Raw genomic sequence first — 49,461 nt, 5'->3', positions numbered from 1 at the left:
AACCGACGCAGCGCCGGTTGTGAGTTGCAGCTGGGAGTAGTGCGTCCACACGGTTCCATCGAAGACGACTGGCATAACAGCCATCCTCCTCGACGTTCCAAGCGTCGCGTCCCATATGGGGATCGTTCACCGGTCGCGCCGGCGCGGAAGCAACGTCGGTCCTGTCCCCGGTTGTTCACCGGGCGCTTCTAGTCTCGGCGCCATGTCGATCACGAAGACCGCCCCTCGGTTGAGTCGGAAGGGCGCGTCGATCCTCCTGAGCGTTCTCGCGGCGGCGGCGGGGGTCCTGTTGTTGATTCACGCGGCGGTGCAGGGGATCGGTGCTGCCACCTTCTGGGGCCCCTGCTGGTCTGACGGATACGAGAGCGCTGCGTGCAACTATCTGCAGTACGAGGCGCCGGCGCCCGCATTCTTCTTACCGTTCTGGGTCTGGATCGCGGAGGTCCTGGTCGCTCTCGTTGTCGTCGTCGGAAGCATTGCCGCGGAGCGGCGCATCGTCACGGCCGGTCTTGCGCTCGTCGCGGTGCTGGCGTCGAGTCTGCTCTTCGACATGGTTTTCACGCCGATGATCAACGGTGGATACAGCTCGGCCGACGAGCCGCCAGGATTCGGGCTCATCGGCGCCGGCTTCCTCGCGGTCAGTGGGGTGCTGATGCTCCGCGTCGCGATTCCAACCCGACGATCCCTGATCTGACCGTAGGGCGCCGTGGGGGCTGACGCCTGATCGCGAAGGCTCAATAGTTTCGAACCGGGCGGCATGGATTTCCACTCGAGGCCCGTCGCGCGATGATGCGCCTCGCGCCTCGGGCCCCGGGTGTCAGGTATCAGGTCTCGGGTTGCGATCAAGCGATCGGCGTCCCGTATGGGGATGGTTCGCCGAATCAGTCGACGCGGTGAGTCAGCCGACGGTGAAGTCACCGAGTCGGGTAGTCCCGTCTGTGGCGTAGACGGGGATGGGGTGCGTGATCCCCTCGTTCTGTTCCTGCGATTCGAGGGCGTCTGCTGGGGTGGTGAAGGAGCGTTGCGCGGTGGTGCCGTCCGCGTCCTCGAGGTCACTCCGGTGCACGTACCCTTGTTCGCCGTCGTCGGCGGTGACAGCGATGAGGTCTGGTTCGCCGTTCTCGTTGATGACGCCGTAGGTCAGCCCCTCCTCGTTGGTCGCCCAGTCGGTGGTTGTTGCTGTTGCGTAGGTGGCGGTCATCGACCAGCGCGCATCCGGCGATGTGGTGATCTGCACGCTGCCGTCGATGACGTTCGACAGGGTGAAGAGCGAAGGTGCGATGCCCGGTTCGGTCCCCGTTCCGAAGTCGGTCGAGGAGCAGCGAAGGCTCGACCCGTCCGGGAAGCCGAATCGGCCCGGGGTGAGGCAGCGCAGCGAGAGGACGACGCCGTCCGCGTCCTCGGGAGCGGCGCCGAGCTCAAGCGAATCGGTGCCGGTGAAGGTGCCGGTGGCGGTGGCGGTGATCGTGGTGATGTCCGTCGCTCCGGGCAAGGGAAGGAGCCCGGTGGCGGCGGCGGTCGCGGTGCCGGCGAACAGGGCGAGGGCTGTGACTCCTCCGCCGAGCCACCACCGGCGCCGCGTGGATCGCAAGCGGGCGGGAGTGTCGATGTGGTCGATAAGTGCGGTTCGGAAGGCGCCGGCGAAGTCGTCGCTCATCTGCGGGGCGGTCATGACGTTTCTCCTAGCGTCGACTGGAGGTAGAGGTCGAGCGTGGGGTGTCCGAGATGTTCGCGCAGTGCGGCCCGAGCGCGATGCAGCTTCGTCCGGGTCGTGCCGGCGCTGAGCCCGAGCACGGGCGCGGCGTCGGTGGGGCTGTAGCCCTCGATCATCACGAGCGTGACCAGGTGCAGATTGGTCGGTGACAGCTGTCCCAGCGCCGCGGCGAGGCGCCGGTCTTCGAGTTCGTCGCTCAGGGCGACGTCCTCGGCTGAACGGTGATGCTCACCGTGGGGGAGCGCGTCGAGAAGGGCGCGGTAACGGAGGCGGCTACGGGTGAGGTTCCGGGCGGCGTTGGTCGTGGTGACCAGCAGCCACGGCAGAACCGAGCCGTCTATGAGCCGCACCGACGCGCGTCGACGCCAGAGCTCGAGGAACGCGATCGCTGTCGCGTCCTCGGCATCGTCGGCGTCGACCAGGAGCCGGTACGCATGCCTAAAGACGCGGGCACGATGCTGATCAAAGATCAGCGCGAACGCCGCGCCATCCCCGGAGGAGCCTCGCTCCCACGTCTCAGCGTCACCGCTCTTCGTCGCGTCCATACCTAGTAGTGTCCGGCCGGCTCCGCAGCGTTACGCGCGACGCAAATTCATCCGTTCCGTTTGGGGATCGCCCAGTGCGACACTTCCCACCCGAAGGTCAGAGGGTGGGAAACCAGCTTGAGTTGTCCACGATCCACAGCGACACGGAGTTCCAGAGTCCGGTGATGACGAGGACGCCGATCGCGATGAGGAGCACGGCGACGGCCTTGTTGGCGTAGGCGCCGATGCGGCGTATCCAGCGGCGTGAGCGTGCTGCGCGGGCGAGGACGAGTCCGAGCAGGAACAATGGAGTGAGCATGCCGAGGAAGTAGACGAACCCCAGCGCGACGCCGAGTCCCACGGTGTCGATGTTGGAGGCGAGGCCGTAGGCGATGGCGAGGGACGGGCCGAGGCAGGGGTACCATCCAGGGGATCCGGAGGACGCCGAGGGAGTAGAGGCCGGCGGCGATGAGTAGTCCGCCGGCGATGAACGTGTACGGCGGCCGGGCGAGGTTCACGTTCGCGCCGAACGCGAGCAGCAGCGCCACGGATCCGATCAGCACGAGCGCGGCACCGACCGCGAACGCGAGGATCGACCACACCTGTCGAGACGGTCGAGCCCGTCCGTCCCCTGTCGAGGTGAGCGCGCCGACGATGCCGGGGAGGATCGGTGCGGCACAGGGGGAGAGGAGAGCGAGCGCGCCCGCGAGGAACGCGGTGCCGAGCTCGGGGAACATCCCCTCACCCTAGTTTCCGGAAAGGGCGCGCCCTGGTCCCGCGCTTCCTAGGCTGACCTCGTGACCTGGACAAGTCGACCGCGCAGCATCGCAAGGGTGACCGCTCGAACCCTCGCCATCACGGCCATCGTTGCCGCGGGCGCGGCCTCGCTGAGCGGGTGCTTCGCCACCGCCGAGCGGCCGCCGCTCACTTTCGCGGACCTCGACCGGGCGGCGACCGAGGCCGATACGTTCCCGACGCTGCCCCCGCGTGCCTCCTGGTCCGAGATGGACGAGACCAGTTCCCGGCTCGTCGGCCGAGTCGGAGACCGATCGCTGTTCCTGGCGCGCACGAGCGATCCGGAGACGACGTGCCTGACGAGCTTCGCTGACGAGGACACATGGGGCCAGAGCTGCGGGGCCGGCGGGTTCGACAGCGCGATCGGCCGCGACACGGTCCACGTCGTCCCGGACGGCGGGGGAGTCGAAGAGACGTGGACGCCGCTCGGCGAGAACGTCTACGTCGACAGCCCTGGTGTGCGGTGACGACGATCGAGGAGCTTCGACTGGTGCTCGTTCCCGTGTTCGAGGCGATGCTGCACGAGGACGAACGCTCGTCACTTCGGCTGCACTTCGTGCGGCCGCAGAGTGGCCGGACGGTTCTCCTCTGAGTCCTGCGGATCGCCTCGAGGACGGCAGCGTCGTCGCGCAGTGGGTAGTCCTCGGGGAGACGGGCTCATCGCGAGAGCTTCAGAGCGGCGTCTCCGTGTTCGTCCTCGCTCTGGCCGTGCAGAGCGATCTTCAAGACTTCATCGCGGAGAGCGTCTTCGGGTGGGGACAGCTCAGGGGTACTTAAACGCTCCTGCCACCTTCTGGCACCGGGCGCCTCCGCCGGCAGAGGCGAGCGGCAGGCCACATCGATGAACTATCGAGACCTGGCCGCCTCCTCGATGAACCACTGTCGTCGTACGGTCTGGTCATGGGTGCATTGGTTCGGCGTCGCGTTCGGTGGTGGTGGCTCGCGATCGCGTTGGTTGCTCTCGTCGCTGTGGTCCTTCTCGCCGGTGACCGTTCGGGTAGCTGCGTGGAGTACGTGAACTCGCCAGGCGTGTGCACCAGCGTCAACGAGGATCCCCGTACCTGGGTACTCGTCGGGATCGGCAGCCTGATCGTCCTCGGCGCACTGTATGGAGCGTTTCGGCGCCGGTAGTCGAGCCCCGGAAGCGGAGCGCGGCCGTCCCGTACGGGGGGCGGTCACAGACGCATCCTGACGCAGCGGCTCCACCGCGGAGAGCGAGTGCGGTCGGGGATAGCTCTGCGATCCTGGACCGCTCCTGCGATCGGACGAGCCGCTTAGGCTGTCGCGCATGCGAGGGCGTGCAGTGATAGTGGTCGGGATCTGTGGGATCGGGTTGCTGATGCTCGGCTGCGCACGTGCCGAGCCGCAGAGGCTACCGGGGCTGGGGTCGAGTGAGCCAGCTCCAGAAGGGGCGGTGTATCGCTCCTTCTATCGAGGTGGTGTCGAGGCATTCGAGGCGAGTCGAGTCCGCTGGCTCGATGACGGAGATGGCTTTGAGCTGACCCTCACGGGAAGTGGGAACTGCCCGGTCGTCCCCGTCACGATTGAAGTCCTGGCCCCGGACCGCCTGCTGATCGAGACGAAGCAGCAGGTCGACCCCGCCGGATGTCAGGAGGACGCCGCGCTGTGGAGCTTCGTGCTCGATGCACCCGAAGGTCTCGACAGCACCGCGCCGGTCCAGGTTGACATCTCCGGCGAGCGGATCGCCTCTACCGAAGAAATGGCACCGCGACGATGAAGCGGAACCCGCCCGGAGCAGGACATCCCGTATGGGGATCGTCCACCGAAACGGTGATCTTGTAGGGAGTCGCTGGGTGCCTATGCCCCTCCGGCGTTGTTATCCGAGTAGGGCGTCCGCGGCGAGTTCAGCGAGCCGGTGGTCGCGTTCTGGCTCGTCGGCGGTGATGGTGATGACGGCGTCGCGTGCAGCGTCTACAACGACGTACTGTCCTCGTGCACCGTCGAGTCGCCAGCAGTCACGCGGTCCGTCCCAGCCCGCTAAGCCGTAGCGCGTGAACGGAGCGGGGCCGCCCGTATCGATCCACGAACTGTGCATGCGGTCGATCCGTTGTGCACTGATCAACTGTCGGCCGTTCCACATCCCGCGGTCGCGGAGGAGCTGGCCGACGCTGGCTGACTCCTCCGTTCGCAGCTCGAGGCCGCTGCCGGCGATGATCCATCCGTGCGGGCATCGGTGCCACTCGGGATCGTCGATGCCCAGCGGTGTGAACAGCCTGGGGATCAGCCAGTCTCGGACGTCGCCGACGATCGCGCCCAGCATCCGCATCGCGACGTACGTGCTGGCGTCGGAGTACTGGAAGACGAGGCCGGGCCCGCGGGAAGGCTTGCTGAGCATGGCGTGTGCGAGGTCGGCTTCCGGCCAGGGGTCGCTCTCGAACCACGGGAAGTCGATACCGCTGGTCATCGACAGCAGGTGCTCGATCGTCACTCCGTCGACGTCCGCTCCGAGGGAGGCGGCTGGTAGCAGCTGTCCGACCCGCGAGGCAGGGGTCAGCAGTTCCTCATCGAAGGCGAGTCCAGCGGCCAGGACCGACACGCCCTTGGAGACCGAGTAGATGTTCGTGCGGTCGTCGTTGCGCCAGCGGTGTTGTCTCTGCTGATCACCGACCCGTATGACGACGCCCAGGGCGCGGAGCCCCTCTGCGTCGACTCCGCTTACGAAGCGGCTCAGTGCCAGGTCGACGTCGATCATTTCGCCATTCTGACGCCCCTGAGCAGATGAGCAGTGATTTCCTCGACCGTCCAACCGCACCAAGGTGCCGGGAGCGTTCCGTATGGGGATCCCGCTACGGGATGCCGGCAGCTCGTGCCGTTGCAGGCAACCGCTACCCCCCTGTGAGAACGCCTTTGATGATCAGTTTGTCGATCGCGCGGATCGATGCGGCAGTGACGACGCCCCAGAAGGCGTTCCAGTAGAGCGTCCAGAGGATGAGACCTCCGACGGCGTCCTCGTCGTTGCGCGGTGGTCGCCAGTCGGGGTTGTTCGCGTGGATCTGCCAGATGATCGCGAGGACGACGCAGAGGGCGGAGGCGCCGAGGCCGAAAGCGTGCAGGGCACTGCTCACTCTTTCTCTGCGTCCGAGGTTCCAGAGCATGATCCTGATCGCGGCGAGGGACAGCGGTATCGCGCCCAGCGAGAGCGTCCACTGCTCCCACGTCACCGAGTAGCCCCCTCGGGAGCGATCCGCGGAGTTGCGTGAGCCCGGTCGGTGACGGCGCCGCGTGCTTCTCTCTCGCTCTTAGACGCCTCGCTGGCGTCAGTTCGCGTGGTCATTGCCCATGGTGTGAACGGCCCAGCCGCCGCAGCCGGCTTCGGTCCAGTCGTAGGGGCCTGCCGACTTCGCGTCGGGGCCGTAGAGGGCTGTCCACGCTTCGGTGTCCTCTGGGGTGATCGATGCGGCTCCTGGATCCTTGGGGGAGAGTTCCCACCAGAGCTTGAAGTAGAAGTCGTGACCGGCGTCGGCCATGCAGGTGGCGGTGAGCAGCTGCGTGTCGACCCAGGTCCGGGCGTTGGTGAGTTCGTCTCCGACGATGCTCGCCGGGTAGGTGATGTCCTCGGCAGTGTCGTTCTTGTCATACAGGCGCACGCCCCACTGGTCGTAGCGGTGACCATCGGGCGCGAGGGTGGGCATGGTGCGCTCAGTCGTTGTCCCGTCAGCTCGCGACGGTTCCGCGCCCGCTGCCGGCGTCGCCGAGAGCGAGGGTGTCGGCGTCGCCGCGGCAGACGGTGCAGGTGCCTCCGCGATCGCGGTGCTCGCGGCCAGCGCTGATCCGAAGTCGGCGTCGTACTGGTGCAGCGTCGTCGTCGCGCCGACCGCGAGTGCGCTTCCGACGCCGACAGCGAGCAACAGGCCCGTTGCCCCGAGCCCCACAGCTAAGCGGAATCGTGTGCGACCGCGGAGCCTCGTGCCGGTCACGAGCTCGCTCCGACAGTGCGCGGTCGTCTGATCGACCAGCAGAGGACCGCCGCGAGCAGAACCAGGCCCAGCGTGTTACCCAGGGCGAGGAGGCCCAGGTCGAGATACGGCATCGTGCGGAGCACGGTCACGGACGCGCTGACGAACCAGAGAGCGTTGATCACCACTGTGGGCAGCACCGCGACAGCAACTGCGCCGAGCAGCGCCCCGGCTGTCCGCGTGCGCTGATGCAAGAGCAGCAGAGATGCGGCCGCAGCGAGAACCGTTGCCGCATACAGCGGCGCCGACGTCGACGTAGGGATCAGACTGCCGCCTGCAACCCGGACGCTCGCCCACCCGCCGACAGCGGTCGACGTGAGCACGATCGCGAGCACGAGCGCCCACAGCGCGGCCGACGCTGAGCGGAGCCTCGCCGTGAACAGGCTTTCGGGGTTCCCGTTTCGCAGTCGTGCCCGGCGCCACATCAGGTCCGATCCGACACCACGCAGCGTGCGGGAACCGATCTGCCGTGCGGTGCGCGCGGGTCGTTGACCGCGCGCGTCGGCCCAGACCGCGTGCTCGTGCAGGTCTGACGCGATCTCGTCGCGGCGCATCGCCGCGACCTCCGGTGCCAGATCCTGCGTGTACCAGCGGCACCAGGCGAGCACGAGGACGTTCCAGCGGTGCACCGGGGTCCTCGACGGCGTGCTCACTGGGGACCCCCCGCGAGAAGCGCTGCGAGACCAGTGGACTGCGCCTCGATCCGCGAGCGTTCAGCATGTGCGACGGCACGTCCCTCGCCCGTCACCTCGTACAGGCGCCGCGGTGGGCGACCCTGCGCGTTCGCCTCCGCCTTGTCCTCCCACGTCGACGTGACCAGCCCGCGCTCCTGCAACCTCGCCAACGCCTTGTACAGCGTTCCGTGGGCGGTCAGCGCTCGATGGTCCTCCGCAGAAAGCGCGGACGCCAACGCGAAACCGTGGCTCGCTTCACGCGCCTCGATGAGGGTCTCGAGGAGCTGGAGCTCGAGGGGGAGCACGGCTCCCTGCTTACGTCGTGGCATGCTCGAAGAATAGGAATATAGCTATCTTCCGTCAAGTGTCGAGGTCGGCAGTTGTACTGAGACCCAGGTGGTCGGGGTGTCTCTCAGCTGTTCTTGCCAGGCTCCGACTGTCCAAAGGGGATCAATGAGAGCGCCAGTCCTTCATGCCACAGGGGCACTTGTGCTCGCGTGCGCCCTAGTGGGCTGTGCAGCCACTGGTGCGCCCGGCGCCGGACCCACCTTCGCGGCGGAGAACAGTCAGACCGCGTGCGCGGACTGGGTGCCGTTCGAATCTGTCGATGCCGCCGCGGCGAACGGTCAACTCGTCGTACGGGCCGAGCTCGAATCCACTCCGACGACCGTGATGATGCACGGAGAGCGGGCAGCGCTTCATCGAGCGACCGTCACGGAAATCTTCGCTGGCGACGCAGCTGTCGGCGACGTGCTTGACGTGGTTTCGACTCCGGCGAGCTGCACCGATGACGCCCCGTACCCGGAAGGGGATCCGATGCTGCGAGACGAGGCGACACTAGTTCTGAACCACGGCAGTCCCGCGCGAGGCAGTGAAGACTTCATGCAGACGATCACGCCCTACGCCGGCGTCTGGGACGAGCGACCCTCCAACACCTGACGAACCTCAACTAGCCAACGTCGCCGTGACCGGTGCTTGGGGTAGACAAGCCAGATTCTTCCGTCCCGTATGGGGATCCCCATACGGGACGGCTACTAGGCCGACCTCGCCCGCGCGAGAGGACTGACTTAGGGTTGCTCCATGCAGCGAACGAAGCGTCAGAACCTCTGGCTCGCACTGATCGTGCTGTACCTGTTGGTATGCCTCGCAACCTTCATCGGCATCATCCTCCTCACGTTCGGCTACGACGAGCCGATCTTTAAGTCGACCTGGTGGGTTCTGCTCCTCGTCTGCCTCGCAGCCAGCCTCGGTCACCAACTCAACGAGATATTTGGGTTCGAGTCTCGCCGGAAGCGACAGGGCCGACCCGCAAAGGGTTTCGAGCATCTGCGTGGATACTTCTTCGGCTACCCGTCCGCTGAAGACGACGCCGCGGAGCAGGTGCCTGATGCCGACGGATCGACAAGGTCTGGCCGACGTCACTGATCGCGCACCTCTGACCGATCCTCTTTCGGACACCACCCGACGCCCGAACTTGCGACAGATGGAACGCTCGTCTAGGTCGATCAGCGGGCGGGGTGCCGCTGGCTAGGGTGGGCGCATGCGTACGTGGGATTTTTACCTCTCTGGACAGGAGGTGGTATCGAACGCTTGGGGCTCGGAGGTGACTCAGCAGTCCGCGCTCGACGTGAATCTCCTCGAGGGGCTCCTGCGCGGACCGAATCCGGAGCACGGCGATGTGGAGATCTCGGTGCCTCTCGCCCGGGTCGTGCACGAAGAGTACGAGGCCCACGGCACCCATGGCTCACCGCTCAGCAATGACGACTCACGCTTACTCGTCCGCGCGTTGAAGGCGGTCCTCGCGCGCCTTGGCATCGACACCTTCGATCCGCCGTTCCGTGACTTCGAGACGTTCCGCAAGTATTGGCAGGCGAACGATGGGTACGGCAGCTGGCAGGCCAGGCGCAGCATGCTCAATGAGCAGTTCGGCGCACTCCACGAGATGCTCGACGAGCGTGAGACCGACTCGCTCGCCGGCGCACTGGCCGATCCCATTTCGCCGCGAAAGGCCACCGGATGGCAGCGCGTCGATGAGGAATTGAACGAGATGCGGCGACACTTCCGGGCGGCTCGGACGGAGCAGGACTACTCGAACGTCGGGAACGACGCGGTGGCCGCCCTCGAAGCGCTTTCCGCGGCCTCCTACGAGCACGCACGGCACGGTGAGCCTGGCGTCGATGAGCCGCCGATCCCCAGCACGAAGACCCGCCTTGGTCGAGTGGTCGAAGTCGAACTACCTGGGTCCGAGAACGCCGAGCTGCGCAAAGTCGTTCGTGCGGCCATCGAGCTCGCGCAGGCCACGAAGCACCGCCGGAACGGCGATCGGCGCTCGGCAGGCATGGCCGCAGACGCGGTGTTACTCGTCGTGAATCTGGTCCGACGACTTCGGTGACCTGCGACCCGGCCCTCGTCGCGATGACGGATTCCCGTACGGAACGCGCTAAGCCCACCGCCGGTCGGCCCAGGGAGCAGGCTTCACGCCTGCCGGCACGGCGAGGCTGAGACCTCGCAGGGTGAGGAAACAACTGCACAATTTGGAGTTAGCTTTTTTTACTATTCCGAGTTGAGGAGAAATTATTGATAGGGCACAAATGACGAAGGATGATAAGTTGTTTTCGAGAAGAATTCCGAAGTCGGGCAATGGGGCTCGAGTGATTGCATGGATCGTTAACCCGGTTATATTCGCCGCTTTTCTCGGAATAGTCGGGCCGAATTGGAACTGGTCGCTTACAGATGTAATTGTTCTGTGCGCACTTCTAGTCACTATTGTTTTAGCGGTGCGGGCAAGACTGTTCGGAGTCTATGTGAGTCAAAACTCTGTCGTAATACGCTCCTGGTTTCGCTCTCATACTCTGGCCCGAGAATCAATTCTCTTCTTTAGTGAATCGCCCTACGCGGGCTTCATATCTGGCGGGTCAAACTTCCTTCCCGGGGATACTTCACCTTTGCGGATGTTGTTCTGTTCATTCTTCACAAACAGCACGCCGAGACTTGTGCAATATCCGGTAACGCTCTCGACAAGAAGAGGGGCGGACCGCTTAGGAAGCGATATTTTCGATGCAACCCGGATCGATTACATCAGCGACCGCGAGCACTTCAGCGACAAACCGGACCACTAACACTTCCGATTGAAGCTCCTCCGGGGGACCCAGTGCGCCGCCGGCGATCTGGATCCGGCCACGCTCTTCCCCGCGCCGGCGTTCCGCTGAGCGATCCTCTACCGAACGGTGCGGGGAGGACGCACGTTGCTCTTACTGGTCGAGCCGTCGAGCGAAGTGATGGGCGGTGATGTCCATCCGTTCGCGCAGGTAGAAGCGATGTGCCTCGAAGCGTTGCACGCCGGAGTCGAGCTCGATCGCGCTGCACCCCAGTTCCCGACCGCGCTCCGCCAGCGCGGTTAGGAGTGCCGCGCCGTGGCCGTGGGATCGCTCGGCGGCGGCGGTGGACAGGTCATCGATGTAGAGCTTCCTGATGGCGCTCGTGTTGACGACTACTCGCCAGCCGGCGACAGCCACGCAGCGATCGTCTTGCAGTAGAGCGGTGAAGCGGAGACCTTGGGGCGCGCCTTCTCGCAGTACCAGCTCGAGCAGTTCGTCAGTGAGATGGGGGCGCAGCTCGCGGAGGACGGGAAGGGCGGTCGCCCACCGCGCGTCGCCGGGCTTTAGATCAATGATCACGGCGAGGAGACTAGCGCTCGCGTCGTCCCGACGGAGCTGGTCTAGTGAGCGTCCGATAGGGGATCGCTTAGTGGGGCGTCCCGTTCATCGCGTCCTGATCGTGCCCGGGCACGATGTCCGGGTCCTCGTGGCGGGCGTCGCGCAAGGGGGAGAGCAGGACGATGAGGTCGGCTGCCGTGAAGGCGATCGCCGCTGTTCCGATCGTCAGTTGGTATCCCCAAGCGGTTACGAGGACGCCGGTGAGCAGTGCGCCGAAGAGGAACTCGACGCGATTGGCTGTCATCTTTCGGCCAGTCGCCGTACCTAGTCAGCCTACGAAGCGGTTGTGGCTCAGAAAGCCATCACCTCACGTAGTCGGACGAAGCTCGCAGGTGATTTTACCAGTCGTCCCCCAGCTTACGAGAAGCGTCTGCTTCGGTTTTCCGTGACTTTTCAGGTTGCGTATGAGCATCGCCCCCTCCTTCACCTGATGCAAAGAAAAGAACCAGCAGAACAAGGGTGGAAACTACTGCGCCAGCGATTAAAAAGTATCCATCCAGACGAGCAAAGGACATGTCGCTCGTGAGGATATTCCTATCTGTGGCTGGTTCCGCAAATTTGGATGTTGCCGTTCCAAACATGACTAGAATTCCGATGCCGCTTGCTAGTGCCCATGCGAGGCGAGAAGGAAGAGTTCCACCGTCCTTCCTGCGAACTATCGCTAGCCAGAGTACCCAGATAAAAAATGGCAGAAGTATGGCCATGAAGAAAGAAGTTGTCATGCTAGTTACCCGCCGCCTTAGTTACTGAACCATCCGAGCAGCCTATTCCAGAGGAGCTTCTCTCCGCTCAGGCTGCGTCCCCCGCGGGTTTCGCACGTCTCCCTCGGGTCCCACATGTAGATGGAGGACATGACTCCCACGATGGGCCCAAGAGGGGCGAAGACGATGGGCATCATTCCATCTGGCCGCGGGAACTCTCCAACGTTCATCGGGACATCATGCACTGCGCTCCACCAGATTGACCAAGAGTCGAAACGTCACGCGCGGCATCGAGTGCCCCGCGTGGAGGTCACCGCGCAGCGACAGAGAGGTTCAGCTCCTCACCGACACGCAGAATCTCGTCAGAAGGGAAGCGGAACGGGTTGAGGTAGAACAGGTCATCGGCCGTCATGCCGAATCGTGCCGCGACGTCCTCTGCGAGGTCGTTGCGAGCGACCATGTACGACGTCGGCACTCCGTCCGTCGACGTCGTCTCGCCGCGCGCTGCTGCACGTGGGCCGGCGTCCTGGGCGACGAGATCGCTACGTTGAGGCTTCACGCTCCATTGGACGTCAGCGACAGCAATGATCTTCGTCGCGCAGTCGAGCTCGCTCTGATGCTGGGTGGTGATGACGAGCTGATCGATCGCTGTCGGGTCGCCGTGGACATCTGCGAGGTTCCGCCACGCTTTGTAGGGCTTCCCTGACTCCGCATCCGCGAGATACATCGGGAAATCGACGTCGAAACAGGTGGCACCTGCATCGACGGGATCCAGGGCCGCCATGATCGCGACGAAACCGGAGGAAGATGCTGTCGCGGCGGGAATCTCGAGCTCGTCTGACGCAAGAGCAAGCCGACCATCGGCAGCACTTAAACGGACGGTGCCGGCCGTCCCATCGCTCCCCGCGAACGTTGCCACGCCAAGATCACCGGTTAGCGCTGACTCGGAGCTGTCGTCCGTTGACGGCACCGGAGCCGGCGGTATCGGCTGAGGTGTACATCCCGTGATGGCGATCAAGCACGCTGCCAGTGCGATGGTGCTTCGGGCCTTCGAGAATGTCCCCACAGGCCCAGGGTATGCGACGTCCCACTCGTTTCTTTGAAGAGTCAGGACGCCGGCGTGAGCGGCCCGGTCGTGAAGTCACTGCGACCGTCCCCGCCGCAGACCTCAAAATTGGCCGGAGTGCCGATTCCTGGGCCGGCGCCGTCTGAGGTGATGAGCACCCGGACAGTCGTTGCGGTCGTCGGCGTGCAGTCGTACGCGCCGACCGCCGAGAGCTGGCCCTCCGCCTGCGCCGACTCACCCGGAGCAAGAGCCCCCGGGAACGCTTCCGCACCCGACGTGCCGGCACTGGTGAGCTGCGTGCCATCGGCGCCGAGCATCAGAACGCCCGGCCACCCGAAGAACGAGCACGCCTGATCCGAGGCGTTCGTGAGCACGATCGCAAACCCTTCCTGGCCCGCCCCGGAAAGCTCGGGCCGGTCCTCCACCGTGGCCGTGAGCTGCGTGTCCTGGCATGGGTCCTCTGGCCACACCGGACCGGCCGCTTCCCCCTGCGCAGTCGCGGTCGGCGTGGGAGTAGTCGAGGCGGTCGACGTCGGAGTGGCGGTCGCGCTCGACGCCGGTGCGGCATCCGATGTCGACGCCGGAGCCCCCGTCGTCGAACCGGCGCAACCGACGAGCGCAAACTCGGGAAGGGAGAGCAGCAAAGCGAGGGTGGAGCGGCCGGTCCGAGTCGTCATCATCCGGCGAATCTACCCTCGACAGATCGATCCGAGTGAGCCGATCTATGAGCCGTCGACGGCGTTTTCCTCTCCCGCCCGGCTCGGGTGTCCGGTCGGGGATCGTTCATCGCGTCAGGTCCGTTGAGCGGGTGCCGAGCGCCTTGACCCCTAGGTGGTCAGCGGAGGCGGAGAGCCTTGGGCGCTCGGAGGAGAGCGATGAGCGAGAGTGCGAGCGCGAACGCGAGACTGATCGCGAGCGGTCCGTTGATAAGGAAGACGACCCCGGCGCTCGGCACGTTCCATCCTCCGAGGAAGATGACCAGAGCGATTGTGAGGTAGCAGGCGTACAGCGTCGTGCAGGCGACCGAGGTCCTCCACCACGTCGTCCACCGAGCGAAGAGGGGCGGCAGCGCGAGAAAAGCCCACAGCAGGATCCGCACCAGACCCGAGCTGGAGTCGCTGAATGAGTCGGCGGAGAAGTCTCGGGCGAAGAGGTCGATCATGGCGAACACGGCAAATGGGCTTGCGAGGACAGCGGCGACGAGTTGTAGGACCTTGGAGGACATGAGTGGGCTGGGTCGGCTCGGGCGTCGAGCATTCGTGTCCTGCTGTTCCAGCGCGGTCCGAGCGATCATGACGGGATCGCCGAAGGAGCTGTCGATTTCGGGACCGTCGGCCATGTCGGCAGCGTGATCGGAGGCCTCTCGGAGGAGGTTGCGGCGTGATCGCCGCGGCAGCACGGCCAGCTCGCGCCGCAACTGGGCCTGGTAGGTGCGACGAGTGTCGGGGGTACGTGTCGTGGTCATCAGTGCTTCTCCAAGAGGGTGTCGACGGTGGTCCGGAACGGCGCCCAGGCCGAGCGGAACTCCTCGAGCCGGGCGCGACCCGCGGGAGCGAGGGAGTAGTAGCGCCTCTGTCGTCCCTGGCTCGACTCGGTCAGCTCGGTCGACACGAAGCCCGTATCGCGGAGGCGTGAGAGCAGGGGGTAGAGGGTGCCTTCGCCGGCGAGCATCCCTTGCTCGCTGAGCGCGTGGGCGAGGTCTCGCCCGTACTTCGGCTCGCCGGAGATTGCTGCGAGGACGCAGAACTCCAGAACCCCTTTTCGGAGGTTCGTGAGGATCTTCTCGGTGTCGGTCGCCATGCCGACACTATGCCTTGTGTCGCAAGGCCTGGCAATACCCAGTGTCGTTCAGTCGGCACATCCGGCCCATCGCGCCCGTTCCGCAAGGGGGTCGTTCACCGGTCGCTTGAGGCGCCGGTGCTTGTTCCGTCTCCCGCAGCGCGGCAGGTCCGGTCAGCTCGTGGGGAGAGGTGTCGGAGATGCGGTGGTGTGCTTCGAGCTGGCGACCCATGCTTCGCCATCCCAGCTGATCCACACTTCGCACGCACTGCGCGCGGCGGCTCCAGAGCGGGATGCGCCGGCGAGGTAAGCGTGGGCAGAGGTCGGCACGAGCTCATCGAACACGTCGAACTGCGTATCCGTCGCTGATACGTCAGCACAGGAATCGAGGATCCCGGAAGCCTGTTCCTCCGACGTCGCGCCAGCGGCAGCACGGATCGCTTCGACATCCCCGGTCAGAACGCCCGGCTCGAGAGCCGTGAGCGTGGAGCGCGCGGAGCCGGCGGGTGGTAGCGAGCTCTGCGCGGTCAGCAGGAGGGCAGCTGCACCTCCTGCTGTGATCACGAGCGCTGCTGCGCAAGCAAGGACCACGAGGCGACGTTGATTCATGTCCACAGTGAACCGCATCACCGGTCGGGGCGGATCACGTCTCGAAGGTGATCGCTGAGCGGGCGTCCGATAGGGGATGGTCAACCGGACGTCTGACCAATGCTCCTCGAAGCGTCGACGGGAGCCCTGATCTAGTGGGCGTCATCGTACGCCTTCTGCACATCGGCGGGGATGCGGCCGCGCGAGGAGACCTCGTGCCCGTTATCCGCCGCCCACTCCCGAACCGCCTTCAACCGCTCCGGGGTGGCCTTCGATCGAGCGGGCGACGCCGAGCCGGTGTTGCCGTCTCGGCGTACGCGCCGGCCGGCGTCAATGTACTTCTCGAGCACGGCGCGCAGCTCGTCGGCGTTCTCGGCCGATAGATCGATTTCGTAGTTCGCGCCGTCGATCGAGAAGTGGACGGTTCCACCGTCGCCCTCGATCGGGGTGCCGTCGAGGTCATCGATGAGAGTCAGCTTCTGTGCCATCAGGGGTATCTCCAAAGCAGAGGGAAAGAACGGTCGCTCTGTTCTAGCAGCCGATCAGTCCCGACTAGTCCGCCCGTGCTGGCCGCCGCCGATGACGGCGGCGCGGGTGCTGCTCTCGGCCGCGCTTGTCCGGCGGCCGAGAGCAGGGCGACACCGACACCCCCGTGCCGGTCTGTCGCGAGCGGCGTCTGCGAAGTCCCCACTTCTCGACCGCTCGGCACAATTAGACACGATGTGCCGTCCCGATCCTCGCGCCGCCGCGCCTACCCGCTCTGCCGTCGCCCTTCGCGGCGCACGAGAACGATGAAACCGACGATCATGAACAGGACGACGAAGCCGACCGCGATGAAGGGCAGGTAGTTCAAGAAGAGAAGGAGCAGCAGCACCCACAGGTCCAGAGTCATCCCGATTACTTCGTGATCGCGGCTGGCGGGAGGGGGTCGAGCAGGTGGGGTCCGTTGTTGCGGACGCTGTTCACGTCTCGGGACACCTCGTAGTGCTCGAGCTCGTGCGCGACCGCGTACGACTCCCGGTCGAGCAGCTGCATCAGAGCGTCGACGTCGAGGCGTCCGCCGAGCCAGTCGTCGTACCCGTCCGGCGTGATGCACGCCGGCATCCGGTCGTGGACCTCGCCCGGCGCCACATGAGAGTCGCGGGTGATGATCGCCGTCGACAGCCGCCACTTCTCCGGATCGTCCTCCGCCTTCGACGGGTCCGGCCACGCCGAGACGATGCCCGCCATCGCGAGGGCCGCGTCGGGCTCGTAGATGAAGTGCGGCTGCTTCCCCGTCTCCGTGACCGTCCACTCGTAGTAGCCGGCCGCCGGGATCAGCACCCGCGAGGTCGCGAACGCCTTCCGGAACATGGGCGAGCTCGCGACCGTCTCGATCCGTGCGTTGATCGGCTGCGGCCGCTGCTTCTTGAAGTCCTTCGCCCACACCGGCACGAACCCCCAATGCACCATCGGTGCCGACCGCTCCCCGTCGCGCTCACGCACGACGGTCACCGGATTCGTCGGCGCCACGTTGTAGTTCGGGCGCAGACCCCCGAAGGCGGCCGAGACGAGATCCGGCAGTAGAGCCGCCGTGGAGTCCTTGACGACGAATCGACCGCACATGCGCTCAGCCTACGAACGGAGGTGCATCTCGGGCGCCCTTTTCTAACGTTTCCCGAGGGATAAGCAACGCCTCCGGGACGGACGCAGACCTCACTGTTTAGCTACACCGACCTCACTCTTTCTCGCTACCCAGGAGAGGCAGGGCGACGCGGAACGTCGCGCCTCCTCCCAGGGTCTCGACGACGTCGACGCGGCCCTTGTGGGCGCTCACGATGGAGGAGACGATCGCCAGTCCGAGGCCGCTCCCTCCGGTCTCCCGGGTGCGCGAGGTGTCGGCCCGCCAGAAGCGCTGGAAGATCTTCTCGCGGATCTGCGGTGGGATGCCCTCGCCGTGGTCGATGACCTCGAGGAACGCCACGCGGCGCGAGCGGTCGACGGCGACCCCGATCTCGATCGGAGTGTCCTCGGGGGTGTACCGGACCGCGTTGCCGATCAGGTTGGTAAGGACCTGACGGATCTTGTTCTCCTCCGCCATGACGAGGGCGGGGACGCCGGGCTCCTCGTGAGCGGCGGCGGTGCCGGCGGCGATCTCCTCGGCCTTGACGCGACGCGGGCGGCGCCGGAAGCGCGCCAGGCGGGCGCCGGCGGCGAGGATCGGTCCGGTGAGGCCGGGGTTCGACAGCTCCATCGTCTGGGTGGAGGAGGCGCTCTCCTCGTCGGGCTCCAGTGCAGGAGTCTCGACGGGAGTGTCGTCGCGGGTCTCGACGCCGAAGTCGCGGTCGGGCCAGGAGGCCATCGCGTCCATCGCGGCGTCGCGGGCGAGCGGCATCAGATCGACGGGCGCAAGTGCGAGAGGCTTCGTCTCATCGAGGCGGGCGAGCTCGAGGAGGTCCTCGACCAGGCCGCCCATCCGGATCGCCTCCTTCTCGATGCGCTCCATCGCCTGCCCGACGGCTTCGGGGGTCTGCAGGGCTCCCATCCGGTAGAGCTCGGCGTAGCCGCGGACCGAGACGAGGGGCGTGCGCAGCTCGTGGCTAGCGTCGCCGACGAAACGGCGCATCTGGTCGATCGTCCGCGCACGGTCGCGGAAGGCGGAGTCGATCCGTCCGAGCATCGCGTTGAGGGAGCCGTTGAGCCGCCCGACCTCGGTGTTCGGGGTGGTGCCGTTGAGACGCTGGCTGAAGTCGCCGTCGGCGATGGCGGCGGCGGTCTGCTCGACCTCGCGCAGCGGGGCGAACGTCGTGGTGACCAGCAGGCGGGTGAGGAGCGCCCCGATCACGACGATCGCACTACTGAAACCGAGAAAAATGGTCACGTAAGCTGATACAACTTCTGCAACGCTTTGAGTCGAAACCGAAAGAATCAAAGTTTGAATTTGGTTGCCCTGAGAGTACGTGGACACAACAAAGCGATATCCGCCCGAACTTTCGAGATAGGATAGTTGCCCCACTTCCCCGTCGAGTTCCAACGCCTGAGATACTGTAAAAGTTTTTGGGAAACCTGGATCTAAGGCTTTAGTCACGCTAGAAGTGACTAACTTGCCAGAGGAATTGTATACAGCTCCTACATAGGTGTTATTTTCGTCTTTCAGTTCGGCTACGCCGTTCCTACTTAGAGAGTTGACGACTTCCTGGGCTTTTGTGCTCAAATCTCTATCGAGCTGTTTGATAAGCTCGGGTTTTAGCGTCGCCATCGTGCCGATACCAGACACTAAGAGCGCGAGGGCAAGGAGCGAGACAGTCACCATAGTGATTTGCGCTCTGAGCGAATAATTCCGCCAAAATCGCCTAGGTCCTGTGACCAATTCACTACCCCCCAAGACCCTAAAACAACCGTTGCCCTAGCGCGCGGCTGAAGAGCTTCGCCCTTGTTCAGCCGCTGATCGGCAGCCCACCCGTCCGCGGAAGTATGACCGCCGTCCCCGTGCAATCGCTCCACGCCAACCACACGAAGCGTCGCCGCAGAACGGGTAGGTGCTGCTCCCGGCCGCGCTGTGCGTCGCGGCCGAGAGCAGGGCGACACCGGCGGCCCCCCGCCGGTCTGTCGCGTGCGGTGTCAGCGAAGTCCCCACTTCTCGACCGCACCGCCACAGTAGAGCCACCAGCGCACCGCCCGAACGTCATCAGAGCCGGACGCTGCTGCGCAGCTCGCCACCGCTCCACGTCTCGAGAACCCACCGATCAGGTCTGGGAGGTGGGTCCGATGCTTCTCGCGCCGCTTCCCGGGCGCGCTGGGCGCAGTCGTAAATCCCGATGACCTCTGAGGTCTCAGCCCAAAGTCTGCTCCGCAGAAGTAGGTAATGCTCGCCGTCGATTCTGATTCTCACGCCTGGGATTCTCGTCGGCCGCAGAATGTCGCAGGCGATCCGGCGCGAAGTACCACTCCGATGGCGCACGTCCGGAGCGAGGCCGGGTCGGCGGTAGACCTGGCGGCGGCGGTGGCGCTGTCCGTAGGCTCAACGCGAAACGGATGGAGACCGATGCTCGACAGCCTCTTGCCTGTTCTCTGCGGGGTCAGCGCTGTCCTGCTTACCGCCGGCGTCACGATGCTGCTGCGCATCCCTGAGCACCCGGCACGTGTGGGACGGCAGCTCTGGTCGTATGGTCTGATGATGGCGGGGGCTCTCGCGGCGATCATCGCTCTGTGGGTTGCCGACGTGGGGCGGTCGGTTGATAAGGCGATGCCCACCGCGACCTTCGCGGTGGTGGTGGTCGCGGCGACCGTCAGTATGGTCATCATCGCCCGCCGAGCGAACCGGGCACGCAGTCGGGAGTAGTCGGCGCACGCACCAAGCCCGTACTCGTGTCCTCACGTCCGTTCCAATAGGGGATGGCTGAGCGAGTCGCCGCGGTCAGCGCATCAGTCGGCAGAGACGGGTTCTGTCCGACCGGTCCGGAAGACGAGGAGCGCTGCTCCAGCAGCGAAAGTGAGCGCACTGCCCAGGAAACCTGCAGTGGCGGGCATGTTCGGGTGCCGGACAGTCTGCGGGCCGACCTCGTCTCCGTCGACGTCGTAGGTGCAATCCACTCCGAGGGGCAAGATCGTCACCGATCCGGTGATACGGGTCGTTTCGTGGAACGGTCCGCCTGTTCGCGGGTACGGGCCGCTCTCGCACTGAACGGCTGGAGGCTCACGTCCATCGATGATCCACCCGGCACCGAGCGAGACCAGACCGCCGACGAGGGCCATCAGCATGACGGCGCCGCCGGCTGCGCTCCGAAGTGCTGACCTCATGCGCTCAGCCTACGAAACAAGCCACGCCTCCCCGTGTTGTGCGGCTAGGTACCCGTACGGGGGATGGTTGACCGGTCACGAGATGCGACGGTCGCGGTCGACGTCTTCCGTAGCGGTGTGCTTGCAGCGCCCAGCTGTGTTCGGCGGCTGAGGTGGGGATGTGTGCGCGCCTCTCGCGGCTGGTTCAGAGCGGAGGAAGCTCGACGTTCTTGCGTGCGGCCAGACGGGTGAGGGCGGCTTCTACGTCTTGCCGAGCTAGCTGTTCTGCTTCCGGTCCGGTGGGAATCGTTGCGACAGAACGCCTGACGATCATCGTCAGTGTCTTGTTCACGAGTCGGATGATCGGCGTCTCGCGCGGCGGCTCGTAGTTGACGTACCCACTCACGTGGTCCACGCCGACGAGGCGCCACCACCGTTTCCACTCGGGTGAGCAGAGCCGGTCAGCAAGCCGGTCGACCTCGGCGAGATATTCCGCGGGAACATCGTTCACCGGGCCTCCTCCTCCCCACCCGACATAGACGTCGTCAGCGGGCTGCTCGATGAAACGGAAGCCCGCCCCGACGGCGGGACCGGTCGACTCGATCGGCAGCGGCGTCTTGAATCCTCCGCTGAGGTGGACCGCACCGGTGGCGACGTCGAGGGTGAACCGTCCTCGGTCGCCGAGCAGGATGCCGGGAATCGATACGCCTTCAACGGAGGAGCTCGACGTCCACCGCAGGTCTCGTGCAGCGCGATCGAAAGACCAGAAGGTGGAGTCGCCGACTATCGTCTCGGACAGCACCGGCGGCCGACCTCCGTCCAGGTGCTCGACTTCGACACGTAGACGGAAGTAGCCATCGTCCTTGAGTACGCCGATCAGCCGCATGCGATGCGATCGAGCCGGGTTCTGCTTCCAGGGCCCGCGACGCGGTTCCTCGTAGTCGATTCCTTTCAGAGCGTCAGTCGCTCGACTCACCGCGGCCGGATCGCCGCCATGGTTGCTCACCAGCCTTCGCAGCGTCTCCGTCCACATCGTCAGCACCAGTTCGTCCCGCGCCCGCACATCGAGGTTGTGGAATCCCGCCGGTACCGCGAAGTGGACCGAGTTCTCACCGTCGATCACGAAGCGAGAGATCTCGACCTCGAGATCGGTACTCGCGGATGCTCCTCCTGGGAAAAGCCGGATGCTCGCCCGCGGCATCTCTATGCGCTGCTCCGCCAGGCGTTCTCCGAGCGGTTCGGAGATCTTCCTCGACCCTCGAAGAATGGCGTCCATCTCGAGCAGGGGCCAGCCCGATTCGTCCGGGGGGCGCGGTGGAGACCATCGGACATCCGGGTGACCCGTGTGCGGCCAGAGATGCACTTCCCTCAAAATCGGCGCCATGCGCCGATCATCCCACCGGGACCGCCGTCGTCAGAACGCCCTCGCTCGCCTGGGGCGCTGCCCGCCATAGCGGTGCGAAGATCCCTGCCCCGTATGGGATCGCTGAGCGGGCCACTTCACTGCTGCCGACTCCCGGTCTTCGAACGGGCTGTCCAGTGGTGGGGGAGATCCTCGGACGGAGGAGGGTCCGCGACAACGGTTAGTCCCTGGAGGTAGCGGTCGCCGGTTCGGACGAGTGTGATGGTTCGAGGTCTGTAGCCCTTTGGTGCAGGGTCCCACACGGCTTTCGAGTTGACCTCCCAGAGGTAGAACCAGTTCCGGGTGAGCTCGTTCGGCACGCCCACCCAGAGCACGTTCCGCGGCTTCCTGCGTTCGATGGAGAGCAGGACGCCCGGCTCGAGGAAGGTCGCCAACATGCCTGAGGTGCTGTCCAGATCGATCGCCGGCATCCCTGACGGCGGCCGCGGCGGCCACTCGGGCCGTGTTCGAGAGAAGCGGTGCTCCCACGTGTCGTAGGGACGCGCGCGAGTGATGTCGGTCAGGAGGACCGCGGCATAGCCGTCGAAGAAGCCTCCGGTCGTCATCGGTGCGACGAGCGACCATCGGCGACCGACTCCGACGACGAACCCTTCGATCGTCTCGTCCCTCTTCGAGCCGCGCCAGATCCGGACGGCCTCGTTCCCGGCCCAAGCTGAGAGCAGCACTTCCCGGATCTTCTTCTGCTTCGACACCGGTCTAGTGTCGCGAACCCGAGCCCCTTGTGCGCGTCCCGTAACGGGATCGCTGGCCAGGCGTCCGGTACGGGGTCGCTGAGCAGGAACTTCTCGAGTCCCGCGGTGCCGATGATCGGTGCCGTGTGGCGGTACCGTCGTTGCCCCTTTCGTAGAGGACCTCTGTGATCACCGTCAGCAGGTCAGGGTGAACCTGACGAGCTGGAGACCAACGCTCGTCGCAGTGATGGCAGCGAACGCGATGAGCGACGCCGCCGGACGAGACGGCACTCTGCGTCTCTTGGACAGCATGAGGATGCTGGATGCGCCGAGCGCCCAGGCAGGTGTGCTGAGTGCGGCGATGAGGAGCAGGACGGGTCCGCCTGTCGGAGGCGGTCCAGGGTCATCCATCTCCGCGAAGCCCATCAGCCCGGCGATGAGGATCGCTAGTCCCGAGAACGTCACGATTCCGAGGATCGCTGTGAGGAGGAGGGCGTAGGGGAGCGCGGTCGATGTGAGCGCACGCGCGGTCTTCGCCGCCGCATAGACGGATCCTCCGATAACGAGCAGGGCGCCGAGGTACCAGGCTGCTGCGCTCAGCGGGATCTCGCGCGGCCGGCAGTCCGTCATGGCTGGTGAGGCGAGGGTCAGCAAGCTCGCGCCGGCCTGAACGAGAAGCGCGGCGACAACGGTGAGAACAATCGCCGTCGCACCGGCGATCCGCCTCGCGCGCAACCGTGCATCGTTCTGCTGGTCGGTCATGGGCTCGAGGGTAGCCACCCCAGTCGGATAAAGAGGTCTAGTGGAGGCGGCCGCCCTCCATGGGACCGTCAACCATGCGTCCGGTAGGGGATCCGTGCACGGGACGATCCCCTACCCGGCGTCAAGACTGATTGAAGTGTCGGAACGTGAGCGTGCGCGAGCGTAGATCATCGGTCCTGTCGGTGCATGAACAGATAGAGAGCGGCGACGACCGCAGAGAGCCCAACAACGGCTGCCGTCACTCCAAGGACGATCCAGCCCGCCCGCACGTCGGGTGCCACCGCCAGTCCGGTCGCAACACCGGCGAGGGCGATGACTAGGGGCGTGAGAGCCACCAGTATTCGGCGCATAGCCGAAGCCTAGATTCGGTCGATGAGGATCGCTGGGCTGTTCCGATGGGCGTCCGGTAGGGGGTCGCTCAGCGGGCCGTCGAGCCGGCGGGTGCTGCTCTCTGCCGCGCTGTGCGTCGCGGCCGAGAGCAGGGCGACACCGGCGGCCCCCCGCCGGTCTGTCGCGTGCGGCGTCAGCGAAGTCCCCACTTCTCGACCGCACCGCCACAGTAGAGCCCCCGGCGCGTTGCCCGAGCGTCAGTCGAGCTGGACGCTGCTGCGCAGCTCACCGCCGCTCCACGTCTCAAGAACCCACCGATCAGGTCGGGGCGGTGCGTCCGCCATGGCCCGTGCCGCTTCCCAGGCCCGCTCCGCGCAGCCGTAGACCCCACTGACTACCGACGTTTCGGCCCAGAAGGCGCTCCGCAGAAGTACGTAGTGCTCGCCGTCGATACTGATACTCACGCCACGGATCCTCGCCGATCGCAGGACGCCGCAGTGGCCCTGGCATGAAGCGCTGCGACGATGGCGCGGGGCCAGCCAGCGGATCGCGCAGCGGGGCGGCTTAGACCTCCTGCCGGGTCGGTTTAGAGTCGATCCGCGATTCACTCGTTCTTCCCCTCCGGCCGTGACGGACATCGCATCGTCTGACCAGTGCTGCCGATCCCGAAGGAGTGTCGATTGACGCGCCGACCTCTTGAGGGCAGGCCACGGGTCCTCCTCCTGCCGCTCCTCGTTGTCGTCGTGGGGCTGATCGTCAATGCCTATGCGCTGACCCACAGTTCCCGAACCGGCAGCACGTGGCTGGCGATGATCGGCGGAATCATCGGGGCGATGGCGATCATCGCAGTGGGCGGATCGGTCGTCTCTCGACGGACCGTGCAACGCGAGAGCGAGATCCTCCGCAGGCGTCCGGGATCATTGCTCGTTCCCATCGTGACCAAGACGTCCCTCGCTGTTGCGGCTCGCGACCTCGGGATGCGGAGCCGGATCATCCCAGGGGTTTCCGCGACGATGGCCATCGATCAGAGCTCGACAGTCCGCTTCTTCATGGGTGCCTCTCGTCCTCGCGCCGTGATTGTCCTGCGGAGAGAGCGCGTTATGGCGGTCCGGCCTGGTCTGCTGCAGGACGGGGCCCGGATCTACCGCGTGATCGAGCTCGTTGCTCAGGGGCCGACTGGAGAGGTCGTCGTACCCATGATCGTCATCAGGCGAGGCGACCTTCTCAGCCGAGCGCTGCCTGAGCTTGCAGTCGAGAACCTCGTGGAGGACGTGCGAAAGACCCTCTTCGACTAGAGCCCGATTTCCCAACGGCCTGGTGCCGGCGGACCCTTCCGTATGGGAATCGTTCAACGGGCTGCTGAGCCGGAGGGTGCTGCTCTCGGCCGCGCTGTGCGTCGCGGCCGAGAGCAGGGCGACACCGGCGGCCCCTCGCCGGTCTGTCGCGTGCGGCGTCAGCGAAGTCCCCACTTCTCGACCGCACCGCCACAGTAGAGCCACCAGCGTGCTGCCCGAACGTCATTCGAGCCGAACGCTGCTGCGCAGCTCGCCGCCGCTCCACGTCTCGAGAACCCACCGATCGGGACCGGGCGGCGCGCCCACTGCTTCCCCGGCCACTTCCCGGGCCCGCTCGGCGCAGCCGTAGATTCCGATGACGTCCGGCGTCTCGGCCCAGAAGGCGCTCCGCTGAAGGAGGTAGTGCTCACCGTCGATGCTGATCTTCACACCACGGATCCTCGTCGGCCGTGGAACTCCGCGCTGAGGCTGGCACGAAGTGCGACTTCGTTGGCGCGCATTTTGTAAGAGGATCGCGCAACGGGCATGTCGACTCGACTGCGCTCGATCCGCGCTTCCAGTCCCCTAGTGTTCGGTCATGCTGATCCACCGCGCACGTCCGGCCCTCGTCATGGGCGCCGCGCTCGTTCTCGTCCTCACCGGTTGCACCGGCGCGGGAGGAACCGCGGAAGCGGGTGCCGACTCGTCGCCGTCGGCATCCGTCGCGACATCGACGTCGACTGCGACGGTGACCACGCCGTCACCGAGTCCTTCGCAGACGCCCGCAGCGATGGCGACGGCCTGCCAGGACGCAATCACCGTGGACCTGGACGCTGAAATTGGATCCGGGCGCAGCGGGTACTTCGTCCTGACGAACGCGGGTCCGCAGTCCTGCACGCTCGTCGGATACCTCGAGCCGGCCGCGATCGATTCCGCCGGCGCAGCGGTCACGACCGTCGAGCACTCCGACCTCAACGACGTCGAAGACGTCTCCGTCGAGCTCGCGCCTGGAGCGTCTGCGTACTCGTGGGTCTTCTGGGACGACTCACCCGACACGATCGCCTCCTGCGAGCAGCGCGAGGACGCCGAAGCGCTCGAGGTGACCATCCCAGGGGCCTCCGCCGCGAAGCGCATCGAGACGGGCGCTCTTCCGCTCTGCGACGGCAGAGGCAGCATTCTGCACCTCGGGCCCATCGACAGCGAGCAGCGCTACGCGAGCAAGGGCGTCTAGGGCAGACCGATGGTCGAAGACGTCACTCCGAAGCGGCTCGACGCTGCTGCGCCCGCGCTCTCGGTCGTCGGTGTTGTCGGCGCGCTCGTCAGTGGCGTTCTCGGGGCGGCAGGGGCTGGCCTGTCGGTGCTCGCATTCGGGTGGTGCATCCCGGTGTATCGAGACTTCCTTATCTTCCGAGACAACCCTGCTCGCGACTGCTTCTCTCAGCCCGAGGGGCTGTTCATGGGGTGGTTCCTTCTGGTGGGCCTCGGCGCCGCACTGTCCTTCGTGTGCCTCATCGTCGGGGCCCGCCCGAGCTGGGATGGGCGCGGCACGCGTCGTGTCGCTGCCGGCCTCACCGGATTCCTCATCGTCGCAACGATCACGACCGTGAGTGCTGTGCTGACCTTCCCGATCAACCAGAGCGCCTAGACCTTGCAAAGCGTCCCGTAGGGGGATGGGCCAGCGGGTCTGGACGATGGTCTGGAGTCTTTCGTGATCTTCTTCGGGGCGCTACTTGTGCGAAGGCCCGGAGGAGCCATCATCCTCAGCGGATGTACCCAGGATGCGCCGAGTCTCGGCGTCCCGCGCCGCTTGTTCTGCGGGAAGCTTCTGCAACATAGATTCGACGGCTTTTTGCGAGTACCCAGCCGCATCGATTTCCAAATCCCCGCGCTTGAAGATGAACCTCTTGTCCTGGTGGCGGCGGACGAAAGCTGTGATGACAGCGGCTAGACCGCGTAGCCCGCCGACGCCCGCTGCGGCGGCACCGAGGACCTTGACGACCTCGATCCACTCCACCGGACCAGCGGAAAACTCCGCCGCCGTGTTGTGGTCAATGTCGTGCTCGTCCAGCAGTTCCAAAATTTCCTCGCTGTACTCTGGAGGAAACCGCAATTGGAGGCTGTCGTCGCCGATGTGCCCGAGTGTGACGATCAGCGGAACGAGATTCGCGTCAGAAGCCATGCAGTCAGGGTCGCACCGTTTCTCCGAGTTGCACTATCCCGGTAGGGGATCGTTCATCGGGCCGGTGAGCCGGCGGGTGCTGCTCTCGGCCGCGTTACGGGTCGCGGCCGAGAGCAGGGCGACACCGGCGGCCCCTCGCCGGTCTGTCGCGTGCGGCGTCAGCGAAGTCCCCACTTCTCGACCGCACCGCCACAGTAGAGCCACCTGCGCACTGCCCGAGCGTCATCCGAGCTGGATGCTGCTGCGCAGTTCACCGCCACTCCGCGTCTCGAGCGTTCACCGGTCAGGTCCGGGCGATGCTCCTGGGGAGTGATGCCGTGTCAGCTGGTGGGGGAGACGTCCGGTGCGACGGTTTCCGGGAAGTCTGCCGGGGTGTGCGCCGTCTCGTGCGTGAGGGTGTCGACTGACCAGGTGCCCGCGTGTAGGCGCAGCGTCGCCTCCTGCGGGAACGAGTAGGCGTACTCCGGAGCCGCTTCGCCGGTCTCGTACGGGCTCCGCTGAAGGGTCGTGCTCTCGGTGAACGTCACCGTGGCCGAGTCGCCCGTGATCTGCACCGAGTCCAGCGACACGTCGGTCTCGAACGCCGTGAAGGACTCCCCGAGCTCGAGGTAGCGGTCTCGCTGAACGCGCAGCCGGGCGTCATCCTCCACGATCACCGCAAGCCGCCCCGGCGTCGAGGTCGATTCCGGGACGCCGAGGCCGGTGAGCTGCGGCGATCCTTCGACCAGGCTCTGAGCGTTCCGGTGCTCGAGGTCTGAGATCAGTGCCGTCGCGATCGCCTCGTTCTGCGACGACGAGGATGCGAGGCCGACGATCACCGCTGCGCCGGCTCCCGCGACGCACACAGCGCTCAGGGCTAGGACAAGCACTCCGGCAGGGCGCACAGCTCTCTCCTCACGGGAAGCCGATGACCGGCTGCTGCGAGCCTATACACCACGGTGTGACTACCCGAGAAGGGACAGCGTCGTCGCCCCGATGAACGGGCTATGACGACGTCGGTTCGGAGGGCGTACGGTGACGGGCGTGGACGACTCCAGCGACCGAGCGAACCGGTGGGCGGTCGGCCTCGGTGTCGTCGTGCTCCTACCTGCCGTTTTGTGGACGATGGTGAGCAGCGTCCTAATGGGCTTCGCGACGGACTCGTGCGCAAGCGCGAGGCCCTGCGACCGCGGACTGGCTGATGCGGGCATGGCGGTCGGCTTCTTCGGCGCCCTCGGCGTCTCCGTGGCTGTGATCGCGGCGTTCCTCTTCAAAGTCGGGCCGCGCGGGGTCAGCGCGTGGATCCCGTGGACGGGCGTCGGGCTCATCGTCCTCACTGGCATGGCTGCCCAGCTCCTGGTTCACGCTGCCACCTGAGCATTGTCGCGGCCTTGAATGTGCACGCTGCGGTCCCTGCCTGCCCTAGCGTTGCCTCATGGTCGCGTCTCGGCCTGAAATGCGCAGCGCCGTTCCGAAAGGGGAGTGTCTGTCGCGGGTCATCAAGAAGCCCACCGGCTCTTAGGCTGACCCGATGAGTTCCCCGGCACCGACCCGCCCGTTCGTGGGCGCTGCTCGCGTCGCCGTCGGTTCAGCGGCGATCGCGGTGATCCTCCACACCTACGCCTTGAGCATCGCGGCCGGCGATCCGAATCCGTTCGACTACTTCGGCTACTTCACGAACCAGACCAGCCTCCTCGCGAGCGCGGTGCTCATCGTCGCCGGATCGGTCGCGCTCGCCCGCCGTCCGACGCCGGTGTGGCTGAGCTACGTCCGCGGCGCGGCGACGGCCTACTCGATCGTCGTCGCCGTGATCTACAACACCCTCGTTCCCGGTACCGGAACGGCTCCGCCCTGGGTCAGCGCCGTCCTGCACGTGGTGCTCCCCGCGCTCGTCCTCCTCGACTGGATCGTCCTCGCCGACCGCGGACCGCTCTCCTGGCGCCGGCTGTGGGTGGTCCTGCCCTACCCGATCGTCTGGGTCGTCGTCGTGCTCGTCCGCGGAGCGACCGACGGGTGGGTGCCGTACGGTTTCCTGCTCCCCGAGAACGGAATGCCGTCGCTCGTCCTGCACGTCGCCGGGCTGACCTGCGCGGTGCTCCTCGCCGGCGCACTCGTCTGGGCACTGAGCCGACGCCGCACCTTCCACCTCATCTAGTTGATGTCCCAGCGGAGTAACTTCTTGACTCAGCTCAGTTCACAGATCAGACACTCACCCGCAGGTAGGGGCGCTGACCGGCCGCGGCGATTGAGGCGAGTGTCGAAGCGAGATCCTCGACGAGGCGGTGCACCTGCTCGGGTGACCATCCCTCGAGCTCGGACGACGCATCCTCCCACTGCCGCGCTGCGGCGGCACGACCCGTCTCACCTGCGGCGTCTAGCGCGCCACCCAGGCCGGTGCTGACTGCGATGACGAAGCTCTCGTAGTCATCGGTCGCCGCAACCGGCTGGTACTGCGCCGCGGGAACCTCGAGCGCTGGTGTCGAGGTCAGGATGCCTTCGAGCTCCCAGAGTCCGGTCGGATCTATGTCGCAGACGAGACCGTCCGATCCCGACAGCGCCGCGCCCGCCTCTTCATCGGAACCAGCACCAAACACACTCGCAAGAATTCCCATAGCAGTCAGCGTCTCACATAGCACCCAGCGTCTCACGTAGCACCCAGCGGTGCGCATGTGGCGGGGGACACGCGGTCGTGCGGTGCTACCTCACCTACGCCGAGGAACCAGGTCCGCAGGCTTCGCACGGCGGCTAGCGGAAGCGGTGACCCACCGTTCGTAGCACTGGAACAGCTGAATCGCGCCGACGGCTGAGACGACAAATCCGATCAGAATTCCCACGAGCAGGACTGGGCTGAGCTGGCCCCCTGTCTGATTCAAATCTGCACGAACGCCGGCCTGAAACTGCAACAGCGAGCAGATCACGGCGATCACAACACCCGACGCGAGCAGGCTCGAGCCCTTGAGCACTTCCACCATGACCACCCTCGGTCGTGAAACTACCGCAGAGTCTCCCACCCGACACCGCCTCGACCCTTATGGAGATCGTTCAATGGGCCGCTGCCGGCGGGTGTTGATCTCAGTCGCGCTGTGCGTCGCGGCCGAGAGCAGGGCGACACCGCCCCCCGCCGGGCTGTCGCGTGCGGCATCAGCTCAGCGATGCCAGGATCTCTCTGGCGAGTGGCAAGCGCGCTAGGTCTCAGGCGGGTATTCTCCGCGCGTGGACCTGAATGACCGATCGAGCGCGGAGTTGGAAGAGATGATCACGGCAGTGTGCCGTCGAGTGCGTCGACGAGCGCGGGCCAGTTTTGACTTCGGTCTGGCGGCCGGTCTCGCGGGAGGCCTGCTGCTGGGCAATCTTTTGTTCGGGGGCCCCTCCACGCAGGCTCTTACCCCGATTTCCGTCGGCTTGCTCGTCATTACGGCGCCGCTCGCGGTAATCGCTACCTACATGAACACGGTGAGGCGTGCCCCGGACTTACAAAGCATCCATGACCTGCAGGAGATTCTCTTGCGCCGAGAATCTGCTTCCTGAGCGCGCCAGGTCCACATCGAATCGTTAGGCTTCTCACCTGCTGTCTGGCGACCCTCCTCTCGGCCGCGGTTGTTAACCAGTAATAGGGTCGGCTGGTGGTCGTGCCGTGCCGTCATACTGAGCACGTGTCCATCAGTTCGCGGGTGTTGCGTTACGCATCCGCCTATGCGCTACTGCTCGTCGTCGTCGCGATCGTGTTGCTGAACACGTGGCCCGACTTGTGGGACGAACCACTCGTTCTCGTCGTCCTCGTTCCACTCATGATCATGGCAACGGCTTACCCGAGCTTGCGTCACCAGCTTCCTCCTGAGAGGAGCGTGCGCGAAGGGCAACAGGAGGGCCGTTCCATCCGCGCCGCTGCGTCCAAGGGCGCTCACTCCGCTGACCTAGAGCCGGACGAAGCGCCGGGGCTTTTCGACTCGCCCGCTCGCCAAGCACTCATGGCAGCAACAGTCACCGCCGCCGTGGTGATCGTGCTGGCTCTCATCAGCGTCGTGCAACCGGCGCTAGATCGAGGGTGACGTCACTGTCGCTCCTGGAGCCAGGAACGTCCCGTTACGGGATCGTTGACCGGCAGAGGGGGCGCTGCGCTATGTCGTCGCTCGTTCTTCCTTCGACTCGGTGATGAGCTCCTGCTTGCGTTCGGCTCTGAGCGCGACGACGGTTCCCGCGAGAGCGAGTGCGGCGGCTGCGGTGAAGAGGGCGGTGGCGTCCCACCTGTAGTGACGGATGGTGATTCCTGGTGAGGTCTCGCTGGCTGCGTAGGTGCAGGACAGGCCGAGCGGGTAGAGGATCTTCTCGCCCGACACGCGGCTGGAGTAGAGGTCGATCCCGTCGGGGTACTCGCTGTGCTGGCACTGCACGGCGGCCGGGTCCCAGCCGGTCTGGATCCAGCCGATCGTGTGGGTGAGGAGGGCGACTGGGGTGCCGATCACCATCGCGAGGATGCCGAGGGTCTTCGCGGTCCGCAGTTCCATCCCGTCAGAGTAGGGCGGACGCTACCCACCACGCGCGTCCCGAAAGGGGATGGGTGGCCGGTCACCCACTGAGCAGCCTGGTGGCTGTGGCGTGTTCGGCGCAGTACCGTCAGCGAATGTTCTTCCACTCGAGTAAGCGCGATTCGCCGCAGTTGCGTCCTGAGCTCGAGCGGTTTCGCGAGGCTGTCGCTGAGGCGTCATTCGAGGGTGAGCTAGCGGGCTACTTCTCGGTGCAGGTCGGTGCTCACCTCGCGGCCAGCGGCCCGTGGTGGAGGCGGGAGCTGAGTGATCCGCGATGGGGGATCGCGTGGACGTTTTTCTATGAGCCTGCTTTCGATGAATCCCATCCGCGCGTGGGCCCGCCGTACGAGGACGGTTTCGAGCTGGGTGATGAGTCGGTCTTCGATGAACTACTCGGAGGTTCGGTCGACGTCCGGGGTCGGGTGTACTCGCTGCGTTGGATCGACCGCGCGAGCGAGCCGGAGCTGTGGGCGGACAACTACGGGTACATGCCAGCGAAGCCCGGAGTTGGAATCCCTGTACGCGTGTCGAGAGTGCGTCGTCGAGACCGTTGAGCCGGATCTCTCGTCGGCAGGCGGCGTCCCGTAAGGGGGTGGTCTACCGGTCGCGGACGCTCAGCGAGTCAGGCGATCCTCTCGAAGAGTCTGCCGGAGTGCGCCGACGAGCCGTTCCCACGCTTCGCGTGCGTTCGCTCGGCCAGCGTAGAAAGTGGTCTAACCCGCGACATGGGCGAAGTTGACGCGGACGAGGAAGAAGAAGAACGAGAACACGGCGCCAGCGATCAGCGCCTCCACCGCTAGCACGGCGCGGGCGAGCGGCGGGTGTCGCCGCTGGAGTGCAGCCAGAACGACCACGGCAGCCACGGACACTCCGATGATGACCGCGGAGAGGTCTGCTTCGACGCGGGCTCGGGAAACGTCGTGACTGCTCGGGTAAGCGGCTCCTGCTCCGAGGTCGATTCCGAACAAACCGATGTAGAACGCGTGGACGAGGAGGAAGCCGGGAACCAGGTGCACGCCGACGGCCGTCACAGCGAGCATCGCGACCGGAGCGCGCGGACCGAGTTTCTTCCGCATCGGTGACCGGTGATTCACGCGAACAAAACCATGAGAGCCGTGCCAAGCAGCAGTGCGGGCACCGCGAGCACGCTGAGGAAAATCTCCCAGCCGTTCCGCGAGCTTTTCTGAGCGCGGATTCCCGTGAGTACCCAGATGGCGATGGCGCTGAGAATGGCGGATCCGCCCGAGGTTGCTAGCCAGTGCTTGGCTGCTTCGGTCTGCTCGGGCGTGGGTGACCCTGCACCGGGGAGCCGGAGGCCGGTCTCCTGGATTGAGAGGTACAAGAAGACCAGCGGAGTCAAAATCATCCCCAGGAGCGCGACGAGCGTGATCGCCGCACGCAGACCGGTGCCGGCGCCCGTCACTTGCTCAGTCATTGGTAGGACCTCGATGGTGTTCGCGTGGTCGGAGGACGGCTTGAAGTCGGAGTTTGGCCCGTTGGTGTCGGCCGCGTGCGGTCGATTCGCTGATTTCGAGGATTGTCGCGGCTTCGGGGAGGGTGAAGCCGTCCCAGAGGATGAGCCGGATCAGTTCAGACTGATTCTCCGGGAGGGAGTCGAGGGCTGTTCGGATGTCGAGGGTGTCCGCGTCGACGGGATCGGGTCGGTGGGTGTCGAAGTGTTGGCGGAGTTTCTGCGTGAGGTCGTCGTGTCGCAGGGCTCCTCGTGCGGCGTTCGAGTGGACTCGGCGGGCGACGCCGAAGAGCCACATGCGTGCCCGCTCGGGGTCGGCGGGCAGCTGCTCGATGCGTCGCCACGCGACGATGAAGGTCTCACTGAGAAGGTCAGCGGCGTCAGCGGGAACGGCGACTCGTCGGCCGAAGTAGCTGAGCAGATCCGCTGCGTTCGCGGCGTGAAGGCTCTCGAGTGCTGCGTCTTGGTCGGACCGGCGGCGTCGCGCGATCACTCGGTAGTCCCGGGGGACTCGCTGTCGCACTGCCCCGCCATCTCGATGGAGGTGCTGGTCGTGAAGTAGCCGGCCTCCTCGAGCACATCCCGGATCTCGTCGCCCATGAGGGAGCTGGCGATCACCCCGGGGCTCGCGTCCGGAATGTCTGCCGGACGGCCGGCGGCTTCCGCCGCAGCGTTCGCCTCATCGATCCCCGCCTGATTCGATGCCAGGGCCGCCTCGATGTCCTCCGGAGTGACACGGGCGATCACCGGGTCCCAGTCGTGCTGCGCGAGGAACTCGCGGGCCCTCTCGGTCAGTTCGTCGGTCTCCTCGTCGGAGAGCCCGCCGCCGTACTCCGGTTGGATGCGGGCGACGACCGCGCAGGTGCCGATGTCGCCACCCTCAGCGAGCTCAAACGTGCGCTGCACAGCGACGTCCGGAGTCCATCCCACCCACTCCAGCAGCGACGGCCCCGCGACGGCGGCCGTGGTTCCGACTCCGACCAGTCCGATCGCCAGAACCGTCGCTCCGACTCCGGAGCGGAACCACGCGCGTCGCGGCGGACGTCTCACGGCCACCGCCCTGGCAACGCCGCGCGCGGCGTCGGCGGCCGCCGGATCCTCGCCCAGCGCCGGCGGCGCAGCTCGTCGCACCAGATCGTCCAGATCGTCCATGCCGGTTCCCCCTCGGTGATTGCTCGTCACTACCGACGTGTCCGGCCGAGGCTCGTTCTTAACGTCGGTCGCGGAAATTCACGCGCTGGTTAGGGCTGGTTGAAGGATTCTCTGGCGTCGGTGATGGTGCTTCCGTCGCGGAGGGTGAGCGTGACGGTGAAGGTCGGCTCCGGTCCACCGCGGCCCGTCTCGCCTCCCTCAGTAAGGCCGGTTCCCGGCCACCACGCTGCCCAGTGTCCGTCTGCGACCGTGGCGAGGACGCTCGTGCCGTCGTCGGTGCGGATGGTGAGTCCGGTCACGTCCGAGCCGACGTCGCCGCTGGTGAAGACAGCGGGCGGGAGGTTCTCGCCGGCGAATTGGCTGATGCCGCCCTGCGTGTATTCGTCAGCGAGCGGCGTGAAGCCGCTCTCGCTTCCGGTGGAACTGATGAGCGCCCTCCCGGCAGCGCTCGTCCCTGCCGGGATCTCGATGAGGCATGCCCGCTGGCTTGGCGTCGTGTAGAAGAGCATGACCCAGTCGCCGCGCCGTTCTCCGATCTCCGGCTGTTCGAGCTGCTGCGCATCACCTGACGCACACGCCTCGCCGGCGACGGTCAGATCGGACGCGCTGGCAACGTCTGCGGTCGACGTCCACGAGGCGTACGCGCGGGAGTCGACACCGGACGGCAGGAAGGCGAGAGCGACTCCCAGCGCTGCGGCCGCGAGCCCGGCGGGAAGGATGACCTGCCATCCCCGAGGGCGCCGAGCGGCGGGCTCTCGAGCGGCCACCGGGTCGCTGTGGAGGATCATCTGGAGCCGCGCTGCGGCGGCTTCGCGAGCCGGGTCGTCGAGCTCGTAGTGGGCGGCCGGGTCGAGGTCTTTCGTGGCGAGGAGTTCGGGCGTGGTCATGATGCCTCCAAGGCGGGCGAGTCGGCGTGGTGCTGGTGCGAAGGGGGATCGAGCAGCGCCCGCAATGCGGTGCGTGCTCGGTGAAGTCGGAGCCGGAAGGCGACGGCGGTGATGCCGAGCACTCCGGCCGCGGAGGGGGAGTCGAGTCCTTCCCAGGCCGTCAGAGCGATCGCTTCCTGGTGCTGCGGTTTGAGCTGTTGCCACGCCTGGTAGAGGTCGAGCCGGGTCGCGATCGCGTCCTCCGGCGACCGCGCGGCCGCGTCGGTGTGAGCGGCGACCCGGATCGCGAGGGCGGCGGTGCGGTGCTGACTGCGGAGGTCGTTGAGGAGGCAGTTGCGGGCGATGGTGAACAGCCACGCACGCGTGGGCTCGTCTTCCGATGGCGCGGTGTCGTGTCGGCGCCAGGCGATCAGGAATGCCTCGTGCGCGAGGTCTGCGGCGCGCTCGGGGTCAGTGCGACGCCTCAGGAACCGGACGACGCTGACGTACTCGCGCTCGTACAGCTCGGAGAAGCTCGCCTCGCGGGCGGACTGTGGTGGGCTCATACCTGGGACATGTCGCCAGCCGAGCTGCTGTTACAGGTGATCGAGTACCTGTTGATCAGCAACACGGAACCGACGGCTCGCCCACAGGGTGATGAGCCACGCCACCGAGCCCAAGATCGGCAGGAGCACGACCACGACGGTCCACCCGACGCGCGCAGCGTTGGTGAGGGTCTTCGTCGTGATGAGAGTCACGATCGAGACGATGGGAAGAGCGACGCTGAGGATCGAGAAGACGATCCATGCGACGTCGTAGTAGGTGGGAACCAGGATCACCGCGTCCTCAGTCAGAGCGATCTCCTTTGCTGTCGAGCCAAGGCGACGCTGGTCGAACGGTCGCGGATCCAGCCTCTAGGCCATCGAAGCATCGCGCAAGACCGACCTTCTGCGGTCCGTCTCGCATGGGAATCGCTTAGCCGTCAGGGCGAGGAAAGGGACCCGTCACCGGTACCCGCGAAATATCGCCAACCGAAATCGACAGTCAGGGCGAAAGAGGCATCCGTTGCGCGCACATCCGCTGGAGTCGACTCGGTGATCGACCCTTCGTAGGACTGACGGTTGAAGCCCTGAGGGAGCGGGAGGCCATCGACCTGCAATCGGGAGGCGGCGACGAGAGTCCACCGGACGGTAGCCGTCCCGTTGGCACCTCCACCGGGAAGCCCACGACCACCACCACCGGAGATGTCGCCGCTTTGCAGTAGGTCGACGCCGACCAGAGAATCAACGACTCTCACTCCTGTGCCGTGGATTCCGTTGGTCGCGAGGAATCTGTCGACGGCTTCGGCCGCTACGAGCTGATCGGCGCCGTCCACCGCGTAGACGATTCCTCCGTCGAGTCGGCAGACCGTCGTGATCACTGACCCTGACTCGCCGATCTGATCGGATCCTCCCTCTCCGAAGCACCAGTCCTCCGTCGCCCGTGCCACCTCTCGCACGCCAGGCACGGCGTCCACCGCCATCGCCTCGTCAAACAGCGGACGCGTGTCCTGCCGTGCTGCAGCGACAATGGGCGAGGTTGGCGACGGCCCAGGAATGTCAGCGGCACAACCGGAGAGCGGGATCACGGCGGCTGCAAGAGCGAGCGGACCCCGCCAGAGGAGTCGCCTTTCACGGCCAGAGTCGGGTCGCGCGTGCATGCGCCCAACGTACGACGCTCTGGCCGGTGCGCCCAGGCCGCGTACGCGACTACCCGCCGTCACGGAACCTAATTCGGGCCGTTCACGACACCTAGAATGAGTGACAAGTTACGTGACGCCTTCGCTCGGCGCGCCATCTCATCAGCACGGCGTCACGTATTCGGCCGTATAAGTGACAGGGGTCCGCGATGCTCGTCGGGTACATGCGCGTCTCGAAGACCGATGGAACGCAGACGACAGATCCGCAGCGCGATGCGCTGCTCGCGGCCGGCGTAGATGACGCGCAGCTGTACTCCGACCTCGCGTCCGGCCGCAAGGATGATCGGCCGGGGCTGCTGTCGTGCCTGAAGGCATTGCGCGAGGGGGACACGCTCGTGGTGTGGAAGCTCGACCGGCTCGGACGCGACCTGCACCACCTCGTGAACACGGTCCATGACCTCACCGCCCGCGGCATCGGACTGAAGGTGCTCACGGGTCAGGGGGCGGCGATCGACACGACCACCGCTGCCGGCAAGCTGGTCTTCGGGATCTTCGCGGCCCTCGCCGAGTTCGAGCGCGAGCTCATTTCCGAACGAACCATGGCGGGCCTCGCGTCCGCTCGAGCACGCGGTCGGGTCGGCGGGCGCCCGTTCACCATGACGCCCGCCAAGGTGCGACTCGCCATGGCATCGATGGACAAGCCGGAAACGAACATCGGCGCCCTCTGCAAAGAACTCGGTATCTCCCGCCAGACGCTCTACCGTCACGTCTCGCCCACGGGCGAGGTGCGACCAGATGGCCTCCGCGTTCTCGGGCGCAAGAGCACCTAGACGCAGCTGGCCGACGTCGGCGTACGCTCCGAAGGACGGCTCCAGTAGTTGTGCAGACGACCTTGAAGATCTGTGCAGAGGACCTCGAGAACTGACAGTCACTCGAGGGGCGCTAGTCGGCGAATTGTCCCGTAAGACCCGCCCGGTGAATTGTCCGATGAGGGGGTGCTGACTGGGACACTAGGAGTATGGCTGAGCTGGTGGGTTACGCGCGCGTTTCAACCGACAAGCAGGACGCCCAGTCGCAGCGCGACGCGCTGGCGGCCGGGGGTGTTCCGCTCGAGCGGATCTATGTCGACGCTGGCCTCACGGGCTCCAACCGCGACCGGCCGGCGCTGCGCGAAGCTCTTGCCGCGTGCGACGTGGGTTCGACGTTGTACGTGACAAAGCTCGACCGACTAGCACGGTCGATCAGTGACGCGCGCGACATTGTGGACGAACTCACGCGCCGGGGTGTGCGTCTGAACATCGGCGGGTCGCTGCACGATCCGCACGACCCGATCGGCCGACTGCTGTTCAACGTGCTTGCGATGATCGCGGAGTTCGAGGGCGACCTCATCAGGGCGCGCACTCGCGAGGGAATGAAGGTCGCGAAGGCGAAGGGGCGACTGCGCGGCAAGAAGCCGAAGCTGAGCCCGAAGATCGAGGCGCACTTGGTCGCGGAGTGTCGGTCGGGCAACTACTCGATCGCGGAGTTGGCTGAGCAGTTTTCCGTGGGTCGGTCTACGGTGTATCGCGCCTTGCAGCGCGCCGACCTCGCGGACGCTCGATCAGCTCCGGTCACTCTTCCGTTGCCCGTCGAGCTCGACTCGTGAGGGGCGCGCCGCAGGTTCGGCCGACCTGCATCCTCTGCGGCTCCGAGGGACTGACCCGTTCGCACATCTACGGCCGCACGTTGCGCGCGGAGTTCGGTCAGGAGAGGGCTGCTCACCACACGCTGACGAATGTCGATGGCCGCGCGGAGGCGACCGTCGACAGGTGGGAGTCGGGCATCGGAATGATCTTCTCTCAGGGCAAGTGGCTCTGCTACGAGTGCAACAACGTCTGGATGGCCGGTCTTGAAGACGCGGCGCTGCCCACGGTCGTGAACATCATCCGCGGTGAGTCGGTCTACTTCGATCGGGCGACCACGGAGGCCGTCGCGAGCTGGGCGATCATCGCGTCGATCCTCCGCGCGCAACTGGTCCCGGATGGGGAGCCCTACGCTCCCGCCGCAGCCAGACGTTTCCGACAAGACGGCCTCGAGGCGGCGGAGGCTGCTGTATGGCTGGTGAGCGCTGCCGAGGACCCGACGGTTCGCGCTCCGGGGACCGCCGCCTCGTCGTACTGGCGTGCCCCAGACCTCTCGGGCGGCATCGCTCAGCACTGGCTGAAGTCGCTGTGTGTCGTCGTGGCGAGCGGCGATCATCGAGACCGCGTGGCGGAGCGAATCTGGACCCTTCGTGACGCGGCGTTGCCGCTGTATCCGCCGGCGGAGACACGTCGATGGCCCTCCGGTCGCTCCGCGCCCGATCGCGTCCTCATGCGGGCGACTGGTCTAGACGAAAGGACCGTGGCTGCACGGGCGGCGTTCCGTCCCACGGAGCGTCCTCCAGCGGGAAGAACGCGAACGATCATCCCGCTCTAACTGGACATCTCCGTGCGCTTGAGCGCCGGGCTAGCTGCGCTCTCGGGCTGAGCATGCACTGGGGCCATCCATCCGATAAGCGGCGCGATGCCGGAGTCGGGTGGCCGTCAGGAGTGCCCCGAAGGGGCATCCCGGAGGGACGCACAGCGCTCTTGACGGTCGGCCGGCGTAGGCAAGAGTGAAGCGTCGGATGGACGGCCGGACCGCAGCCGGCGCGCAGGTCGCGGGCGGGAGAAGCCCCCGCGAGCATGACTGCTCGAGCGGGGGGTTCCTACGCGACGAGGGCGGTCTTCGTGCGCGAGCGTTCTACTCGTTCGGCCACGACGCCAGGGCGTCGCGGGGGACGATCGTCGGCACTCCGTCGACGGTTTGGATCGTCGTGCCGGGCTCTCCGAGTCCGGCGGCGTGCGCGATCGCTGCGAGGACCAGTCGCGTGTGTTCGAGGTCGAGGCCGGCGATGTCCTCTCGGAGGTCGACAGGGACGCCCTGTCCGAGCGACGAGGCGATCCGCGCGACGCGCTGTTCGCCTCCGCTGAGCGCTCCGATTTCGTAGCCGAGGCGGTCGAAGTCGACGGCGCTCGTCTTCCAGGCGTTGTCGGTCTTGACCCATGGAGCGCCGGCGTACACGAGGCCCGATCGGATCAGCAGTTCGACGGCGGCCGCGAGTGGGTTGGCCCCCTCCGCCCAGGCGCGGACCTGGCCGTGGAGCGCGGCAGCTTCGTCGTCGGTCATGCAGCGTTCTCGATTGACGCGGAGCTGTCACTCTGGGTCGATTCGGCGGTGGTTCCCTCCGCCGACGTCGTGCGTCGCGAGCGAGTGACGCGAGCGCGAGTCTGCTCGGGTCGCGGCACTCCTGCTGCGCGGAGTTCCTTCTCCGACCATCCGGCGGCGAGGGCGTCAGCCCATGCCTTGCTGTGCCGGTTCTGCGCGTCGCTAAGGGTGGCGCGTGCGGTGTCGGTGTCGGTGTCGTTGGCGGCGGAGACGATCGTGCGGACCGCCTCGACGCGCTTCTCGACGCTCTGTTCGAGCAGTCGGCGGGCGGCGTCGGCGGCGTCGTCAGGGTTCCTCGTGTGGTCGCTCATGCGGAAAGGCTAGCCGCCACCACCGTCATCCGGAAGGCGCGGATTTGACGTCTCGGCTTCGGCTTCTCCGGCCGAGACGGTCGGGTTCCCTTCGGACCCAGTGCTGCACCTGCGCTGCGCTCTGGGTGAGTAGCTTTTTTGGAGCAAGCTATAAACTTACGTGCCGTAACCCGCTTCTCGTCCTTCCGCTGCGCGGCGATCCTCGGCATACTTGCCGTATGGTCCCCGCCAGTTGGCGGGTTCGCTGCGCTGGGCCCCGAAGGGATGGTGACGCTCGTGTCCGAGTCGAGTGAGCACCGTCTGTTCGGTCGCAAGCGACGTGCGAACGCGGGTGGCGAGTCTCGCCGCGAGAAGCGGTACGTCGTCATGGTCACGCCCGAGGAGGATGCGCAGCTTCGGGCTCGGGCAATCGTGCGTGAGGTGACGGTGCCGCGGTTGCTGTTCGAGTCCGCGACGGCCGAGGATGCGGTCATCACTGATGCGGAGTTCAAGTCGGTTGCCGCGGATCTGATGAACATTCGCAGCACGATGGGGTACGTCTCGAACAACCTCAACCAGCTCGCCCGGTTCGCGAACACGGAGAGCCGATTCCCCGACGAGGCGGAAGCGGCGATCGCTGAGTACCGCGCGGTTGTGTCGGAGTATCGGGCGGCGATGAAGAGGCTGGCCGGCGCGTGATCCCGAACGTGACCCGGGGTGGGCGCATGTCCGGACTGATGACCTACTTGCAGGGTGAGGGTCGGGCGAACGAGCACGAGGAGCCGCACTTGGTCGCTGGTAACGGCGCGGTCATGGCGGAGTACGGCTACGGCGAGTTGGACCGCGCAGCAGCCCTCGCGATCGCTACCGATCTGGACGAGCCGCGCCGCGTCTTCGGAACGTCGGTCACCCGCGTCAAGGAGGTCACGGATCCGGAGACGGGTGTGACGTCGAAGGAGCGTGTCGACGCTGACGTGTGGCACTGCTCGCTCTCGATCAGCGCGGAGGAGGGCCAGCTTTCGGATGAGAAGTGGGCCGAGATCTCCGAGCGGTTCGTGGAGCGGATGGGGTTCGCCGGCGCCGACATTGGCAAGGCCGATTGCCGGTGGGTCGCGGTGCGTCATGGCCTGTCGAAGAACGGCAACGACCACGTGCACATCGCCGTGTCGTTGGTGCGCGAGGACGGCACGAAGGCGTCTGTCCATCACGACTTCTCGAAGGCGCAGACGATCACCCGGGAGCTCGAGCGGGAGTTCGAGTTGCAGCCGCTGCATGAGTCCGAGCGCGCAGGTGCGCAGCGCGGCGAGAAGCCGGCCGAGCGCGAGTCTGCATCGCGCCGTGGCGCGACCGAGGTCGACGCGAAGCGGTTGGAGCGGAGCCTTCGAGCTGCGGCTACCGCGTCGCAGTACGAGGGCGAGTTCGTGCGTCGGATGCGCCGCGAGGGCATCCTGATCCGTCCGCGGTTCGCGGTCGGACGTGACGACGTCGTGGTCGGCTACTCCGTGGCGCTGCGTCCGGAGAAGGGACAGCCCGTCGTCTGGCACGGAGGTGGCAGGATCGCCCGCGACCTGACGCTCCCGGAGCTGCGGAAGGGATGGCCGGACCGTCCTGAGTCCGCGACCGAAGCGGTGCAGGAATGGCGCGCGACGTCGAAGAATCCGTGGCAGTACCGGCCGGTGAGCCCGGGGCGCGAGGAGAGCGAGATGTCTCCGAAGTTCTTCGCCATGTACGCCGAGGACATGCGCCGGCTGCACGACTACATCGCCTCCGTCGACCCGTCCGATAAGGCCACCTGGGCGCACGTCGCCCGCGAGACGTCGGGTGCGTACGCGGCGTGGTCGCGGCGCCTGGAACCGACGCCGGGACCGTTGGCCGAGGCGTCGCGGACGCTGGCCCGGTCCGCGCAGCTGCGAGCGGGCGAGTCGCGGCCGCGACCTGTCGCGATGCCGTCGATGGCGACGACCGCCGCGCTGATCCTGGTGCAGGCCAAGCGAGGCCAGAACGCGGCCGCGGAGGCTCTTCTGTTGAAGCGGCTCGCGCAGACCACCGCATCGATCTTCCGCGCCGCGAAGGCGGTCGGGGACCTGCACCGGTCGCAGGAGCTCGCGCGGATGATGACGCAGCGCCTGACCGTCGTCCGCGACGGCTACACCGCTCAGATCACCGCCAACCAGGTCGCCGCGCTCGCCCCGGAGCAGCAGGCCGCGAAGCAGCGCGCCGACCTCGCCGCGGGTCGCGGCGGGCCGGTACCCACGCGCTTGACTCCCGCGACGGAGCCGGCGGTACAGGTGCCGACCACGAAGACTCCCGGCACGCGTGAGCGCGACGGTTTCGAGAGATAGCGAGAGGGGACAGAGCTATGAGCGATGGGGACAGCGTTGAGGATGAGGTCGGACAGTCGGCGAGGGTCGCGCTGACCGTCGCGCTCCAGCTGGGCGACAAGTTCGCCCGCCTGCGGGAGGACTTGGCGCGTGAAGCGCTGCGCAAGAGCGAGGCCGACGCGCGCGCTCTCGCCGCTCGGTTCTCCGCCGAGCGCGACGTCGCGCGTGCGCAGATCGCCGTTGTGGACCGGCCCGACTGGTGGCAGCGCACCGAGTTGCAGCAGGTCGCTGACGTCCTCTCCACGGCGCAGCAGTGGAAGGACCTCGACCCTGTGGCCGAACGTGCCACACAGACCATCGCGCGTGAAGTCCAGGACCGCTACGGCGTCGACGTCGCCGATATCGCGGACAAGCTGCGCGGCGACCAGCCGGCCGACTTTTCCGCTGAGAAGGCCCTCGCCGTCGTCGCAGCCGCTGAGGCCACCGATCGGGTACCCGAGTCCGGCTCTGCGGACCCGCTGAACGAGGTGAAGGCCCTGGCCGGCCATGACGCGGCGGTGGACGCTGCGATCGCTGAGAAGTTCCCGCAGCTCCTCACCGAGGACCAGCGCGCGGCCGTCGACGGAGGACGGGCGGAGAGCGTCGAGACAACCGTCGAAGCCGCAGCCGTCGCCGGGATGATGGACGCCGACCAGCGCCGCGCCGACGCCACGCGGGACGGGCCGACCACGCCGACCGACCAGGGCGGAGCGGAGAACGGTCAAGAGAACATCGATCAGGCGGCCGCGCTCGAGCTGCACGCGCGCGAGTACGAGGTGCAGGCCGAGGAGGGCGGAACCTCCGAGCAGACGCCCGACCAGCTGCGTGCGCTCGCGGACGACGCGCGCGCTCAGGCGCAGCTCTACCGGGACGGCGCCGGTGCGCAGACCGCCGCCGACAACACCGCAGCCTCCGAGCTCGCCGCCGCCGGTGGAGACCTCAACCAGTCCATCGCGGCCGACGTCGAGGCCGGGCGTCTCGATCAGTTCGCGGCCGACGCGGAAGCCGCTCGGCTCGGCAGGTTCGATAACAACTACCAACTGGCTCTCGACAGCGGCGACGTTGACGAGAACGTCGACTTCCTGCTGAGCGAGGCAGACCGGTTCGATCGCGAGGCGGATGCCGGCGGAACAGCGACGCTGACCCCGGAACAGCTGCGCTCCGACGCTGCGGAGAACCGCGACGAGGCCGCCTACTTCCGCAACGAGCCCTTGCCCTCCCAGAGTGATCGTTCCGCTGACGCCGTTCCGGTCGGCGCCGAGGGGCGGGCAGATGCGCTGCGCTCCGAGAGCCAGCTGTCGTACGACAGCGCCGCTCGTCGCACGGCCTCCGCGAACGAGATGAAGGCCCACGGGATCCCGCAGGACGTCATCGACGTGCGCATGCGCGCCGACGTCGCCCAGGGCCGGCCAGCAAGCGAAGCTGTCGCACAGTCCGGACGTGTGAACGTGCCGAAGACCAGCCGTGGTCGTTCAGCTGCGCGATCACCGGAGCGCAGCGAGCAGGCGCGCTAGTTACTGTCGGCGATCCAGTCGACGGCGTCTCGATGACTGAACCGTCGGCCGCAGTGGCGGTGTGAGAGCGTGGCTGGCATGACGGCGATGATTCCGAGTGAGTATCGCGCGACTCTGGACGAGTTGAAGCGGCACGTGCACGCTGCTCGCTTCCAGGCACAGCGGAAGGTGAACACGGAGCTGTTGCGACTGTGGTGGCAGATCGGGTCGACGATTCTCGAGCGTCAGCAGCGCGAGCCGTGGGGGAGCAGCGTCCTCGAGCGACTCGCCGAGGATTTGCGGGCGGAGTTCCCCTCAATGAAGGGGTTCTCCCGTGCGAACCTGTTCTACATGCGTCGCTTCGCGGCGGCATGGCCGGACGAGGACGCCATTGTCCAACGACCCGTTGGACAATTGCCGTGGGGTCACATCACCGAGCTGCTCGACAAGCTCGACGACCAGGAGTTGCGCGAGTGGTACGCAGCGAAGGACGTCGCTCATGGTTGGAGCCGGCCGGTCCTCGGGCACCAGATCAAGACTCGGCTGCACGAGCGAGAAGCTGCAGCGCCGAGCAACTATGCCGGCACTCTCGCGCCGGTCGACTCTGCACTCGCTCAGCAGATCACTCGTGATCCGTACGCGCTGGACTTCCTCGCGATCGACAGCGACGCCACGGAGCGTGAGCTGGAGGAGCGCATGGTCGTCCGTATCGCGGACACCCTCCGCGAGCTCGGGCCAGGGTTCGCGTTCGTCGGCCGACAGGTGCACTTCGAGGTCGACGGCGACGACTTCTTCGTCGACCTCCTGTTCTTCCATGTCGACCAGCTCCGCTACATCGTCGTCGAGCTGAAGACCACGAAGTTCGATCCGCGAGATGCAGGACAGCTCGGCTTCTATGTCGCTCTGGTTGACGACAAGTTGCGCGTCCTCGGCAAGCATGAACCGACAGTCGGGATCCTCGTCGTCACTGACAAGAACGACGCCGTCGTCCGCTACGCCCTGGCCTCCACCACCCAGCCGGTCGCGGTCAGCCGCTACGAGCTCTCCGAGGAAGCCCAAGCAGCGCTGCCCGATGAGGCCTCCATCGTCGACGCCTTCACCAGGGATGTAGCAAGTCCCGACATTGAGTAGCACGCTGAGGAGCGCAGAAGTCGATCCGGGCTTTGGGATCGGGAGCGCTTCAGGCTCTGTTCCCCGCCGAGGGTACTCAATCACGCCAGCAGGTGTGACCAGGGTCGAACTAACCCCGAGGTGCAGCTGCTGATGACCCGACCGGCCCTTTCCCACTATGCGCAATATCCGATAATCGACGTTATGTCAGTTTTCGAGCTGGAAAGGCCTCGTTGTCCCGTCGTGGCGGTGCGTCAGCATCGTGGGTCCCGCGGTCGTGGTCGGCTGGGACCTCCTGCGGGCTCATACCGCGCACAACAACGACCTGAGCCTGCACGCCCACGAAGTATCGATCGGGGAAGTACAGCCTGCCCGCTGGATCGGTCATTTTGAAGGAGGCGATGCTGGCGCCTTCGACGTATTGCGCGACGCATGGGACGACGATGACTACTTCTTCGCCTGGGTCGGTGTCCGTTATCGGAACCTGCAGTGGTGTCGTGATCAGTCCAGCTCCGGACGCGATGCCTACCCGGGTCAATCGCCTATCGCGCCATGGCACGCTGCCAACGTTCTGAAGTGTCCACGTCTTGGTGAAGCGCTGGCCGGGAGCCATCAATGTGCCGTCCGCAACGGTCTCCTCGAGGAAGATGCTCTCATCGAGGGCGTTGGCAGCTGGAGACGGCGTGGTGGTTGTTGTCACGCGCAGCAGACGCAGTCGTCTCTTCTCCATGAGCACAGACTCGTACCGGGCGATCAGGAGGCCCTGTGTGTCGAGGATGTCTTCAAGCAGGAGAACCACCAATTCTGAGGGAATGTCACGGCCTTCCTCGGCCGCGCTCACTGTCCGCCGATCTCGCGCGATCCGCCGCGCGAGCTCCGCTGCAGACAGGCCACGTTTCTCCCGCCAAAATCTCAGCTCATCGCCGAACTGCTGTCGTTGAGTGTCATGGCGACCCGGAGGACGGCGTTCTCGTGGCATTTTTTGCCAATCTGCGTTGGGGGGTGTTCGCCCACAACGTACCGGCCCGGGCACCCTCGTCTCACTACCAATTTGGTGGGCATGAGCGAGGGAGAAGGCACCATGAGTGGAACGATTCTGGCGCGGCGGCCAGCTGGACAGAGCGGTTCGCCGGCTACTCGCCGACGCGGGATCATGGGGGCGGTCGCGGCGCTGTTCGCGGTCCTTCTGACCCTGACGTTGGCGACGCCCGCGCAGGCGCTGTCGGGGTCCGGGTACAACAACACGCTGCCGTACCAGCAGGGGTGCGGTCGCGGGGCGTACGCCATCTCGTCCAAGGCGATCCTCGGCGGCACGGTGAGCATGGTCTACTCGCCGACCTGCCAGACGAACTGGCTCGAGTGGTACGGCCCGAACCGCTTCACGAGTAAGAAGATGTACCAGCCGGTTCAGACGGCCGCCGAGAACGACACTGCCGGCTGGTCGTACTCTCGCCAGGTCTACGCCCCGGGCGCGACTGTCGCTCGAGGAGAGATCTACGTGTGGGTCGACAACACCGGACGCAACGGCTCGCAGGCCTGGTCCGTGCGGTGCGGATCGACGTGCGAGTGGGTCCAGTTCAACTGATCAGAGCATGCTGCAAGCAGCCCCCGTCGACGAGCTCGGCGGGGGCCGCTTACGTTTTGAGTCGGATGCCGAGCTGAACGCATCGGCCTTACACAGAGGTCGTGTCTAGGGAGGGGCGGGTTCAACAGCAGCTGCCTCCTGGTGGTGCTGGCTACTCGCCGGGGGTTCGTGCGAGGTAGCGCCCATTCGTCCGAGCCGTCTAGGCGCTGCTTGCAGCACTGACCAGAGACGCGAACGAGCGGCTTGAACTATGGCTGATTATCGGGATCGAACATCCCGTCGGGTGGTGACTCGTAGGGCAGCGGCTCCCCCGGGAGATTCTCGTCCGTCGCGCCCGTGAACGGTCCTTCTGTAGACAGCAGGGCGGCCATGTGTGGCTCGGCGTGATTGATCCACCAGGCGCTGATCCCGAGCCCTGCGTCGAGGCGGGATGCTTCCCAGCTGCGCCAGAGCGCTTCGATGCGTTGCACTGCTTCATCGATGGTCCACCAGTCGGCGCGCCAGCGTCCGGTTCCCTGGCCCTTGGCGGAGACGCGGCGGCGGTACGTGTACCGCCAGTACTTCCGCAGCCACTCGTCCGCGGATCCGTAGACGAGGGTCGGGGCGGAGTCCTCTTCGAACGAGCGCTGCACGGCCGCTTCTGCGCGGGCCTGAATCAGCTCGACCCGTTCGGGCGTGAGCGCTCGTTCGAGGGCCTCTTTCGTCATCCCGGCGATGATCCCGGTGATGATGTCCGCGACCTCTCTCGCGGCGATCGTGTCGACGTCGAACGCGCCGAGCAGCGACGCAGCCGCGGTGTCGCTGTCCCCGTCGACGGCGGCCAAGAGGCCCGCAGCTTCCTGCACGTCTCCGCCCGCGAGCGGATCGTCGTCAGTCATGCTGCGCCTCCGTCCGCCGGGCGTCCTCGTTCTCCATCAGAGCCCGCATCGAAGCAGCGAGGTCGATCGCCGGAGCCGGCTCGACGGACGCAACGACCGGCTCGGCGCTGGTCACGACCGGCTGCGCGGCCGTCGCTACGACAGGAGTCGGCTCGGCGTCGCGTACTGGCGCGGTCGCGGGGTCGTGGGCGGCGATGGATGCCTTGATCGCTGCGACCTTCTCCTTCGCGCCCTCGTACCAGGGCACGGTGCGCAGAAGCGCGGCCCTGGATCCGGTGGAGAGCATCACGGCGCGGCCGCGGGGCATCGCTCCGAGCTCGTCCACGGTCAGGATCCGCTCGCGCTTCAACGCGATCGAGGTCGAGCGGACGCCCTTGTTGTAGCTGGCGGAGGTCGTTTCGCGGTCGTAGTCTCCGACGAGCTCGGAGACGTTCTGGAGGAAGTCGTTCTCCTTCACGCTGCCGAGGTAGAGGAACGCGTTCGACGCGCTCCACAGCTTCAACATGCCCTCCTTGCCGAACACGGCGACGCCCTGCGACCAGGACTGGAACACCGACATGATCGGGATCCCGCGGGAGCCGAAGTGCGAGTACAGGTCCGGGAGGTCCCGCCACCGGCACACGTTCGCGGCCTCATCGAGGATCCCGACGAGCGGCGTGCGCAGTCGGCCCCCGGGCGAGGTGTCGGCGAGGTCGGTCGCCGCCTCGAGAGTGGCGGCGGTGAGCGCGGTGACGAGGGGCCCGGCGGTGCCGGCGCCCTCCTTCGACAGGGAGTAGAGCGTGCCGGAGCCGCGAACGAACTCTGCCGCGTCGAACTGCGGCCGCGGGTCCGCGGTGCCGCGGGGGTTCACCCAGTCCGCGACCTGCGTGTTCTTCAAGCACGCCGCCATCTCCTGCGCGGTCGAGTAGACCGACCCGCGCAGCTTCTCGGTGGACTGGATGATGCCGAGCACCGCGTCGCCGGTCATCGGGTATCCGCCGGAGCGCAGCAGTCGCACCGGCTCCTCGTTGGTGACGTCGGTGAGCCACGCGAACACCTGGCTGATCGGCTTCTGCCCGACCGCTGCGGCGAGCAGCATGCCGGCGAGGAGGTTCTGTCCGGCGCCGTCGAAGAAGGCGTCCGTCTTCGCGTCCGTCGCCCGGGACCCCGAGGCGAAGTACTGCGCGAGTTTCGCGGCGCGCACGTCGTCAGTGACGTAGGACAGCGGGTTCCACCACCAGGTCGGGTCCTCGCGGGCGACGCGCTGCGGGTCGAACACCCACACAGGTCCGTCCTTCTCGCGGACGTCACGGGTCGCGTCGAGCACGTCGCGCTTGTTCGAGGTCGTGACGACTGCGCCCGGGGCGGCGATGATCGCCGGGATGACCAGCGACGTCGACTTCCCGACGCGGGGGCCGGCGACGACGGTGATCATGTCCTCGAACGAGGCGTAAAGCATCTTCCCCGTCGACACGAGCCGCCCCACTGGCACGCCGGGCGAGCCGTCAACACCCAGGCGCTTGGACTTCTTCATCGCCTCCTTGCTCAGCATCGGCGCCAAGTCTCGTTCGGTCGCCATGTAGCGGGCAGCCCGGTCGACGTTCGCGCGACCCTTGCGGCCGAGTGCCCTCATCCAGAGGAACCACAGAGCGACGAGGACGATGACGCCGCCGGCGGCCGCGGCGATCATCGTCGCGGACGAGGACCAGGTGACCGTGCCGCGGGCAAGCCCCGACAGGATCTCGAACGGGTCCGAGGGCAAGCCCTCGTTCACTCCGTCGAGCTTGGAACCGACCGCGACGGCCACCCATACGATGCCGATCGCAGCAATCGCCACGAGGGCTGCGCCGAGCATCAGGGCGTCGTTATTGGCCTTGCCAGGCTCGCGGCGGCGGTTGTTGGCGGTGGCGCTCATGCGGACTCCTCCGTGTAGAT

At 66.3% G+C, this 49,461-nt stretch carries 66 protein-coding genes and 1 pseudogene; 24 read left to right on the top strand and 43 right to left on the bottom strand.

The features are described from left to right. Positions 1–202 precede the first annotated feature (202 nt). Positions 203–694: a hypothetical protein gene (locus C5C57_RS14830; RefSeq protein ID WP_104281136.1), complete on the top strand. Its 492-nt coding sequence runs from the start codon at positions 203–205 to the stop codon at positions 692–694. Positions 695–898: 204 nt separating this feature from the next. On the opposite strand, the gene C5C57_RS14825 is transcribed toward C5C57_RS14830, so the two are convergent. From C5C57_RS14825 to C5C57_RS14815, 3 genes and pseudogenes are all read right to left on the bottom strand, one after another. Beyond that, on the bottom strand, positions 899–1,672 hold the full coding sequence (locus C5C57_RS14825; protein WP_104297797.1) for a hypothetical protein: 774 nt from the start codon (positions 1,670–1,672) through the stop codon (positions 899–901). After that, entirely contained in the window at positions 1,669–2,259 is a 591-nt protein-coding gene (locus C5C57_RS14820) for an RNA polymerase sigma factor (RefSeq protein WP_104297796.1), read from the bottom strand. The genes C5C57_RS14825 and C5C57_RS14820 overlap by 4 nt, the downstream gene beginning before the upstream one ends. Before the next feature lie 97 nt (positions 2,260–2,356). Continuing rightward, a pseudogene (locus C5C57_RS14815) lies at positions 2,357–2,975 on the bottom strand (cytochrome c biogenesis CcdA family protein). Positions 2,976–3,071: 96 nt separating this feature from the next. Between C5C57_RS14815 and C5C57_RS14810 the strand changes: the two are divergent. The 3 genes from C5C57_RS14810 (at position 3,072) to C5C57_RS14805 (ending at position 4,771) form a co-directional block, all read left to right on the top strand. After that, positions 3,072–3,500 (top strand): hypothetical protein, encoded by a 429-nt coding sequence (locus C5C57_RS14810; protein ID WP_104297794.1) that lies wholly within the window; start codon positions 3,072–3,074, stop codon positions 3,498–3,500. Beyond that, a complete protein-coding gene (locus tag C5C57_RS18540; protein ID WP_258072756.1) occupies positions 3,497–3,625 on the top strand; it encodes a hypothetical protein in 129 nt (42 codons plus the stop codon). Before C5C57_RS14810 ends, C5C57_RS18540 begins: the two co-directional genes overlap by 4 nt. Positions 3,626–4,447: 822 nt before the next feature. After that, positions 4,448–4,771 carry a hypothetical protein gene (locus C5C57_RS14805; RefSeq protein ID WP_104288855.1) on the top strand — a complete coding sequence of 108 codons (324 nt, stop codon included), beginning with the start codon at positions 4,448–4,450 and terminating at the stop codon, positions 4,769–4,771. 99 nt (positions 4,772–4,870) lie between these two features. On the opposite strand, the gene C5C57_RS14800 is transcribed toward C5C57_RS14805, so the two are convergent. From C5C57_RS14800 to C5C57_RS14780, 5 genes are all read right to left on the bottom strand, one after another. Further along, on the bottom strand, positions 4,871–5,746 hold the full coding sequence (locus C5C57_RS14800) for a serine hydrolase (protein ID WP_104297792.1): 876 nt from the start codon (positions 5,744–5,746) through the stop codon (positions 4,871–4,873). Positions 5,747–5,879: 133 nt separating this feature from the next. Continuing rightward, on the bottom strand, positions 5,880–6,215 hold the full coding sequence (locus tag C5C57_RS14795) for a hypothetical protein (protein WP_104297791.1): 336 nt from the start codon (positions 6,213–6,215) through the stop codon (positions 5,880–5,882). 96 nt (positions 6,216–6,311) lie between these two features. Further along, entirely contained in the window at positions 6,312–6,971 is a 660-nt protein-coding gene (locus C5C57_RS14790; protein WP_146082444.1) for a hypothetical protein, read from the bottom strand. Next, positions 6,968–7,639, bottom strand: a complete 672-nt coding sequence (locus C5C57_RS14785) for a hypothetical protein (RefSeq protein ID WP_104297789.1) — start codon at positions 7,637–7,639, stop codon at positions 6,968–6,970. Before C5C57_RS14785 ends, C5C57_RS14790 begins: the two co-directional genes overlap by 4 nt. 20 nt (positions 7,640–7,659) lie before the next feature. Next, positions 7,660–8,013 (bottom strand): PadR family transcriptional regulator, encoded by a 354-nt coding sequence (locus C5C57_RS14780; RefSeq protein WP_104297788.1) that lies wholly within the window; start codon positions 8,011–8,013, stop codon positions 7,660–7,662. A gap of 259 nt (positions 8,014–8,272) precedes the next feature. Between C5C57_RS14780 and C5C57_RS14775 the strand changes: the two genes are divergently transcribed. The 3 genes from C5C57_RS14775 (at position 8,273) to C5C57_RS14765 (ending at position 10,076) form a co-directional block, all read left to right on the top strand. Continuing rightward, positions 8,273–8,623, top strand: coding sequence for a hypothetical protein (locus C5C57_RS14775; protein ID WP_104297787.1), 351 nt, complete (start codon positions 8,273–8,275; stop codon positions 8,621–8,623). A 141-nt stretch (positions 8,624–8,764) separates the two neighbouring features. After that, complete coding sequence (locus C5C57_RS14770) at positions 8,765–9,109, top strand: hypothetical protein (RefSeq protein ID WP_104297786.1); 345 nt, start codon at positions 8,765–8,767, stop codon at positions 9,107–9,109. A 115-nt stretch (positions 9,110–9,224) separates the two neighbouring features. Then, positions 9,225–10,076, top strand: coding sequence for a hypothetical protein (locus tag C5C57_RS14765; protein ID WP_146082443.1), 852 nt, complete (start codon positions 9,225–9,227; stop codon positions 10,074–10,076). 859 nt (positions 10,077–10,935) lie between these two features. On the opposite strand, the gene C5C57_RS14760 is transcribed toward C5C57_RS14765, so the two are convergent. From C5C57_RS14760 to C5C57_RS14720, 11 genes are all read right to left on the bottom strand, one after another. Further along, a complete protein-coding gene (locus C5C57_RS14760; RefSeq protein ID WP_104250070.1) occupies positions 10,936–11,361 on the bottom strand; it encodes a GNAT family N-acetyltransferase in 426 nt (141 codons plus the stop codon). Positions 11,362–11,428: 67 nt separating this feature from the next. Continuing rightward, on the bottom strand, positions 11,429–11,644 hold the full coding sequence (locus C5C57_RS14755; RefSeq protein WP_104288531.1) for a hypothetical protein: 216 nt from the start codon (positions 11,642–11,644) through the stop codon (positions 11,429–11,431). A 767-nt stretch (positions 11,645–12,411) separates the two neighbouring features. After that, positions 12,412–13,020, bottom strand: coding sequence for a hypothetical protein (locus C5C57_RS14750; protein WP_104288532.1), 609 nt, complete (start codon positions 13,018–13,020; stop codon positions 12,412–12,414). Positions 13,021–13,208: 188 nt separating this feature from the next. Beyond that, entirely contained in the window at positions 13,209–13,847 is a 639-nt protein-coding gene (locus C5C57_RS14745) for a DUF4232 domain-containing protein (RefSeq protein ID WP_104297784.1), read from the bottom strand. Positions 13,848–14,002: 155 nt separating this feature from the next. Beyond that, on the bottom strand, positions 14,003–14,632 hold the full coding sequence (locus tag C5C57_RS14740; protein WP_104297783.1) for a hypothetical protein: 630 nt from the start codon (positions 14,630–14,632) through the stop codon (positions 14,003–14,005). Further along, positions 14,632–14,967: a PadR family transcriptional regulator gene (locus C5C57_RS14735; RefSeq protein WP_104297782.1), complete on the bottom strand. Its 336-nt coding sequence runs from the start codon at positions 14,965–14,967 to the stop codon at positions 14,632–14,634. The genes C5C57_RS14740 and C5C57_RS14735 overlap by 1 nt, the downstream gene beginning before the upstream one ends. Before the next feature lie 153 nt (positions 14,968–15,120). Then, entirely contained in the window at positions 15,121–15,555 is a 435-nt protein-coding gene (locus C5C57_RS17825) for a hypothetical protein (RefSeq protein WP_146082442.1), read from the bottom strand. Positions 15,556–15,686: 131 nt separating this feature from the next. Continuing rightward, on the bottom strand, positions 15,687–16,022 hold the full coding sequence (locus C5C57_RS14730) for an Lsr2 family protein (RefSeq protein ID WP_104297781.1): 336 nt from the start codon (positions 16,020–16,022) through the stop codon (positions 15,687–15,689). A gap of 263 nt (positions 16,023–16,285) precedes the next feature. Then, positions 16,286–16,426 (bottom strand): hypothetical protein, encoded by a 141-nt coding sequence (locus C5C57_RS18205; RefSeq protein ID WP_181069227.1) that lies wholly within the window; start codon positions 16,424–16,426, stop codon positions 16,286–16,288. Between the two features lie 5 nt (positions 16,427–16,431). Next, positions 16,432–17,139 carry an SOS response-associated peptidase gene (locus C5C57_RS14725; RefSeq protein WP_104297780.1) on the bottom strand — a complete coding sequence of 236 codons (708 nt, stop codon included), beginning with the start codon at positions 17,137–17,139 and terminating at the stop codon, positions 16,432–16,434. A 112-nt stretch (positions 17,140–17,251) separates the two neighbouring features. Next, the gene (locus tag C5C57_RS14720; protein WP_104297779.1) at positions 17,252–18,826 is read right to left on the bottom strand and encodes a HAMP domain-containing sensor histidine kinase; all 1,575 of its coding nucleotides are present in this window, start codon (positions 18,824–18,826) and stop codon (positions 17,252–17,254) included. A 732-nt stretch (positions 18,827–19,558) separates the two neighbouring features. Here C5C57_RS14720 and C5C57_RS14715 point away from each other — a divergent pair. Next, entirely contained in the window at positions 19,559–19,855 is a 297-nt protein-coding gene (locus C5C57_RS14715; RefSeq protein ID WP_104297778.1) for a hypothetical protein, read from the top strand. A 642-nt stretch (positions 19,856–20,497) separates the two neighbouring features. Here the strand turns inward: C5C57_RS14715 and C5C57_RS14710 are convergent. The 5 genes from C5C57_RS14710 to C5C57_RS14695 all read right to left on the bottom strand — a co-directional run bounded on the left by C5C57_RS14710 (position 20,498) and on the right by C5C57_RS14695 (position 23,942). Next, positions 20,498–21,568, bottom strand: coding sequence for a hypothetical protein (locus C5C57_RS14710; protein ID WP_104297777.1), 1,071 nt, complete (start codon positions 21,566–21,568; stop codon positions 20,498–20,500). 224 nt (positions 21,569–21,792) lie between these two features. After that, positions 21,793–22,407 carry a hypothetical protein gene (locus C5C57_RS14705; RefSeq protein WP_146082441.1) on the bottom strand — a complete coding sequence of 205 codons (615 nt, stop codon included), beginning with the start codon at positions 22,405–22,407 and terminating at the stop codon, positions 21,793–21,795. 174 nt (positions 22,408–22,581) lie between these two features. Next, positions 22,582–23,148, bottom strand: a complete 567-nt coding sequence (locus C5C57_RS14700) for a hypothetical protein (protein ID WP_104223345.1) — start codon at positions 23,146–23,148, stop codon at positions 22,582–22,584. 167 nt (positions 23,149–23,315) lie between these two features. After that, on the bottom strand, positions 23,316–23,498 hold the full coding sequence (locus C5C57_RS17820) for a hypothetical protein (protein WP_146082440.1): 183 nt from the start codon (positions 23,496–23,498) through the stop codon (positions 23,316–23,318). 237 nt (positions 23,499–23,735) lie between these two features. After that, positions 23,736–23,942, bottom strand: a complete 207-nt coding sequence (locus C5C57_RS14695; RefSeq protein WP_104248267.1) for a hypothetical protein — start codon at positions 23,940–23,942, stop codon at positions 23,736–23,738. A 279-nt stretch (positions 23,943–24,221) separates the two neighbouring features. Here C5C57_RS14695 and C5C57_RS14690 point away from each other — a divergent pair, with 279 nt between their 5' ends. Further along, entirely contained in the window at positions 24,222–24,773 is a 552-nt protein-coding gene (locus tag C5C57_RS14690) for a hypothetical protein (protein ID WP_146082439.1), read from the top strand. A gap of 222 nt (positions 24,774–24,995) precedes the next feature. On the opposite strand, the gene C5C57_RS14685 is transcribed toward C5C57_RS14690, so the two are convergent. Then, on the bottom strand, positions 24,996–25,202 hold the full coding sequence (locus C5C57_RS14685; RefSeq protein ID WP_104288892.1) for a hypothetical protein: 207 nt from the start codon (positions 25,200–25,202) through the stop codon (positions 24,996–24,998). 148 nt (positions 25,203–25,350) lie between these two features. Here C5C57_RS14685 and C5C57_RS14680 point away from each other — a divergent pair, with 148 nt between their 5' ends. Both C5C57_RS14680 and C5C57_RS14675 read left to right on the top strand, forming a co-directional pair. Then, on the top strand, positions 25,351–25,983 hold the full coding sequence (locus tag C5C57_RS14680; RefSeq protein ID WP_104288891.1) for a DUF4232 domain-containing protein: 633 nt from the start codon (positions 25,351–25,353) through the stop codon (positions 25,981–25,983). A gap of 9 nt (positions 25,984–25,992) precedes the next feature. After that, a complete protein-coding gene (locus C5C57_RS14675; protein ID WP_104297773.1) occupies positions 25,993–26,397 on the top strand; it encodes a hypothetical protein in 405 nt (134 codons plus the stop codon). A gap of 81 nt (positions 26,398–26,478) precedes the next feature. On the opposite strand, the gene C5C57_RS14670 is transcribed toward C5C57_RS14675, so the two are convergent. Further along, a complete protein-coding gene (locus C5C57_RS14670; protein ID WP_104297772.1) occupies positions 26,479–26,931 on the bottom strand; it encodes a hypothetical protein in 453 nt (150 codons plus the stop codon). 320 nt (positions 26,932–27,251) lie between these two features. Beyond that, positions 27,252–27,776, bottom strand: coding sequence for a hypothetical protein (locus C5C57_RS14665; protein WP_104297771.1), 525 nt, complete (start codon positions 27,774–27,776; stop codon positions 27,252–27,254). Between the two features lie 178 nt (positions 27,777–27,954). Between C5C57_RS14665 and C5C57_RS14660 the strand changes: the two genes are divergently transcribed. Then, entirely contained in the window at positions 27,955–28,287 is a 333-nt protein-coding gene (locus C5C57_RS14660) for a hypothetical protein (protein WP_146082438.1), read from the top strand. 154 nt (positions 28,288–28,441) lie between these two features. Next, positions 28,442–29,065 carry a Pr6Pr family membrane protein gene (locus C5C57_RS14655; protein ID WP_104297769.1) on the top strand — a complete coding sequence of 208 codons (624 nt, stop codon included), beginning with the start codon at positions 28,442–28,444 and terminating at the stop codon, positions 29,063–29,065. 46 nt (positions 29,066–29,111) lie between these two features. On the opposite strand, the gene C5C57_RS14650 is transcribed toward C5C57_RS14655, so the two are convergent. Together C5C57_RS14650 and C5C57_RS14645 are read right to left on the bottom strand one after the other, a co-directional pair. Continuing rightward, a complete protein-coding gene (locus C5C57_RS14650; RefSeq protein ID WP_104248174.1) occupies positions 29,112–29,522 on the bottom strand; it encodes a hypothetical protein in 411 nt (136 codons plus the stop codon). 90 nt (positions 29,523–29,612) lie between these two features. After that, a complete protein-coding gene (locus C5C57_RS14645; protein ID WP_104248173.1) occupies positions 29,613–29,882 on the bottom strand; it encodes a hypothetical protein in 270 nt (89 codons plus the stop codon). Between the two features lie 241 nt (positions 29,883–30,123). Here C5C57_RS14645 and C5C57_RS14640 point away from each other — a divergent pair, with 241 nt between their 5' ends. Both C5C57_RS14640 and C5C57_RS14635 read left to right on the top strand, forming a co-directional pair. Next, positions 30,124–30,438, top strand: coding sequence for a hypothetical protein (locus tag C5C57_RS14640; RefSeq protein ID WP_146082437.1), 315 nt, complete (start codon positions 30,124–30,126; stop codon positions 30,436–30,438). Between the two features lie 125 nt (positions 30,439–30,563). After that, positions 30,564–30,959: a hypothetical protein gene (locus C5C57_RS14635; RefSeq protein WP_104250057.1), complete on the top strand. Its 396-nt coding sequence runs from the start codon at positions 30,564–30,566 to the stop codon at positions 30,957–30,959. 69 nt (positions 30,960–31,028) lie between these two features. Here C5C57_RS14635 and C5C57_RS14630 read toward each other — a convergent pair whose 3' ends face one another. Beyond that, positions 31,029–31,415 (bottom strand): hypothetical protein, encoded by a 387-nt coding sequence (locus C5C57_RS14630; protein WP_104250056.1) that lies wholly within the window; start codon positions 31,413–31,415, stop codon positions 31,029–31,031. 116 nt (positions 31,416–31,531) lie between these two features. On the opposite strand from C5C57_RS14630, the gene C5C57_RS14625 reads away from it, so the two are divergent. Next, positions 31,532–31,990 carry a hypothetical protein gene (locus C5C57_RS14625; RefSeq protein ID WP_146076582.1) on the top strand — a complete coding sequence of 153 codons (459 nt, stop codon included), beginning with the start codon at positions 31,532–31,534 and terminating at the stop codon, positions 31,988–31,990. A gap of 159 nt (positions 31,991–32,149) precedes the next feature. Here the strand turns inward: C5C57_RS14625 and C5C57_RS14620 are convergent, their stop codons facing one another. The 8 genes from C5C57_RS14620 to C5C57_RS17815 all read right to left on the bottom strand — a co-directional run bounded on the left by C5C57_RS14620 (position 32,150) and on the right by C5C57_RS17815 (position 36,441). After that, positions 32,150–32,512 carry a hypothetical protein gene (locus C5C57_RS14620; protein WP_146078837.1) on the bottom strand — a complete coding sequence of 121 codons (363 nt, stop codon included), beginning with the start codon at positions 32,510–32,512 and terminating at the stop codon, positions 32,150–32,152. A gap of 14 nt (positions 32,513–32,526) precedes the next feature. Continuing rightward, positions 32,527–32,871, bottom strand: coding sequence for a hypothetical protein (locus tag C5C57_RS14615; protein ID WP_104250053.1), 345 nt, complete (start codon positions 32,869–32,871; stop codon positions 32,527–32,529). Then, a complete protein-coding gene (locus C5C57_RS18665) occupies positions 32,864–33,400 on the bottom strand; it encodes a sigma-70 family RNA polymerase sigma factor (protein WP_181069224.1) in 537 nt (178 codons plus the stop codon). Before C5C57_RS18665 ends, C5C57_RS14615 begins: the two co-directional genes overlap by 8 nt. Then, positions 33,397–34,059 (bottom strand): hypothetical protein, encoded by a 663-nt coding sequence (locus C5C57_RS14605; RefSeq protein WP_104250051.1) that lies wholly within the window; start codon positions 34,057–34,059, stop codon positions 33,397–33,399. The genes C5C57_RS18665 and C5C57_RS14605 overlap by 4 nt, the downstream gene beginning before the upstream one ends. An 89-nt stretch (positions 34,060–34,148) precedes the next feature. Next, positions 34,149–34,946 (bottom strand): hypothetical protein, encoded by a 798-nt coding sequence (locus C5C57_RS14600; protein ID WP_104250050.1) that lies wholly within the window; start codon positions 34,944–34,946, stop codon positions 34,149–34,151. Beyond that, positions 34,943–35,491: an RNA polymerase sigma factor gene (locus C5C57_RS14595; RefSeq protein WP_104250049.1), complete on the bottom strand. Its 549-nt coding sequence runs from the start codon at positions 35,489–35,491 to the stop codon at positions 34,943–34,945. Before C5C57_RS14595 ends, C5C57_RS14600 begins: the two co-directional genes overlap by 4 nt. A gap of 30 nt (positions 35,492–35,521) precedes the next feature. After that, positions 35,522–35,764: a PLDc N-terminal domain-containing protein gene (locus C5C57_RS14590; RefSeq protein ID WP_181065431.1), complete on the bottom strand. Its 243-nt coding sequence runs from the start codon at positions 35,762–35,764 to the stop codon at positions 35,522–35,524. 143 nt (positions 35,765–35,907) lie between these two features. Further along, positions 35,908–36,441: a hypothetical protein gene (locus C5C57_RS17815; protein WP_146076864.1), complete on the bottom strand. Its 534-nt coding sequence runs from the start codon at positions 36,439–36,441 to the stop codon at positions 35,908–35,910. 371 nt (positions 36,442–36,812) lie between these two features. On the opposite strand from C5C57_RS17815, the gene C5C57_RS14585 reads away from it, so the two are divergent. From C5C57_RS14585 to C5C57_RS14575, 3 genes are all read left to right on the top strand, one after another. Then, on the top strand, positions 36,813–37,433 hold the full coding sequence (locus C5C57_RS14585; RefSeq protein ID WP_104297767.1) for a recombinase family protein: 621 nt from the start codon (positions 36,813–36,815) through the stop codon (positions 37,431–37,433). Between the two features lie 188 nt (positions 37,434–37,621). Further along, positions 37,622–38,248, top strand: coding sequence for a recombinase family protein (locus C5C57_RS14580; protein ID WP_104248178.1), 627 nt, complete (start codon positions 37,622–37,624; stop codon positions 38,246–38,248). A gap of 80 nt (positions 38,249–38,328) precedes the next feature. Then, positions 38,329–39,060, top strand: a complete 732-nt coding sequence (locus C5C57_RS14575; RefSeq protein WP_146081537.1) for a hypothetical protein — start codon at positions 38,329–38,331, stop codon at positions 39,058–39,060. 306 nt (positions 39,061–39,366) lie between these two features. Here the strand turns inward: C5C57_RS14575 and C5C57_RS14570 are convergent, their stop codons facing one another. After that, positions 39,367–39,792, bottom strand: a complete 426-nt coding sequence (locus tag C5C57_RS14570; RefSeq protein WP_104261730.1) for a hypothetical protein — start codon at positions 39,790–39,792, stop codon at positions 39,367–39,369. Continuing rightward, positions 39,789–40,142, bottom strand: coding sequence for a hypothetical protein (locus C5C57_RS14565; RefSeq protein ID WP_104297766.1), 354 nt, complete (start codon positions 40,140–40,142; stop codon positions 39,789–39,791). The genes C5C57_RS14570 and C5C57_RS14565 overlap by 4 nt, the downstream gene beginning before the upstream one ends. 264 nt (positions 40,143–40,406) lie before the next feature. On the opposite strand from C5C57_RS14565, the gene mobC reads away from it, so the two are divergent. The 4 genes from mobC (at position 40,407) to C5C57_RS14545 (ending at position 45,105) form a co-directional block, all read left to right on the top strand. After that, positions 40,407–40,820, top strand: coding sequence for a plasmid mobilization relaxosome protein MobC (mobC, locus tag C5C57_RS14560; RefSeq protein ID WP_104248182.1), 414 nt, complete (start codon positions 40,407–40,409; stop codon positions 40,818–40,820). 89 nt (positions 40,821–40,909) lie between these two features. Continuing rightward, entirely contained in the window at positions 40,910–42,463 is a 1,554-nt protein-coding gene (locus tag C5C57_RS14555; protein WP_146082436.1) for a relaxase/mobilization nuclease domain-containing protein, read from the top strand. A gap of 17 nt (positions 42,464–42,480) precedes the next feature. Continuing rightward, positions 42,481–43,995, top strand: a complete 1,515-nt coding sequence (locus tag C5C57_RS14550; protein WP_104281114.1) for a hypothetical protein — start codon at positions 42,481–42,483, stop codon at positions 43,993–43,995. A gap of 78 nt (positions 43,996–44,073) precedes the next feature. Next, positions 44,074–45,105, top strand: coding sequence for a YhcG family protein (locus C5C57_RS14545; RefSeq protein ID WP_104248190.1), 1,032 nt, complete (start codon positions 44,074–44,076; stop codon positions 45,103–45,105). A 181-nt stretch (positions 45,106–45,286) separates the two neighbouring features. Here the strand turns inward: C5C57_RS14545 and C5C57_RS14540 are convergent, their stop codons facing one another. Further along, positions 45,287–46,063: an NBR1-Ig-like domain-containing protein gene (locus tag C5C57_RS14540; RefSeq protein ID WP_104248185.1), complete on the bottom strand. Its 777-nt coding sequence runs from the start codon at positions 46,061–46,063 to the stop codon at positions 45,287–45,289. Between the two features lie 174 nt (positions 46,064–46,237). Here C5C57_RS14540 and C5C57_RS14535 point away from each other — a divergent pair, with 174 nt between their 5' ends. Then, entirely contained in the window at positions 46,238–46,669 is a 432-nt protein-coding gene (locus C5C57_RS14535) for a DUF2690 domain-containing protein (protein WP_104248186.1), read from the top strand. Positions 46,670–46,917: 248 nt separating this feature from the next. Here C5C57_RS14535 and C5C57_RS14530 read toward each other — a convergent pair whose 3' ends face one another. Together C5C57_RS14530 and C5C57_RS14525 are read right to left on the bottom strand one after the other, a co-directional pair. Beyond that, positions 46,918–47,547, bottom strand: a complete 630-nt coding sequence (locus C5C57_RS14530) for a DUF4913 domain-containing protein (RefSeq protein WP_104281113.1) — start codon at positions 47,545–47,547, stop codon at positions 46,918–46,920. Beyond that, complete coding sequence (locus C5C57_RS14525) at positions 47,540–49,441, bottom strand: type IV secretory system conjugative DNA transfer family protein (protein WP_104281112.1); 1,902 nt, start codon at positions 49,439–49,441, stop codon at positions 47,540–47,542. The genes C5C57_RS14530 and C5C57_RS14525 overlap by 8 nt, the downstream gene beginning before the upstream one ends. Positions 49,442–49,461 lie beyond the last annotated feature (20 nt).

This window comes from Rathayibacter sp. AY1C5 (assembly GCF_002931705.1).
Classification (GTDB): Bacteria; Actinomycetota; Actinomycetes; order Actinomycetales; family Microbacteriaceae; genus Rathayibacter.
The sequence above is the reverse complement of the archived record's forward strand: the minus strand, read 5'-3'. Positions and strand labels throughout refer to the sequence as shown.

Bases quoted from the DNA above. Each gene is read 5' to 3' on its own strand.
- C5C57_RS14830 (WP_104281136.1), top strand. From the start codon at position 203: ATGTCGATCACGAAGACCGCCCCTCGGTTGAGTCGGAAGGGCGCGTCG.
- C5C57_RS14825 (WP_104297797.1), bottom strand. From the start codon at position 1,672: ATGACCGCCCCGCAGATGAGCGACGACTTCGCCGGCGCCTTCCGAACC.
- C5C57_RS14820 (WP_104297796.1), bottom strand. From the start codon at position 2,259: ATGGACGCGACGAAGAGCGGTGACGCTGAGACGTGGGAGCGAGGCTCC.
- C5C57_RS14800 (WP_104297792.1), bottom strand. From the start codon at position 5,746: ATGATCGACGTCGACCTGGCACTGAGCCGCTTCGTAAGCGGAGTCGAC.
- C5C57_RS14780 (WP_104297788.1), bottom strand. From the start codon at position 8,013: ATGCCACGACGTAAGCAGGGAGCCGTGCTCCCCCTCGAGCTCCAGCTC.
- C5C57_RS14770 (WP_104297786.1), top strand. From the start codon at position 8,765: ATGCAGCGAACGAAGCGTCAGAACCTCTGGCTCGCACTGATCGTGCTG.
- C5C57_RS14765 (WP_146082443.1), top strand. From the start codon at position 9,225: ATGCGTACGTGGGATTTTTACCTCTCTGGACAGGAGGTGGTATCGAAC.
- C5C57_RS14755 (WP_104288531.1), bottom strand. From the start codon at position 11,644: ATGACAGCCAATCGCGTCGAGTTCCTCTTCGGCGCACTGCTCACCGGC.
- C5C57_RS14745 (WP_104297784.1), bottom strand. From the start codon at position 13,847: ATGATGACGACTCGGACCGGCCGCTCCACCCTCGCTTTGCTGCTCTCC.
- C5C57_RS14740 (WP_104297783.1), bottom strand. From the start codon at position 14,632: ATGACCACGACACGTACCCCCGACACTCGTCGCACCTACCAGGCCCAG.
- C5C57_RS14735 (WP_104297782.1), bottom strand. From the start codon at position 14,967: ATGGCGACCGACACCGAGAAGATCCTCACGAACCTCCGAAAAGGGGTT.
- C5C57_RS17825 (WP_146082442.1), bottom strand. From the start codon at position 15,555: ATGAATCAACGTCGCCTCGTGGTCCTTGCTTGCGCAGCAGCGCTCGTG.
- C5C57_RS14730 (WP_104297781.1), bottom strand. From the start codon at position 16,022: ATGGCACAGAAGCTGACTCTCATCGATGACCTCGACGGCACCCCGATC.
- C5C57_RS18205 (WP_181069227.1), bottom strand. From the start codon at position 16,426: ATGACTCTGGACCTGTGGGTGCTGCTGCTCCTTCTCTTCTTGAACTAC.
- C5C57_RS14725 (WP_104297780.1), bottom strand. From the start codon at position 17,139: ATGTGCGGTCGATTCGTCGTCAAGGACTCCACGGCGGCTCTACTGCCG.
- C5C57_RS14720 (WP_104297779.1), bottom strand. From the start codon at position 18,826: ATGGTGACTGTCTCGCTCCTTGCCCTCGCGCTCTTAGTGTCTGGTATC.
- C5C57_RS14715 (WP_104297778.1), top strand. From the start codon at position 19,559: ATGCTCGACAGCCTCTTGCCTGTTCTCTGCGGGGTCAGCGCTGTCCTG.
- C5C57_RS14710 (WP_104297777.1), bottom strand. From the start codon at position 21,568: ATGGACGCCATTCTTCGAGGGTCGAGGAAGATCTCCGAACCGCTCGGA.
- C5C57_RS14700 (WP_104223345.1), bottom strand. From the start codon at position 23,148: ATGACCGACCAGCAGAACGATGCACGGTTGCGCGCGAGGCGGATCGCC.
- C5C57_RS17820 (WP_146082440.1), bottom strand. From the start codon at position 23,498: ATGCGCCGAATACTGGTGGCTCTCACGCCCCTAGTCATCGCCCTCGCC.
- C5C57_RS14680 (WP_104288891.1), top strand. From the start codon at position 25,351: ATGCTGATCCACCGCGCACGTCCGGCCCTCGTCATGGGCGCCGCGCTC.
- C5C57_RS14675 (WP_104297773.1), top strand. From the start codon at position 25,993: ATGGTCGAAGACGTCACTCCGAAGCGGCTCGACGCTGCTGCGCCCGCG.
- C5C57_RS14670 (WP_104297772.1), bottom strand. From the start codon at position 26,931: ATGGCTTCTGACGCGAATCTCGTTCCGCTGATCGTCACACTCGGGCAC.
- C5C57_RS14655 (WP_104297769.1), top strand. From the start codon at position 28,442: ATGAGTTCCCCGGCACCGACCCGCCCGTTCGTGGGCGCTGCTCGCGTC.
- C5C57_RS14650 (WP_104248174.1), bottom strand. From the start codon at position 29,522: ATGGGAATTCTTGCGAGTGTGTTTGGTGCTGGTTCCGATGAAGAGGCG.
- C5C57_RS14645 (WP_104248173.1), bottom strand. From the start codon at position 29,882: ATGGTGGAAGTGCTCAAGGGCTCGAGCCTGCTCGCGTCGGGTGTTGTG.
- C5C57_RS14630 (WP_104250056.1), bottom strand. From the start codon at position 31,415: ATGGAACTGCGGACCGCGAAGACCCTCGGCATCCTCGCGATGGTGATC.
- C5C57_RS14625 (WP_146076582.1), top strand. From the start codon at position 31,532: ATGTTCTTCCACTCGAGTAAGCGCGATTCGCCGCAGTTGCGTCCTGAG.
- C5C57_RS14620 (WP_146078837.1), bottom strand. From the start codon at position 32,512: ATGCGGAAGAAACTCGGTCCGCGCGCTCCGGTCGCGATGCTCGCTGTG.
- C5C57_RS14615 (WP_104250053.1), bottom strand. From the start codon at position 32,871: ATGACTGAGCAAGTGACGGGCGCCGGCACCGGTCTGCGTGCGGCGATC.
- C5C57_RS14605 (WP_104250051.1), bottom strand. From the start codon at position 34,059: ATGGACGATCTGGACGATCTGGTGCGACGAGCTGCGCCGCCGGCGCTG.
- C5C57_RS14600 (WP_104250050.1), bottom strand. From the start codon at position 34,946: ATGACCACGCCCGAACTCCTCGCCACGAAAGACCTCGACCCGGCCGCC.
- C5C57_RS14595 (WP_104250049.1), bottom strand. From the start codon at position 35,491: ATGAGCCCACCACAGTCCGCCCGCGAGGCGAGCTTCTCCGAGCTGTAC.
- C5C57_RS14585 (WP_104297767.1), top strand. From the start codon at position 36,813: ATGCTCGTCGGGTACATGCGCGTCTCGAAGACCGATGGAACGCAGACG.
- C5C57_RS14580 (WP_104248178.1), top strand. From the start codon at position 37,622: ATGGCTGAGCTGGTGGGTTACGCGCGCGTTTCAACCGACAAGCAGGAC.
- C5C57_RS14570 (WP_104261730.1), bottom strand. From the start codon at position 39,792: ATGACCGACGACGAAGCTGCCGCGCTCCACGGCCAGGTCCGCGCCTGG.
- C5C57_RS14565 (WP_104297766.1), bottom strand. From the start codon at position 40,142: ATGAGCGACCACACGAGGAACCCTGACGACGCCGCCGACGCCGCCCGC.
- mobC (WP_104248182.1), top strand. From the start codon at position 40,407: ATGGTGACGCTCGTGTCCGAGTCGAGTGAGCACCGTCTGTTCGGTCGC.
- C5C57_RS14550 (WP_104281114.1), top strand. From the start codon at position 42,481: ATGAGCGATGGGGACAGCGTTGAGGATGAGGTCGGACAGTCGGCGAGG.
- C5C57_RS14545 (WP_104248190.1), top strand. From the start codon at position 44,074: ATGACGGCGATGATTCCGAGTGAGTATCGCGCGACTCTGGACGAGTTG.
- C5C57_RS14540 (WP_104248185.1), bottom strand. From the start codon at position 46,063: ATGCCACGAGAACGCCGTCCTCCGGGTCGCCATGACACTCAACGACAG.
- C5C57_RS14535 (WP_104248186.1), top strand. From the start codon at position 46,238: ATGGGGGCGGTCGCGGCGCTGTTCGCGGTCCTTCTGACCCTGACGTTG.
- C5C57_RS14530 (WP_104281113.1), bottom strand. From the start codon at position 47,547: ATGACTGACGACGATCCGCTCGCGGGCGGAGACGTGCAGGAAGCTGCG.
- C5C57_RS14525 (WP_104281112.1), bottom strand. From the start codon at position 49,441: ATGAGCGCCACCGCCAACAACCGCCGCCGCGAGCCTGGCAAGGCCAAT.